This is a genomic window from Luteimicrobium sp. NPDC057192 (assembly GCF_042670205.1).
Taxonomy (GTDB): Bacteria; Actinomycetota; Actinomycetes; order Actinomycetales; family Cellulomonadaceae; genus Luteimicrobium.
Genome location: NZ_JBHUWD010000038.1, coordinates 1 through 41434 on the forward strand (window position 1 = coordinate 1; position 41434 = coordinate 41434).

The following is a 41434-nucleotide window of genomic DNA, read 5'->3' on the forward strand; positions in this document are numbered from 1 at the left end:
CGCCGCCGCAGCGCGTCCCCCCCCCGCCGCCCCCCCGGCCCCGTCCGCCGGGGGCTCCCGACCGCGAGGTCGGGAGCCCTCGTCGTACCCGGGCAGAGGCGGGTCAGGCCTGGCGCTCGCGGCCCACGAGAGCGCGCAGCTGGTCGAGGCGGTGCGCCGCACCCCACCGCGTCACGTTCACGAGCGCCTCGCCGACGATGTTGCCGCTCATCTTCGACGTGCCCGCCTCGCGCTCCACGAACGTGATCGGCACCTCCACGACCCGACCGCCCGACCGCAGGATCCGCCACGTCATGTCCACCTGGAAGCAGTAGCCCTGCGACGAGACCGTCTCCAGGTCGATCGCCTTGAGCGTCGCCGCCCGGTAGGCCCGGAACCCGCCGGTCGCGTCGTGGACCGGGATGCCCATCGCGAGCCGCGTGTAGGTGTTGGCGCCTCGCGAGAGCACCTCGCGGCGCAGCGGCCAGTTCACGACGCGCCCGCCCGGCACCCACCGCGACCCGACGACGCCGTCCACGTCCGGGTCCTCGAGGGCCGCGAGGAGCCGCGGCAGGTCCTCGGGGCGGTGCGACCCGTCGGCGTCCATCTCCACCACGACGTCGTACCCGCGCTCGAGCGCCCACCGGAAGCCCGCGATGTACGCGGTGCCGAGCCCCTGCTTGCCGCTGCGGTGCAGCACGTGGACGGCCTCGTCCGTCTCGGCCCAGCCGTCGGCGATCTCGCCGGTCCCGTCGGGGCTGCCGTCGTCGACGACGAGGAAGTCCGCGTCGGGCACCGCCCGGCGGAGCCGCTCGTACGTGACGGGCAGGGAGTCGCGCTCGTCGTACGTCGGGGTCACGACCAGGACACGCGGGTCACGGGCCACGCTGGGTGCCTACCTCTCGCCGGGGAGGCGCCGGCGCGAACGCGCGCGACGCAGGGAGCCGATCATCCCACCGACCACCAGGAGCGCCGCAAACGCGGCCACCCCGCGGGCGGGCCACTCCCCCGCCCGGACCGCCGGTGTGATGCTGGTGCGCAACGGCAGGTCCGCCGTGAGCTGCGCCGGTTCGAACAGCCCCGTCCGCTGCAGGACGACGCCGCTCGGCGACACGACCGCGCTCACCCCCACCGTGGACGCCTGGACCGCGGCGCGGCCCGTCTCCATCGCCCGGAACCGCGTCATCTGCAGCTGCTGCGTCGACTCCGCCGTGTACCCGAACGACGCGTTGTTCGTCTGGACGACCAGGACCTCGCTGCCCAGCCTCACGGACTGCTCGACGATCGAGTCGTAGGCGACCTCGAAGCAGATCACGGTCGAGAACGGGACGTCGCGTCCCAGCCGCTCCGACGGCAGCGACATGATCGCGGGCTCGTGACCGGGAAGCATGTCGGTCTGCACCTCCTCGACCGACGCGGAGAAGTGCCGGACGAACCCGCGCAGCGGGATGTACTCGCCGAACGGCACCGGGTGCTGCTTCACGTACCGGTCGATGACGCCCTGCTGCGGGTCCCACAGCAGCGACACGTTGTACCGACCGCCGGTCGCGGGGTACTCCTGGGCGCCCACGAGGATCGGGGCGTCGACCGCCTTCGCGGCGTCCCCGATCGCCTGGCCGACGTCCACGTACTTCTGCGGGTCGTAGTCCGAGCCGTTCTCCGGCCAGATCACCATGTCCAGGTCGCCCGGCTTCACGTGGTCCAGCAGGTCGTACGTTCCCGACAGGTGGTTGCGCAGCACCTCGCCCGCGTTGTCGAACGCGCTCGCGCCCGGCTTCGAGACGTTCCCCTGCACCACGCCGACCTGGAGCTGCCCCGCCTGCGGCAGGACGTCCAGGCCCACGCTCAGCGGCGCCACGACCAGCACGAACGCGACGGCCATCCCGACGACCACGCCCACCACGCGCAGGCGGACGGCACGCAGGACGACGATCCCGAGGAGGGTCCCGACGACGGCGGCCGCGAACGACACGAGCACGGTCCCCCCGACCGGTGCGAGCCTGCCCAGCGGGGAGTCGACCTGCGCGAACGCGAGCCGCCCCCACGGGAACCCGCCCCACGGCCACGCCGACCGCAGCGCCTCCACGCCCACGTACACGACGGGGAACGCGATCGCCTCCCACCAGCCGCCCCGGTGACCGGGGCGCAACCCGCGCGCAAGGCTCCAGGCGATGCCGAGGAACGCCATGAACAGGGCCTCGGAGATGCTCAGCGCGAGCCACGCGACGACGCCAGCGGCGACGTTCGACCACCACAGGTGGGCCGGGAAGAACGCCAGCCCGAACACCAGCCCGACCAGGCCGTTCCACCACGTCCCCCGCCGCTGCAGCGCCACGTACAGCAGGGCGACGGCGACGAGCACCAGACCCCAGACATCGGCGTCGGGGAAGGCGAGGAAGAGCGCACCGCCGCCGGCTGCGGCCAGGACGAGCGAGAGGAGCCGGCCCGGAGCCGGCGGCGACGAGCGTGGCACCCGTGAAGGTTACGCCACGCAGGTGGGGAGCCAGTTTCGGCGAAGATGCCGGCCGGCTCGCGCGTCCTTCGTGCCGTGCACGACTGCCACCCGTCGTGCACGTTTTCTACTGAACGCGCGAGCCGACCTGAGCTCTGTGAGCCGTTCCGGGCGGGACGTGGCGTGTGGCCGTCCCGCCGGGACCCCCAGGCCTGCACACCGTCCGAACCTAACGCGCCCCGCTCCCCCGGTACAAGAGGAACGACCGAACCCGCCGGGTCAGCCGAGCTCGTCGTGCAGCACGACACCGTCCCGCACCGTCTGCAGGCAGCGAGGCGTCGGGAGGTCGGGGTCCAGGTCAGGCAGCAGAGGGGTCCCCGCGCGGGCCTCCGCGCTCCACGACGACATGCTCCCCGGGGCCGCCTGGACCGTGAGGTGCTCGGCGTCCCAGACCGCGAGGTGCGCCGGCGAACCCACCCGGAGCTGACCCGCGCCGGTGCCGTCGAGGCCCGCGATCCGCCACCCGCCGCGCGTGTGCGCGTTGAACGCGGCGCGCGCCGAGAGGCGCTGCTCGGGCACCGGGTGCAGCACGGCCCCGCGCACGCCCGCCCACGGGTCGAGCGCCGTCACCGGCGTGTCGGAGCCGAACGCCAGCGGGACGCCCGACGCCGCAAGGTCCGCCAACGGGCTCAGGTCCGCCGCGCGCGTCGCGCCCAGGCGCTCCGCGTACATGCCGTCGGGGCCGCCCCACGCCGTCACGAACGCCGGCTGGACGCTCAGGCTCAGGCCGAACACGAGCATCGCCGCCAGCGCCCTCGCGTCCACGAGCAGGGCGTGCTCGATCCGGTGCCGGCCCGCGGCCACGGCCTGCTGCCCGTGCACCTCCGCGGCGATCTCGAGCCCGAGGAGGAACTCGTCCATCCCGCGGTCGCCGATCACGTGGAAGCCGCCCGGCACCCCGGCTGCCGCGACCGCGACGAGGTGGTCGCAGATCTCCTGCGCCCCGAGGAACAGCGACCCCGTCCCGCCGGCGGGGTCGTCACGGTACGGTGCGCGCACCGCCGCGGTGCGCGAGCCGAACGAGCCGTCCACCGTCAGGTCGCCCGCGATCCCCGCCAGACCCGGCACGTCCGCGAGGAGCGCACGAGCGTCGTCGGCGGTGGCGCACAGCTCCCCGCGGTACCCGACGACGAGCGGCAGCGCCGACTCCGGCGCCGCGGTGAGCTCGATCAGCTCGCGCAGGCCGGCGCGCGTGTCGGCGGCGGGCGTGCTCATCTCGTGCAGGGCGACGATGCCGCGGCGCGCCGCCTCCTCCAGGACCGCCCGGTACAGGGCCGTGCGACGCACCGGCGCGAGGTCGCGCGCGACCTCGCGGGTCCGGTCGTACGCCTGGCCGCGGACGAGGCCGTCGTCGGACCAGCCCGGCAGCCCGACCGCACCCGCGCGCTCTGCGAGGCTCGTGCTCACCACGGCCGAGTGCCCGTCGACCCGCCCCGCGTACACGGGCGCGCCGTCGCACGCGGCGTCGAGCTCGGCCCGGGTGAACGGGCCGGCGTCGCCCCACGCGCTGTCGTCCCAGCCGTGCGCGAGGAGCACCTCGCCCGAGCGGGCGTCGAGGTCGGCAGCGGCCTCGCGGAGGCGGTCCAGCGCGTCGACGGGCGAGGACACGCCCCCCGCGGCCCCCAGGTCGACGCCGACGGCGGCCAGGCCGGTCTCCAGGACGTGCGTGTGGGCGTCGACGAACGCGGGCGTCACCAGCGCGCCGTCGAGCTCGACGACGCGGTCCGCCCGCGCGGCGAAGCCGTCCGCGGTGTCGTTCGCGCCGACCCAGGCGACGACGCCGTCGTCGACGAGAACGGCCTCGGCAAAGGGGTCCTGGGGCGAGTGGACGACACCGCCCCGGTACAGGATCGAGGTCACCGACCGACCCTATCCGGACCTGCGTCCCGGGGCCCCGGGACCGCCCGCCCCCGCGTCGGGGCGCACCTCACACCGAGGAGTAGGCGACGACGCCGCGCAGGAGCGCGTGCTGCGCGTCGCGCGCCGTCGTGCGTAGTGCCGAGCTCGGGGCCGCCTGCGCGATCTGGTCGAGGACGTCGACGACCTGCTTGCACCAGCGCACGAAGTCGCCGGCCGCGATCTCGGAGCCCTGCAGGACGGCGTCGAGCCGCCGGCCGTTCGCCCACCGGTGCACGGCCGCCACGAGACCCAGGTCCAGCCGTCGCGTCGCGTCGATCCGGTGCGCGGCCTCGAGGTCGCCCAGCCGCGACCAGATCCGGGTCGTCGCGTCGAGGGCGCGCGCGAGGCGCCCGTCCGGCCCACCGGGCACGTACGGTTCGCTGCCGTCGTCGCGCCGCCCGTCGTACACGACGGCGCACACGGCCGCCGCGAGCCCCGCGGCGTCGAGGTCGTCCCAGGCGTGCCGGCGCAGGCACTCGGCCAGCAGCAGGTCGTTCTCCGCGTACAGGCGGCGCAACCAGCGGCCGTCACGCGTCACGCGCAGCTCGCCGGGGCCGTGGTCCTCGTCGGTCGCGAGGTACCCCAACTCGAGCAGCACGTCGCACGTGCGGTCGAAGACCTTCGCGATCGAGCCGGTGCGCGACTCGATCCGCCGGACCAGGGCGCGGTGCTCGCCCGAGAGCCGCTCGTACCGCTCGCCCCACCGGGCGTGGTCCTCGCGGTCCGGGCACGCGTGGCACGGGTGGGCGCGGAGCGAGGCCCGCAGGCGGGCGAGCTCGGCGTCGTCCGCGGCCGTGCTGCCGCGGCGGGGCCCGCCGCGCCGCTGGGCTCCCGGCTGCGTGCGCCCGTCCGAGAGGGCGTTGCGCATCGACGACACGAGGTCCTTGCGGTGGCGTGCGTTGCGGGCGTTGAAACCCTTGGGCACGCGCACCGTCGCGACGACCGCGATCCCGCCCGGCGCGTCCGCGAGCGTCAGGCGCTTCGCGCGGCCCTCGCTGGTCAGGACGGTGGGGCTCGGCCCGTCGAAGCCGCCGCCACGCCCCCGGTCCACGACGACGACGTACCCCGCACGGCGCCCCGACGGCACCTCGACGACGTCCCCGGTGCGCAGCTTCTCGAACGCCGCGGCCACCTCGGCCCGGCGGTTCGCGGACGCCGCCCGCGACAGGTCCGCCTCGCGGGCCGCGATCCGGCGGCGGATCCCCATGTACTCGGCGAAGTCGCCGCGGTCGCACGTCATGGCCTTCTCGTAGCCTTGGAGCGCCTCGGCGTGGGCCTGGGCCTGCTTGGCCAGCCCCACGACCCCGCGGTCCGCCTGGAACTGCGCGAACGACGTCTCCAGGACCTCGCGCGCCCGGTCGCGGCCCACCTGCGCGACCAGGTTGACCGCCATGTTGTACGTCGGGTGGAAGCTCGAGCGCAGCGGGTACAGGCGCTTGGACGCGAGCCCCGCGAGGGCGACCGGGTCGAGCCCGTGGTGGTCGACGACGACGGCGTGCCCCTCGACGTCGATCCCGCGACGGCCGGCGCGGCCCGTGAGCTGGGTGTACTCACCCGGGGTGACGTCGACGTGCTGGGAGCCGTCCCACTTGACGAGCTTCTCCAGGACCACCGACCGGGCCGGCATGTTGATGCCGAGCGCGAGCGTCTCCGTCGCGAAGACGGCCTTGACGAGGCCCCGGCTGAACAGCTCCTCGACCGTCTCCTTGAACAGCGGCAGCATGCCCGCGTGGTGCGCGGCGACGCCGCGGGCCAGCGCCTCGACCCACGCGTGGTACCCGAGCACCTCGAGGTCCTCGCCCGGGATCGTCGCGGAGCGCTCCTCCACGACGAGCCGGATCTCGGCCTCCTCCTGCGGCGTGGTGAGCCGCAGCCCGGCCGCGAGGCACTGCCCGACGGCGTCCTCGCAGCCGGCGCGGGAGAAGATGAAGTAGATCGCGGGCAGCAGGCCGTCCTCGTCGAGCGCGTCCACGACCGCGAAGCGCGGGGCGCCGCGCCGCCCGAACCCGCCCCGCGGACCGCCGCCACCACCGCGGTACCCCCGGTCGCCGGGGCCCCGGCGACCGCGGCCGCGGCGCGGCTCGGTGCCCTCGAGCCCGCGCGCCGACCGGAACACGGCGAGGAGCTCGGGGTTGATCGGCGGGTTCACGCCCGGGTCGGTCGGGTCGACCGTGCCCGCGTACAGGTCGAGGAGCCGCGGCGTGGCGACCGGCCCTCCGCCCGAGCCGCGGCCCACGAGCACGTGCTGCCACAGCGGGACCGGGCGGTGCTCGGACACCACGACGACGGTGTCGCCGCGGACCATCTCCAGCCACTCGCCGAACTCCTCGGCGTTGGACACGGTGGCCGACAGCGAGACGAGCTGGACGTCGTCGGCGAGGTGGATGATCACCTCTTCCCACACGGGGCCGCGGAACCGGTCGGCGAGGTAGTGCACCTCGTCCATCACGACGAACGCGAGGCCGTCGAGCGTGCGCGAGCCCGCGTACAGCATGTTGCGGAGCACCTCGGTCGTCATCACGACGACGGGCGCCTCGCCGTTGATGGTGGTGTCGCCGGTGAGCAGGCCCACCCGGTCCGCGCCGTAGCGGCGCACCAGGTCGTTGTACTTCTGGTTCGACAGGGCCTTGATGGGCGTCGTGTAGAAGGCCTTGCGCCCCGACGTCACGGCGAGGTGGACGGCGAACTCCCCCACGACCGTCTTGCCGGCGCCCGTCGGTGCCGCGACGAGCACGCCGCGCCCCTCCTCGAGGGCCTCGCACCCGCGGACCTGGAAGTCGTCGAGGGTGAAGCCCAGCAGCTCGCGGAACTCCTCGAGCTGGGGCCGGTCGCCCCCGCCCCGGGCTCGGCGACGGGTCTCGCGCTCGCGGGACGCCGCGTAGCGCTCCGCAGGCGAGAGCGTCTCGGGGTCTGGGCCCGCGGAGCGGCCCGGGCGGCCGTGCGTGGGGGTCGTGCGGTCGGGTGCAGCGGCCATGCCGCCAGCCTACGGTGCGCGGGCGACGCTCCGGGCGACGCCGAGCCGGGGCCCACGACGCGGCGTCAGGGCGCGGCGGGTGCCAGGACGCGCAGCGCGCCGGCGACGACCCGCACCTCACGCGGCAGGCAGCCGATCAGCTCCCCGTCGGCGAACGCGGGCGGGGGCGCGACGCCCTGGTCGGTGGCCTCAAGGCGGACCCGGACGACGCGGCGCACGTCCACCACCCGGTGCCCGACGTGCTTGCCCACGTACGTGAGCGGGAACACCCGCAGCGCGCCGTGCCGGGTCAGGGGGCCGGCCAGCACGAGGTCGAGGTCGCCGTCGTCGACGAGCGCACCCGGCGCGATGCGGATACCGCCGCCGATCGCCGGCCCGTTCGCGACGGCGACGAGGGTGCCCGGCGAGTCCCAGACCGAGGTGACCGTGCCGCCGTCGGCGCGCGACTCGATCTGCAGGCGGTAGCCGAACGGCCGGAAGCGCGCGAGCTCCTGGAGCGCGGCCACCGCGTACTTGGCGCGTCCTCGCGGGCGCCGCATGCCGTTGGCCCGGGCGTTCACCGCCGCGTCGAGCCCCGCCGACAGCACGCCGCAGAACCACCGCGGCTCCTCGTCGGGGTCGTCCGAGGTGACGCGGGCCGCGTCGACCACCCGGGGGCCGGCGTCGAGGGCGTCCACGAGCACGCGGACCGCGCGATCGACGTCCCGGACCGGCAGCCGCAGGGCGCGGGCGTAGTCGTTCCCGGAGCCGGCCGCGACGATCCCGAGCGGCGTGCCCTGGCCGGCGCACACGTTGGCGCCCAGATGCACCATGCCGTCGCCCCCGACGACGACGAGCGCGTCCAGGCCGTCCGCGGCCGCGGCGCGCGCCCGGGCGAGGGCGTCGTCGAAGCTCGACCCGGAGAGCTCGCGCACCTCGAAGCCCCGCTCGCGCAGCCGGGCGAGGGTCCGGACGCCGGCGCGGTCGGCGTGGCCCCGGTCGGCCGTCGGGTTGACGACGACCCCCAGGACGCGTGGGCTCATACGGCGAGCCGCTCGGCGTCGTCGCGGGCCACGCGACGGTCGTGCAGCGCGCTCACGCCGACGGCGGCGAAGTAGAGCAGGCACATCGGGATCGCGACGATGATCATCGTGATCGCGTCGGGGGTCGGCGTCATGACCGCCGAGAACAGGAAGACCAGGAACACCGCCCACCGCCAGCCGGCCAGCAGGGTCCGGGCGCTCATCAGGCCGACGAAGTTCAGCGCGACCAGGACCACGGGCAGCACGCACGCGATGCCGAACGCGAGGATCAGCCGCATCACGAAGCTCAGGTAGCCCTGGGCGTCCGTGAGGTTGCTCGCCCCGTCGGGGACGAAGTCGGTGAGGATCGTCACGGCGCGCGGCAGCATGAGCCAGGCCATGAACGCGCCGCCCGCGAACAGCGGGACCGCCGCACCGAGGAAGCCGACGGCGTAGCGCCGTTCCTTGCGCGTCAGCCCCGGCGTCACGAACGCCCAGAGCTGGTACAGCCACCACGGGCTCGTGATCAGGACGCCGAGGAACAGCGAGACCTTGATCTGCATGTCCAGGGCGCTCGCGAGCCCCGTGAAGTTGAGCCGGACGTCCTTGCCCGCCTCCGTGGCGGCGTCGAGCAGGGGCTTCTGCAGGGCCTCGAAGACGGGCGTGTAGCAGAACCACCCGACCACGGCGCCGACCACGAGGCCGAGCGCCGCGAGCACGACACGCTTGCGCAGCTCACGCAGGTGCGCGAGCAGGGGCATCCGCCCCTCGGGGTTGACGCGGCGTGAGCTGCGCGCCACCGTCAGCTCGACGGGGTCGCGTCGTCCTTCGGGGACGCGACAGGGTTCGTACCCGGGGCGATGTGGGGCTCACGGTCGTACAGCAGCCCCGGTGCGGGGGCCGGCTGGGACGGGGCGGCCGGCTGCGTGGGCGCCGCGGGACCCGGCTGCGCCTGCTGCGGCAGGGCCGCGGGCTGCGCGGGCGCCTGGGGCGCCGGGCCCGAGTCCTCCGTGAGGTCCTTGACCTCGTTCTTGAAGATCTTCATCGACTGGCCGACGCTCTTCGCGAGGTCCGGGAGGCGACGCGCCCCGAACAAGAGCAGCACGACGACGAGCAAGACGATGACGTGCCAGGGCTTCACAGCGACACCACTCCCTGATGGATCGACGGGCCCGGCGCGTGCCGGCCGTCCGCGGCCTCCTCGCCGGACCGCTCACCCCATCGTAGGGCCTGCGCGGGCCGGGCCCGGCACCGCGCACGCCGCCGCGGGTCGGGCGCCCGCGCGGTTCAGCGGTTGAACTCGCTCCACCGGTCGTAGGTGGCCTGGTGGGAGGCGCGTCGACGGGCGCGGCGCTCGTCGCGCTCGAGCCGCAGCGTGAGGAGCCGGGCACGGTGCTCGGCGGGGTCGTCGAACAGGGTCGGGCGGATCTCCTCCTGCGCGGCCCGCTGGGCGGCGACGGCGGCGTCGATGCTCCGCGACAGGTCCTCGAACGCGCGCCCGGCGGTGGACAGCTCGCGGAGCAGCCCCTTCCCGGCGCGCCACAGGCGCAGCCCGACGAGCACGAACGTCGCCGCCGCGCCCAGTGCGAGCAGCCACCACACGAGCGTCCACACCGTCATGCGTGTCCCCCTCGGCCGAAGTCGTCGTCGGGCCGGTCGCCCTGACCCAGCCGAGCGTAGGCGCCGAGCGCGGCGCGCGCGGCCTCGGCGACGTCGACCGCGGGCCACGGCGGGGTGACCGAGCGCACGTGCCGGGCCTGCTGGAGCAGCAGGTGGCGCAGCCAGACCGGGTCGGCCACGCGGAGCGTCACCTCGAAGGTACCGTCGTCGCGGTTGCGGACGGACTCGACCGGCACCTCTTCCGCGACCCAGCGTGCCGGGGAGTCGAACACGATCGTCACGAGCTCGGCGGACTCGTCGGGCACGAACGCGACCCGCTCGACCGCGCCGTCCCGGGCGTCGCCGCGGGGCTCCACCGGCTCGTCGAGCGTCCGGGCCTCGAGGATCCGGTCGAGCCGGAAGGTGCGCTGGTCGTTCGACCGGTAGCACCAGGCCAGCAGGTAGGAGTGCTCGTCCTCCGTCACGAGGCGCAGCGGGTCGACGTCGCGCTCGCTCGAGACGTCCGCGGCCGTCACGTACCGGATCCGCAGCCGCCGGCCGCGCACCAGGGCGTCGCGCACGGTCGCCGCGACGGCCGGGTCGCCCTCGAGCGCGAGCTCGACGTCGACGGCGGCGGCCGCCTCGCCCGTGGCGTCGGTGAGCTTCTCGAGCGCCGAGTCGACGACCGACCGCGCGCCCGGCCCCGCGGTCGCGATCGCCGACCGCAGCGCGCGGAGCGCGGCGACGAGCGCCACGGCCTCACGGGTCCCGAGCCGCAGGGGCCGCGTCATGCCGCGGGCCTCGACGAGCCGCACGACGCCGCGCTCGAGGGCGCCGGCGTCGAAGTCGAGCAGGTCGTCGGGCCAGTAGCCCGGCGTGCCGGAGACCCAGAGGGCGTCCACGTCGTCGAGGACCTGCCGCGGCGAGACACCGAAGCGGCGCGCCAGGTCGTCGACCGTGACCGCGCCCGCCGCGTCGAGGTACGCGACCATGCCCAGCAGGCGCACGAGACGCTCGTCGGCGCGTTCAGCCACGGTCCACCCCTGTCTCGTCGTCCGCTCCCCGCCGTCCGTCGCCCGCCACGTCGAGGCTCGCCGCCGTCCGCAGCCGGGCGACGACGGCGTCCCGCAGGTCGGGTGGGTCCAGCACGACGATCGCGTCGGCGTACCCCGCGAGCTCGGACGCGAAGCCCGCGACCCCCGTGAACGGCACCTCGAGCACGTCCCGGCCGTCGGCGGTCATCGGGTCCTCGCTGACGTCGCTCGAGTACGTCCGTTCCGGTCGCGCGGCGCGGGCACGGACCGCGCCCGCGCGCTCCGGCACGACCGCGAGCCGTGCGACCCGCTCGCGCCCGCCGCGCCCGGACAGGAACGCGTCGACGTCGACCTCGGCGGGCAGCTCGAACGACCGCGGCGCGCCGCTCGGCCGGACGTTGCCCTCGATCCGGCTGAGCCGGAACGCGCGCGGCGCCTCGCGGTCGCGGTCCCGCCCGAGGACGTACCAGCCGCCGCGGCGCGCCGCGAGCCGCCACGGCTCGACCTCGCGTTCGCGCACCTCGCCCGTCGACGCCGCCCGGTACGTGAAGCGCACGGGGCGACGGTCCTGGATCGCGTCGAGCAGCGGCCCGAACGCGCGCCCCGCGGCCCGGACGCGCGGGGTCAGGCCGGCGACGACGTCCGTCCCGGAGTCTCCGACGCCCGGGTCGCCCCGGCCCGCGGCGCGCAGCTTCGTGAGGGCCCGGGCGGTGTCGGTCCGCAGCGTCTTGTCCTGCCAGAACTGCGCCGCGAGCGACAGCACGCCGAGCTCGGCGGACGTCAGGTCGACGGGCGCCAGGGTGTACGCGTCGAGGTCGACCCGGTACCCGACGTCGTCGCTGTGGCCGCCCGCGTCCACCGTCAGGACGGGGATCCCGAGCTCGCGCAGCGTGTCCTTGTCCCGCTCGAACATCCGCTCGAACGCGTCGGGCGAGGGTGCGTCCCCGTACCCGGCCACGGACGTGCGCACCTGTTGCTTGCTCATCGACGACGGCGCGTTCACGAGCGCGATGACGAGGTTCAGCAGGCGTTCGGCCGGCGGGATCTGGGAGGGCATCGGCACCACGCTACTGGCCTGTAGCGTTGCTGTGTGATCACGTGGCGCTCGGGGACGGTGGTGTCGCACGGGCGGAGCTGGCCCGGCGCGCTCGAGATGACGGTCCGGCTGGCCGGGGAGGACCCCCGGGAGGCCGCCGACGACGTCCCCGCGGCCGACGTCCGAGCCCTCGCCTACACCGGCCTGGTGGGCGAGCCGGCGCCCGGCTCGCGCGTCCTCCTCAACGTCGGCGCTCTGCGGCGCGGCCTCGGGACCGGCGGGTACGCGCTGGCCGTCGCACCTGCCGACGCCCTGCCCGCCGACCCGCCGCCCGGGCCCGGCCACCTCGTCAAGGCGCGCTACACGCCCCTGCAGACCCTCGTCCTCGGCGTCGACGAGCAGGAGTCCCCGCACCACGACACGCTCCGCGACGCCGACGACCTCGACGGGCTGCCGGTGGTCGTGGCGGACCTCCACTCCGCGCTCCCCGCGATCCTGGCCGGGGCCCGGCACGCCGCGGCGCTCGCCGGGCGCCGTGCCCCGCGCGCCGTCTACGTCATGACCGACGGCGGCGCGCTCCCGGCCGCGTTCTCGCGCACCGTCGCGGGGCTGCGGGAGGCCGGCTGGCTCGACGCGAGCGTCACCGTCGGGCAGGCGTTCGGCGGGGACCTCGAGGCGGTGACCGTCCACACCGGCCTCCTGGCCGCGCGGCACGTCGCGGACGCCGAGCTCGTCGTCGTCGCGCAGGGGCCGGGGAACCTCGGCACCGGCACCCGGTGGGGGTTCTCGGGCGTGGCCGCGGGCGAGGCCGTCAACGCCGCCGCGACCTTGGGCGGGCAGGCCGTCGCCTCGCTGCGCGTGTCCGGCGCGGACGCTCGCGACCGCCACCGCGGCGTCTCGCACCACTCCCTCACCGCGTACGGGCGTGTCGCGCTCGCGCCTGCCGACGTGCCGGTCCCCGTGCCCGACCCGGAGGTCGCGGCGACCTGGCCCGCCGGGCTGCCGGAGCGGATCCGCGAGCAGGCCGCGACGCTGACCCGCTGCCCCGCCGGGCACCGGCTCGTCGACGTCCCCGCCGACGCCGGGCTCCTGGCGGCGCTCGCGGCCACGCCCGTCGGGCTGTCGACCATGGGGCGCGGGCTCGACGGCGACCCGGCGTCGTTCGTCGCGGCCGCGGTGGCCGGGGTGCACGCGGCTGGCGTCTGACCGACCCGGCGGGCCGGCACCGGAACGGGTGTGACGAACGTCACCGCGCGGAGCGGGAAAATGCACCCGGTGCATGCGTGCACCAGGTGCAAGAATTGAGGCATGTCCCCCGCTACCGCCGAGCTCGCCGATCCCGTCGAGCCGCTCGAGCCCGACGCGGAGCCCGCGCTCGGCACGCGGGAGCGCAAGAAGCGCGCCACCCGGCGCGCGCTGATCGCGTCGGCCCAGACCCTCGTCGCCGAACGTGGCCTCGACGGCGCCACCATCGAGGACATCTGCGAGCGCGCCGGCGTCGCGAGGCGCACGTTCTTCAACTACTTCGAGACCAAGGAAGACGCTGCCCTCGGCTGGAGCGAGGACGCCGTCGACCCCGCCGCAGGCGAGCTCTTCGCCGCCGGCGGCCCCACCGGAAATCTCCTGGACGACCTCGTCGCCCTCGTGGGTACCGTGCTCGCCGCGCACGACTTCCGTCACGACGAGGTCCACCACAAGGGCGAGCTCGTCCGCGGCGAGCCGCGGCTGCTCGCCCGCCAGCTCTGGCGCTTCGAGCAGACCATGACCGCGACCGCGGACCTGTTCCGCCGGCGCTCGGACCTCGGCGTCGACGACCAGTCGATCGACGGCGAGGTCGGAGCGTTCCTCGTCGTCTCGCTCGTCCGGCTCACGCACCAGCTCTGGACGGTCAGCGGCGAGCAGGGCGAGCTCGCCGACCACCTGCCGACGGCCGTCAGCCAGCTCAAACAGCTCTTCGCGGCCTGAACGCCGCGGCCGCCGACCACCACGCGGCCACGAACCGACCATGCAGCACCACCCGACTGCGGCCCACCCGATGAGCCGACGGCTCCCGCCCGGTCGAACCGACGGGTAGCCCCCCCGACCCTGCCCCCCGACACCCTGGAGTCACCATGTCCTCCCCGACCGAACCGGCGCCGCCCGCCCAGGCGCCCGCCGGCGGCCCACCCGAGGCCGCCGGTCCCGTCGTCGTGCTCACCCAGCGCACGATCTGGGTCATATTCTCCGCGCTCATCGCGGGGATGTTCCTGTCCTCGCTCGACCAGATGATCGTGTCGACCGCCATGCCGACGATCGTCGGCGAGCTGCACGGCGTCGAGCACCAGGCGTGGCTCGCCACGTCGTACCTGCTGGCCATGTCGATCGTCATGCCGCTCTACGGCAAGTTCGGTGACGTCTGGGGCCGCCGCTGGCTGTTCCTCGTCGCGATCGGCGTCTTCACCCTCGCGTCGGCGGGCGCCGCCATGTCGACCTCGTTCGGCGAGCTCGTCTTCTTCCGCGGACTCCAGGGCGTCGGCGGCGGCGGGCTCGCGATCCTCGCGATGGCGATCATCGCGGACATCGTCCCCGCGAAGGACCGCGGCAAGTACATGGGCCCCATGGGCGGCATCTTCGGCCTCGCCGCCGTCGCCGGCCCGCTCCTCGGCGGCTGGTTCACCGAGGGCCCCGGCTGGCGCTGGTGCTTCTGGATCAACGTCCCCATCGGCATCATCGCGTTCGTCGTCGCCTACAAGGCGCTGCGCCTCCCGTCGCACCACGCGACCAAGCGCGTCGACTGGCTCGGCACCGTCACCATGGCGCTCGCGACCACGGGCATCATCGTCGTGGCTTCCTGGCCCAGCCTGTCGAACTCGACCGGCTACGACTGGGGCTCCGCAGGCCTGCTCTCGACCCTGGTCGCGACGATCGTCCTGGCCGTCGTGTTCGTGCTGGTCGAGCTGCGCGCGGACGACCCGATCCTGCCGCTGCGTCTGTTCAAGAACAGCACCTTCACCTTGACCACGGCGATCGGCTTCGTGATCGGCGCGGGCATGTTCGCCGGCATCCAGTTCCTGCCGACGTACCTGCAGATCGTCAAGGGCGAGGGCGTCACGGCGTCCGGCCTGCTCCTCATCCCGATGATGGTCGGCATGATGGGTGCCGCGATCGTGTCCGGTGCGCTCATCGCCAAGCGCGGCAAGTACCGCGTGTACCCGATCGTGGGTCTGGCGATCGCCGCCGCCGACCTGGCCTGGCTGACGACGCTCGCCGTCGACACGAGCCTGTTCGTGTTCGGCGCCATGATCTTCGTGTTCGGTCTCGGCATCGGACTCGTGATGCAGAACATCATCCTGGCCGTGCAGAACTCGGTGGACCCGCACGAGATCGGTGTCGCGACGAGCGCGAACTCGTACTTCCGCGAGATCGGCGCGACGCTCGGCATCGCCGTGATCGGCACGATCTTCACGTCGCGGCTCACGGAGCGCCTGACGGACGTGTTCTCGCAGGCGGGCGGCGCGCCCGGGGGCGGCGGCGCCGACTCGCTGACGCCGGACGTCGTCAAGCAGCTCCCCGAGCCCATCCACTCGGGCGTGCTCAACGCCTACGTGGACGCGCTCGCGCCGACCTTCTGGTACCTCGTGCCGATCGGCGTCCTGGCCCTCGTCATGGCGTTCTTCCTCCCGCAGCTCAAGCTGTCGGAGCACGCCGGCATGGTCGCGCGCGGCGAGGCCGTCGCAGCGCCGAAGGCCGGTGGTGAGGCCGAGCTCGTCGAGGGTGCCGTGCCCGCGGCACCCGAGGCGGTCGCGGTGGGCGCCGTCACCGAGGGATCGCGCACGGAGCAGCACGCGCCGGGCGGCGCGTCCGCTCCGCCGCGCCAGGCGGACTGAGCGCACGGCCCGCGGCCGGCGCAGCAGCGCGAAGGGCCGGGGTGGTCGGACGACCGCCCCGGCCCTTCGCCGTGTCCTCAGCGCCCAGGTTCGGGCTCCTCGGCCGCAGACGGGTCGGCGGGCTCGTCCAGGTCGGAGAGGTCCACGGGGACGTCCCGCTTGGCCTCCGGCTCGAGGACGCCCTCGGCGCCGACCGTCGCGTCGTCGGGCACGGTCCCCTGTGCGTCGTCGTCGGGCGCGCCGAGCCGTGCGTGCCCGACGACGGACACCGCCGCCCCGAACGTCCAGTCGCCCTCGACGACCAGGGACTCGGCGAGGACGAGCGACGGCACGCCGTCGGGGAACCGGGCGTCGAAGTCCGCGACGGTCCGGTAGTGGTCGGGGTCCAGCGTGATGTCCGGCTCCGGCACGGTCGCGCGCACCGTCCCGTCATCGCCCAGCGTGTACACGTCGGAGCGGAGTCGGAGCAGGTCGTCCGTGGTCTTGACCGGCAGGAACCGTTCGCGGCCGACCTCGATCACCGCCGCGTCCTCGAACAGCTCGATCGCGGCGCCCATGGCCGTCTCGATCTGGACGACGCGCGGCGACGACGGGTCCGCGGGGTCGACGGTCTTCTCGTTGCGGATGAGCGGGAGGGGCAGGACGCCGTCGTGCGCGGCGAGCAGCTCGGCGAGCCGGTCGAGGTCGAGCCAGAGGTTGTTGGTGTTGAAGAACAGGTGCCGCCCGATGTCCGAGGCGGCGTCCTTGTCCTCGTCGGCGATCTGCGACGTCTCGCGGAGCACGATCCGGTGGTCCGACGCGCGGACGACGAGGTGCCCGCCCTTGCGGTCCGCGGGGGTCCGGCGCGCCACCTCGGCCCCGAAGCCGGCCCCGGTCGACGCGAACCAGCCCGCCATCGCGGCCGACGGCGCGGAGCCCAGGTTGTCCGCGTTCGCGACCGCCGCGTACCGGAAGCCGGCGGCGCGGAGCGCCTCGAGCGTGCCGGACGTCTGGAGCGCGGTGTACAGGTCGCCGTGCCCGGGCGGGCACCACTCGAGCTCGGGGTCCGCGGGCCACTCGACCGGCGTCAGGTCGTCGGCGCGGAGCTTCGTCTCGCGGTTCTGCAGGAAGTCCTGGGGGACGTCGTCCACGGGGAGGTCCGGGTAGGCCGCGAGCGCGGCGAGGCTGTCGTCCCGGGTCCGGAAGCTGTTCATGAGCACGAGCGGGAGCCGGACGCCGTAGCGCTCGCGCGCGGCAAGGACCTGCCGCGCGATCACGTCGAGGAAGGTGAGGTCCCCGCGGACGGGCAGGAGCGACTTGGCCCGCTGCATCCCCATCGACGTCCCGAGGCCGCCGTTGAGCCGGACGAACGCCGTGCGGGCCAGCGCGTCGCGCGCCGCCTCGTCGTCCGCGGGCGCGCCGTCGTCGGCGCCCTCGAGGCCCGCCGCGCGTGCGACGTCCGTGAGGGGCTCGACATCGGACTCGGGCAGGATCCCGGTCTCGCCCTCCTCCAGCAGGTGGTAGCCGTGCTCGAACACCTTGATCGCGACGTCGGGAACCCCCGCGTCGCGCATCTTGTCCCGGGCCAGGTCGAGGCCGTGTGGTCCGTCCATGTCCCTGATCGTAGGGGTGCGACCCTCGGCAGGGCGCGGCGGGTCTCGCTACGGTAGGGAGCGTGACCAGCACGCCAGCGCTCCCGTCCGCCGAGACCTTCGCCGCCGAGTTCCGCGACCAGCTGCTCCACGAGCAGGGCGTGAGCCTGCGAACGGCCTCCCCCACCGACCTCTACACGGCGCTCGGCCGCACGGTGCGGCGCCACCTCGTCGACGGGTGGTTCGACACCCTCGCGACGCAGCTCCCCCGGCGGTCCAAGGTCGTCGCGTACCTGTCCGCCGAGTACCTGCTCGGGCGTCAGCTCGAGAACGCGCTCCTCGCCACCGGCCTGACCGACGTGGCGCGCGAGGCCCTCGCCTCGCTCGACGTCTCGTTCGACGAGGTCGTCGCCCAGGAGGTCGAGCCCGGCCTCGGCAACGGCGGCCTCGGTCGGCTGGCCGCGTGCTTCGTCGACTCCCTCGCGACCCTCGACATCCCCGCCGTGGGCTACGGCATCCGGTACGAGTACGGGATCTTCCGGCAGACGTTCGTCGACGGCCGCCAGGTCGAGCAGGCGGACGACTGGCTGGCGCTCGGCTCGCCGTGGGAGCTGCCGCACCCCGAGATGGCCGTGACCGTCGGCTTCGGGGGCACGGTCGATGGCGAGGACGGGACCGCCGAGCCGCGCCGGTGGACGCCGGGCTGGACGGTCGAGGCCGTCCCCTACAACTACCTCGTGCCCGGGTACGGGACGCGCAACGTCAACACGCTGCGGCTGTGGAGCGCGCGCGCGACCAAGGCGTTCAATCTCCAGACCTTCAACGCCGGCGACTACGAGGCGGCCGTGCGCGGCCAGACGTACGCCGAGAACATCTCCAAGGTCCTCTACCCGGAGGACTCGACGCCGCAGGGCAAGGAGCTGCGCCTCCAGCAGCAGTACTTCTTCGTGGCCGCGTCGCTCCGCGACCTGCTCGACCGCGTCGTCGACGACGAGGACTGGGACGCGATCCCGGACCGCGTCGCGTTCCAGCTCAACGACACGCACCCCGTCATCGGCATCCCCGAGCTCCTGCGGATCCTCGTCGACGAGCACGGGCTCGCGTGGGACCGCGCCTGGGGCATCACGCGCCGGACGTTCAACTACACCTGCCACACGCTCCTGCCGGAGGCTCTCGAGATCTGGTCGGTCGAGCTCCTGGGACGCCTGCTGCCCCGGCACCTCGAGATCATCTACCGGATCAACGAGGAGTTCCTCGACAGCCTGCGCGAGCAGGGCGCGAACGAGCTCCAGGTGCGGCGGATGTCGATCATCCAGGAGAGCCCCGAGCGGGCCGTCCGGATGGCGTTCCTGGCGACCGTCGGGTCGTCCCGCGTCAACGGCGTCGCCGAGCTGCACAGCCAGCTCCTGCGCGACGTCGTCCTGCACGACTTCTCCCAGCTGTGGCCCGACCGGTTCACGAACGTGACCAACGGCGTGACGCCCCGCCGATTCCTCCGCCTCGCCAACCCGGGCCTGTCAGGCCTGATCGACGAGGCGATCGGCGACGGGTGGGTCCGGGACCTCGACCAGCTCCGCGGGCTCGAGCCCTACGCGGACGACCCGGCGTTCCGCGAGCAGTTCCGCGCCGTCAAGGCCGCGAACAAGCAGCGGCTGGTCGGCCTGCTCGCGGAGCGTGACGGCCTGACCGTCAGCCCCGACGCGATGTTCGACGTCATGATCAAGCGCCTGCACGAGTACAAGCGCCAGATGCTCAAGGTGCTGCACGTCGTGACCCTCTACGACCGCGTGCTGCGCGGTGAGCTGCGGCCCGAGGACATCACGCCGCGCGTCGTCGTGTTCGGCGCGAAGGCCGCGCCCGGCTACAAGATGGCGAAGGAGATCATCGCGCTCATCAACGCGGTGGGCGCCGCCGTCGACGCCGCCCCCGAGCTGCAGGGCCGCCTGCGCGTCGCGTTCCCGGCCAACTACAACGTGACCCTCGCGGAGAAGCTCATCCCGGCGGCGGACCTGTCCGAGCAGATCTCGCTCGCCGGCAAGGAGGCGTCCGGCACGGGCAACATGAAGCTCGCGCTCAACGGCGCGCTGACGATCGGCACGCTCGACGGCGCGAACGTCGAGATCCGGGACCTCGTCGGCGACGAGAACTTCTTCCTGTTCGGGCTCACCGAGCCCGAGGCCCAGTCCGTGCAGGACGCCGGCTACGACCCGGGCTCGTACTACGAGGCCGACGCCGACCTGCGGGGCGCGATCGACCTCATCGCGTCGGGCGCGTTCTCGGCTGGCGACCGCGCCGTCTTCGAGCCGATCGTCTCCGACCTGCTCTGGAAGGACCGGTTCCTCGTCCTCGCCGACTACCGCGCCTACCTCGACGCGCAGACCCGCGTCGAGACCGCGTACGCCGACCCGGACGCCTGGTCGCGCGCGGCGATCCTCAACGTCGCCCGGACCGGGTTCTTCAGCTCCGACCGGTCGATCCGTGACTACCTCGACCGCGTGTGGCACGCGGACCCGGCCGCGGCGGAGCCCCGCCCGTCCTGACGACGCGGCTCCCGGCGACCGCGCGCCGCGCGGCTTAGCGTGGAGGCATGGACTGGGCCGCCTGGTTCGGGACGGACGAGTACGACGTCGCGCGCGAGGTCCTGCTGCGGGGCTTCGCGGCGCTGACGATCGTCGCGCTCGCGTCCGCCCTCGCCCAGTTCCCCGCGCTGCTCGGCCGGCACGGGCTCGAGCCGGTCCCGCCGTTCGTCGCCCGGACGTCGTGGCGACGCGCGCCGTCGGTCTTCCGGTGGCGGTACTCCGACCGCCTGTTCCGGTGCTACGCGTGGGTGGGGATCGTGCTTGCCGCGAGCGTCGTCGTCGGGCTGACGCAGGCGGGGCCGTGGTGGCTCGTCACGGTCGTCTTCCTGCTGCTGTGGGCGCTCTACCTGTCGATCGTGAACGTCGGGCAGACGTTCTACGCGTTCGGCTGGGAGTCGCTGCTGTGCGAGGCGCTGTTCCTCCTCGCGTTCCTGGGTTCGACGCGGGTCGCGGTGCCCGTGGTCGTCGTCGGGCTGTCGCGCTGGCTGCTGTTCCGGCTCGAGTTCGGCGCCGGGCTCATCAAGCTGCGGGGTGACCGCGCCTGGCGCGACCTGACGGCGATGTACTACCACCAGGAGACGCAGCCCATGCCCGGCCCGCTGTCCTGGTGGGCGCACCACCTGCCCGCGCGCTGGCACCGGATCGAGGTCGTCGGGAACCACGTCGCACAGCTCGGCGCACCGGTGCTGCTCGTTGCGCCGCAGCCCGTCGCGTCGGTGGGGGCCGGCGTCATGGTGCTCACCCAGCTCTGGCTGGTGCTCACGGGGAACTTCTCGTGGCTCAACTGGGCGGCGATCGTCCTCGCGCTCGGCGTGGTGAGCGACGGGGTGTGGGCACGGGTGCTCCCCTGGGTCCCCGACGACGCCGCCGTGTCCGTGGGCTCCCGTCCGCCCGACGACGTCCCGGTCGACTTCGCGGTGGTGGCCGGGCTCGCGGCGGCGCTGCTCCTGGTCAAGAGCTGGCGCCCCCTGCTCAACCTGTTCTCGAGCCACCAGCTCATGAACGCGAGCTTCGACCGGTACCGGCTCGTCAACGCCTACGGCGCGTTCGGGTCGATCACGAAGGACCGGTTCGAGGTGGTCGTCGAGGGGACGCGCGAGGCCGACGAGGACCGGGAGCCGCGCTGGGTCGCGTACGAGTTCCGCGGCAAACCGGGCGACGTGCGCCGCCGCCCGCCCCAGGTCGCGCCCTACCATCTCCGGCTGGACTGGATGATGTGGTTCCTCGCCCTGCGCGGGTACCGGGACCCCTGGGGCGGCTCGTGGTTCGACGTCTTCCTGCTGCGCCTGCTCGAGGCGGACCGCCCGACGCTCGCCCTGCTCCGCCGCGACCCCTTCCACGGCGAACGGCCCGTGGCCGTGCGTGCGGTGCTGTACCGCTACCGGTACACGACGCGCGAGGAACGGCACCGGACGGGCGCGTTCTGGGCGCGCGAGGAGCTGACGCTGCTCGAGCCGCCACTGACGCTCACCGCTGCGCGCCGCGCCGCGGACTGAGCGGAGGAACCGGGCCGGGTCGGGGTGCGAACGCCGCGGGGGCGGGCGACGGTGGGAGGAAGGCGGCACGAGAGCCGCGCCGCGCTCGAAGGAGGTCCCCAGGATGGCATCGCAGAAGCCCACCCCGCACTACACGGTCCCCGGAATGTCGCTCGAGGACGGGCAGAAGGTCGCGACGATCCTCCAGGACCGGCTGAACTCCCTCAACGACCTCGCCCTGACGCTCAAGCACGTCCACTGGAACGTCGTCGGGCCGCACTTCATCGCCGTGCACGAGATGATCGACCCGCAGGTCGAGGAGGTCCGGGCGATGGTCGACCAGACGGCCGAGCGGATCGCGACGCTCGGCGGGTCGCCGCAGGGCACGCCGGGAGCGCTCGTCGCGAGCCGTTCGTGGGAGGACTACTCGCTGGGCCGCGCCTCGGCCATCGCGCACCTCGGCGCGCTCGACGAGGTCTACCAGGGTGTCATCTCGGCGCACCGCCAGGCCGCCGAGGACACCGAGGAGCTCGACGACGTCACCAACGACATGCTCATCGGCCACCTGCACTCGCTCGAGCAGTTCCACTGGTTCGTCCGTGCCCACCTCGAGAACGCGGGCGGCGACCTCTCGACCGAGGACAAGCGGACCGAGCGCTCGGCCGCGAACGCCGCCGAGAAGGGCGCGCGCGGCGAGCCGTGACGGGCGCCGTCGTGCGCTCCGACGCGTGGCGGGACCTCAGGGGGTCCGCTGGCGCGAGCGCACGGCGGCGGTGAACGCCTCCACACTGTCGACGACGGCCTCGAACCGCGCCGAATGGAACACGTCGAAGGAATGCTGGGCGCCCGGCAGCTCGGCGTAGACGACCGGTTCGGTCGAGACGGCCCGCAGGCGGGCGACGAACCGGCGCGCCCCCTCGACGGTCCCCCACGTGTCCTTGGTCCCGTGCGCGACGAAGAAGGGCGGCGCGCCGGGGCTCAGGTACGGGCCGGGCTGGAGCGGGTCGGGGCCGTCGTCGGGGTGGCCCCCGAACGCGTGGCCGTAGTAGCCGTAGAGCAAGACGGCTGCGGCCACGGAGGTGTCGGCCGACTCGAAGCCCGGCTGGAACGCCGGGTCGTTCGCGGTGAGGGCGCACGTGCCCGCGATGTTCGCGCCGGCCGAGCTGCCCGCGACGAAGACGGTCGACGGGTCGGCCCCGTACTCGGCGCCGTGCTCACGGACCCAGGCGATGACCCGCTTGGCGTCGATCTGGTGGCCCGGGAACGTGGTCTCGGGACGGAGCCGGTAGTTCGCGCTGACGCAGACCCAGCCCTGGCCGGCGAGCCGGTGGAGGAGCGGCTTGGCCTCGCGGCTCTTTCCTCCTGAGCGGTACCCGCCGCCGTGGAGGTAGACGAGGACGGGTGCGTCCGCGGGGGCGTCCCGCCGGCGGTAGACGTCGAGAAGGTTCGCCCGGCCCGCCGCGGGCCCGTAGCTGACGTTGCGGATCCGCTCGAGGCCCGGCTGCGTGACGGCCACCGGGAAGAGCAGGATCCGGGCCCAGGGGCGGTGTCGCCGCAGCGGCCCGGTCACGCGCTCGCGCCAGTCGTGCCCCAGCCCCGCCAGGAGCGCCCCGCTCACCACGCGGTCGCTCCGCACGCCGCGCCACGCCCCATAGCCCAGCGCGACCACCGTGAGGGCGGCGAGCTCGACGGCCGCCTGAGCCGGCGACGAGGTGAGGTCGCCCTCCGCCCAGGCGAGCGCGGTCGCGGCCACCAGGAGGTAGATCCCGAAGAACGGCAGCTCGGCGAGGACCTGGCCGAAGACGAAGCTCATCATCGCGACCGGGTGGGGGCGCCGCGGCGCGACCACGGCGAAGAAGGTGCACCAGGCCACCAGGACGACGGTGAAGACGTAACCCACGAGAACCCCCGGATCGACGACGACAGTGTGACGATACGTTCCGTCTCGTCTGATCCTGGGGCACCCGTCTTCCACTGTCAAGACGATACGTACTGTCTCGCCTAGACTGGGCGACATGGCACGAACCCCCGACGCAGCCCGGCGCAGCGAGACAAGTCGCCAGGCCGTCCTCGCCGCCACCGCGGCCATCTGTGCGGAGAGCGGCTACCAGCGGCTCACCATCGAGGCGATCGCCGCCCGCGCGGGTGTCGGCAAGATGACGATCTACCGGTGGTGGCCCTCCAAGGGCGCGATCGTGCTCGACCTCCTGGACCAGGCCGCGGCCGTCGGCATCGACCCGCCCGACACGGGCGACCTCGCGGCAGACCTCCGCAGCCTCCTGGTCGAGGTGATCGACATCCTCACGCCGCTCGACAGCTCACCCGCGATCGGGCTGCTGGCCGAGTCCCTGCACGACTGCGCCCTCTCCCGCCAGGTCCACGAGCGCCTCATCCGCCCGCGCATCGCCACGTTCGAGCAGCGGCTGCGGCGTGCGCAGGAGGTCGGGCAGCTCCCGCCGGACGTGGACCTCGCCGTCGCCCTCGACCTGCTCTACGGGCCCATCTACCACCGGCTCGCCGTGCACCTCGACATGCCCGACGACGACCACCTCGACGCTCTCGTCGCCCACACGCTTCGCGCGCTCGGCGCGAGCGACACCGCGGCGCCGCCGTCGTCGAAGGATCCCGCCGCCCCGGCGTGACGGACGCCGCGCTCCCGTGAGGCGTCAGGCCTCGAACGGCGCAGGGTCGCCCGCGCCGACGCGGACGACCTCGGGCGCGCCGGACGACAGGTCGACGACCGTGGTGGGCTCGGTGCCGCAGTCCCCGCCGTCGACGACGGCGTCGACCGCGTGGTCGAGCTCCTCCTTGATCTGCCAGCCGTCGGTGAGGGGCTCGTCGTGGCCGGGGAGCAGCAGCGTGGACGACACGATCGGCTCACCGAGCGCGCGCACGATCGCGAGCGCGACGGGGTTGTCGGGGATCCGCACCCCGACCGTGCGCTTCTTGGGGTGCGCGAGGCGGCGGGGCACCTCTCCCGTGGCCTTGAGGATGAAGGTGTACGGCCCCGGGGTGGCCGCCCGGATGGACCGGAACGCGGCGTTGTCGACGATGACGAACTGGCCGAGCTGGGAGAAGTCCGCGCACACGAGCGTGAAGTCGTGCCGGGCGTCGAGCTGGCGCAGCCGTCGGATCCGGTCCGGCCCGGTCCGGCTGCCGAGCCGGCACCCGAGCGCGTAGCAGGAGTCCGTGGGGTAGACCACGAGGTCGTCCTCGCGCACGAGCTGGGCGACCTGCTCGATCGAGCGTGGCTGCGGGTTGACGGGGTGGACGTCGAAGTAGCGCGCCATGCCTCCGAGCGTAGGACGGTCCCGCGCGCGGGGCCGGGAGGCGGGCGCGAGAGTGGGGAATAGTTGCCGCCCTCGCCCCGTTGAGGCGGTCGATACATGCAAACGCATGAACCAGACGGACCGAGGCAGCGGGAGCGCAGCATGCAGTACGGCATCTTCACGGTCAGCGACGTCACGACCGACCCGACGACCGGGCGCACCCCCGACGACACCGAGCGCGTGCGCAACATCCTCACCATCGCCCAGCACGCCGACGAGGCCGGGCTCGACGTCTTCGCGACCGGCGAGCACCACAACCCGCCGTTCGTCGCGTCCTCCCCCACCACGATGCTCGGCTACCTCGCGGGCGTGACCAAGAACATCACGCTCTCGACCGCCACGACCCTCATCACGACCAACGACCCGGTCCGCATCGCCGAGGAGTACGCGATGCTCCAGGTGATCTCCGACGGCCGCATGGACCTCATGATGGGCCGCGGCAACACCGGCCCCGTCTACCCGTGGTTCGGCCAGGACATCCGTCAGGGCATCAACCTCGCGATCGAGAACTACGCGCTGGTCCGTCGCCTCTGGAGCGAGGACGTCGTCGACTGGGAGGGCAAGTTCCGCACGCCGCTCCAGGGCTTCACGTCCACCCCGCGCCCGCTCGACGGCGTCCCCCCGTTCGTCTGGCACGGCTCGATCCGCTCCCCCGAGATCGCCGAGCAGGCCGCCTACTACGGCGACGGGTTCCTGCACAACAACATCTTCTGGCCCATGGAGCACACCAAGCAGATGGTGGCCTTCTACCGTCAGCGCTTCGAGCACTACGGGCACGGGCGCGCCGACCAGGCGATCGTCGGGCTCGGCGGGCAGGTCTTCGTCCGCAAGGACTCGCAGAAGGCCTGGGACGAGTTCCGGCCGTACTTCGACAACGCGCCCGTCTACGGGCACGGGCCCTCGATGGAGGACTTCACGCGCGAGACCCCGCTGACGGTCGGCAGCCCGCAGCAGGTCATCGACCGGTACGCGGCGTTCCGCGAGGACGTCGGCGACTACCAGCGCCAGCTGTTCCTCGTCGACCACGCCGGCCTGCCGCTCAAGACCGTGCTCGAGCAGATCGACATCCTCGCCGAGGACATCGTCCCGGTGCTGCGTGCCGAGGCCGACAAGCACCGCCCCGAGGGCGTGCCGTCGAACCCGCCGTCCCACGCGGACCTCGTCGCCAAGGCGCAGGCCGCCGGCGAGGCGACCGGCCTGCACGTCGTCGGCGAGGACCGCTGGACCGGTCGCCGCGCCGAGGACGACGCCACCGAGACCGCCGACGCGGTGACCCGATGACCGGCGCCACCACCACCGGTGGGACACTTGACATGGTCAACCGACCCGGCCCCCACCCCCTCACCCGGAGGAGCATCGTGAACCTGCCCGAGCCCGCGAACCAGGACGACACGCGTCGCGTCGTCCTCGTCTCCGCCGGCCTGAGCCAGCCGTCGTCGACCCGGCTGCTGGGCGACCGCCTCGCCGAGGCGACCGTCGCGGCGCTCGCCGAGCAGGGGGTCCGGGCGACGGTGGAGACGGTCGAGCTGCGCGACCACGCGCACGCGATCATGGACACGATGCTCACCGGGTTCGCGTCCGGGGACCTCGCGCACGTCATCGAGCAGGTCACGCACGCGGACGCGCTCGTCCTCGTCACTCCGCTGTTCACCACGACGTACTCGGGCCTGTTCAAGTCGTTCGTCGACATCCTGGACAAGGACTCGCTCGTCGGGATGCCAGTGCTGCTCGGGGCCACGGGCGGGACGCCGCGGCACTCGCTCGCCCTCGAGTACGGGCTCCGCCCGCTGTTCACCTACCTCCGGGCCGACGTCGCCACGACGACCGTGTTCGCCGCGACCGACGACTGGGCCGAGGCCGGCGGCAGCGCGGGCACGCTGCCGGAGCGCGTCCGACGGGCGGGCGGCGAGCTCGCCCGCACGGTCGCCTCGCGCGCCGCGCGGAAGCCGGCGTCGTCCGGGCAGGACGCGCCCTTCGCCGGCACCCCGTCGTTCGAGGACATGCTCGGCGGGCTCGCGGGCTGACACCGGAACCGGCCGGACTCTCGCGCTCGCGGCCCGGACGACGCAGACTGGAGGCCGGACCGGGCCGGGTGCGCGCGCACCCGGCCGACCGGTCGCCCCCAGCCCTCGGAGGACCCACCGCGTGAGCACGCCCACCGTCACCACCGCGCCCGCCCTCGCCCCGTCGCGCACCGCACCCGACACCGCCACCACGGGCACGGGTGACCGGTCCCCGCGGGGCGAGCGGGCCCGGCCCGTGCTGCTGACCGTCGACGACGACCCGGGCGTCTCCCGGGCCGTCGCGCGCGACCTGCGCCGTCGGTACGGCGAGACCTACCGCGTGGTGCGGGCCGAGTCGGGCGAGCAGGCGCTCGACGCGCTGCGCGAGATCAAGCTGCGCGGCGAGACGGTCGCGGTCCTCGTCGCGGACCACCGCATGCCCGGCATGAGCGGCATCGAGTTCCTCGAGCAGGCGATGGACCTGTTCCCCGCCGCCCGGCGGATCCTGCTCACCGCCTACGCGGACACGGACGCCGCCATCCAGGCGGTCAACGTCGTCGACCTCGACCACTACCTCCTCAAGCCCTGGGACCCGCCGGAGGAGAAGCTCTACCCGGTGCTCGACGCGCAGCTCGAGGCGTGGTCGCGGCGCGCGCCCCAGCCCGTCGCCGAGACGAAGGTCGTCGGGCACCGCTGGCACGCGCGGTCCTCCGAGGTCCGCGAGCTCCTGGCCCGCAACGCGGTCCCCTACCGGTGGTTCGCTGTCGACTCGCCCGAGGGCGACCGGCTGCTGTCCGCCGCGGCCGGACGCCTCGGCACGACGTTCCCCGACCCACCCCCGCTCCCCGTGGTCGTCACGCCCGACGGCGGCGTCCTCGTCGCGCCCGACGACCCCGAGCTCGCGGAGCGGGTCGGGCTGGTCACGCGGCCGTCGTCGGACTTCTACGATCTCGTCGTGGTGGGAGGCGGGCCTGCCGGACTGTCGGCGGCGCTCTACGGCGCGTCCGAAGGCCTGCGGACGGCCCTCGTCGAACGGACCGCCACCGGTGGCCAGGCCGGCCAGTCGTCCCGGATCGAGAACTACCTCGGCTTCCCCGACGGCGTCTCCGGAAGCCAGCTCACCGAGCGCGCCCGGCGGCAGGCGCTCAAGTTCGGCGCGGAACTCGTCACGACGCGCGAGGTCGTCGGCCTCGACGTCGACGGTTCCGCGCACACCGTGCGGCTCACCGGCGGGCAGAGCCTCGACGCCCAGACGGTCATCCTCGCGAGCGGCGTGTCCTACCGGATGCTCGGCGGCCCCGGGCTCGCCGACCTCGTCGGGCGCGGCGTGTACTACGGCTCGGTGCTCACCGAGGCGCCGTCGTGCGCGGGCGAGCAGGTGCTCGTCGTGGGCGGGGCGAACTCCGCCGGCCAGGCCGCGGTGTTCCTCGCGCGCGACGCCGCCCGCGTGACGCTCGTCGTGCGCGGAGCCTCGCTCGAGCAGGGCATGTCGAGCTACCTCGTCGAGCAGGTGCGCGCCCACCCACGGATCGACGTCCGCCTCGGCACCGAGGTCGTCGAGGCGACCGGCGAGGACCACCTCGAGGGCGTGGTGCTGCGCGAGATCGCGACGGGGGAACAGGCGCCGGTCGAGACGGGGTGGCTGTTCGTCTTCATCGGGGCCGCGCCGCGCACCGACTGGCTCGACGGCGTCGTGGTCCGCGACGCGCACGGCTTCGTCGTCGCCGGGCCGGACCTCCTGCAGGACGGCGCCGCGCCCGCGGGCTGGACCCTCGACCGTCCGCCGTACCACCTCGAGACGAGCGTGCCGGGCATCTTCGCGGCCGGCGACGTGCGCTCCGAGTCGGCCAAGCGGGTGGCGTCCGCGGTCGGCGAGGGCGCGATGGCCGTCATGCTCGTCCACCGCTACCTCGACCAGCGCTGACCCACGGAGGCGACATGACCGACGAGCAGACCCGCACCGGCCTCGGGACGCGCGGCGCCGGACCGTGCGTCGTCGGGCCGGACCTGCCGTGCGACATCGACGAGCTGCGCACCCTGTTCCTGTTCGAGAAGCTCGACGACGACCAGCTCGTGTGGCTGTGCGAGCACGGCGCCGTCCAGCAGGTCGGGCCGGGGATGCTCCTCACCGAGGGCGACCCGGCGCGCTGCCTGTTCGTGCTGATCGACGGCGAGGTCGCGGTCTACCGCCGGGTGGGCGACGACGACGTCGAGGTGAGCCGGACCGACCAGCGCGGCGTCTACGCGGGCGCCTGGAACGCCTACCTGGGTGAGCGCGTCGCCCAGACGTACCCGCACTCGCTGCGCGTGCTGCGCCCGTCACGCTTCTACGTGCTGTCGGCGGACGACTTCCGCGAGCTCATGACGTCGTGGTTCCCCATGGCGGTCCACCTGCTGGAGGGCCTGTTCTTCGGGCAGAAGAACACCGAGCGTGCCGTCGGGCAGCGCGAGCGGCTGCTCGCGCTCGGGTCGCTGTCCGCGGGGCTGACGCACGAGCTCAACAACCCGGCTGCCGCCGCGTCGCGCGCCACGGCGACGCTGCGCGAACGGGTGGCCGGGATGCGGCACAAGCTCTCGTTCATCGCCGCAGGCCCGTACGACCGCACGAGCATCGCGACGCTCATCCAGCTGCAGGAGGAGGCCGTCCAGCACCTGCACGACGCCGCGGCCGAAGGGACCGCGCCGAGCCCCCTCGAGGCCTCGGACCTCGAGGACGCGCTCGTCGACTGGTTCGACGACCACGGACTCCGAGCCGGGTGGGATCTCGCGCCGGCGTTCGTGCAGGCGGGCATCGACGGGCCCTGGCTCGACAAGGTCGCGGCGCTCGTCGCGCCCGACGCGCTCGACGGCGCGGTCCGCTGGATCGGGTACACGATCGAGACCGAGCAGCTCATGGGCGAGATCGAGGACGCCACGACCCGGATCGCGACGCTCGTCGGCGCCGCGAAGCAGTACTCGCAGATCGGGCGGGCGCCCGAGGGGCGCGCGGACCTGCACGAGCTCCTCGACTCGACGCTCGTCATGCTCGACCACGCCCTCGGGGCCGGGATCGAGGTCGTGCGGCACTACGACCGGACGCTACCGACCGTGCCGGTCTACGCGGCCGAGCTCAACCAGGTCTGGACCAACATCATCGACAACGCGGCGCAGGCCATGGGCGGGCGCGACGGGTCCGGGACGCTCACGGTCACCACGCGGCGCGCCCCCGACGCCCCCGACGACGCCGTCGAGGTCGAGATCGCCGACTCCGGGCCGGGGATCCCCGCCGACGTGCTCCCCCGCATCTTCGAGCCGTTCTTCACGACCAAGCCGGTGGGCTCCGGGACGGGGCTCGGGCTCGACATCGCGTGGCGGATCGTCGTGAACAAGCACCACGGCGACCTGCGGGTGACGTCCGAACCGGGCGACACCCGGTTCGTCGTCCGGCTCCCGCTCAGCGACCCGGACCCGGCCTGACCGCGAGGTACCCCGGATGCCGGTCTACCTCGCGAGGTATGCGGGATGCCGGTCTACCTCGCGGTCAGAGGTCGCGGACCGGGGCGACGGCGGGGGCGACGGCGTCGCGCACCCATGCGGCGAGGGACGTGGCCGGCGGCCGCAGGATGACCGTGTCCACGCCGAGCGCAGCGAACCCGCGCATCTCGTCGACGAACCCGTCCACGTCCCCGGCGAGCAGCTTGTCGCCGCCGTGGAGCGTCGTCACCCGGATCTCGGCGGGGTCGCGGCCGACGTCGTCGCAGTGGCGGTGCAGCACGTCGAGCAGGTGCTGGAGGGTCGCGGTGTCGGCGGCGAACAGGTTGCAGGCGTCCGCGTGCTTCGCGACGAGACGCAGCGTGACCTTCTCCCCCGACCCGCCGATCATGATCTCGGGCTTGCTGAGCGGCTGCGGGGAGCACAGCGTCTCGCCGAGCTGGTAGTGCTCGCCGTCGAACGGGCCGTCGTTCGCGGGGTCGTACATCTGACGCGCGATGAGCACCGCCTCCTCCAGGCGCTGGAAGCGCTCCTTGAGGGGCGGGAACGGCACGCCGAGCGCGGCGTGCTCCTCCTCGTACCAGGCGGCCCCGATGCCGAGCGTCGCGCGGCCGCCGGCGAGGACGTCGAGCGTCGCGACGGTCTTGGCGAGGAGGGCCGGGTAGCGGTAGGTCACGCCCGTGACGAGCGCGCCGAGCTGGACCGTCTCGGTGCGCCCGGCAAGGAACCCGAGGGTCGTGTACGCCTCGAGCATCGGGTCCGACGCCGGGAAGCCGGCGCGGACCATCTGGAACCAGTGGTCCATGACGGAGAGCCAGCCGAGGCCGGCCTCCTCGGCGGCGTCCGCCGTGTCGACGAGCTCCTGCCGGAGCGCGGAGGAAGGGACCGAGTCGAACCGCATGAGGTGAGCACCGAGTCGCATGCCCAGCATGCTTCACCTTCGAGCGCGCTCGAAGTCAAGGGGTCAGTCGGACGCGGGCACCTTGATCCGGACGCCGGCGAGCACGAGGACGACGGCCGCGAGCACCTGGACGACCCCCCACCACGTGCCGTGGAAGTCGAAGTCGACCACCGGGTTCCAGAGCACCGCGATCGCGGCGAGCGGGACGACCCAGACGAACGCCTTCGCCTGGACGGCGAACACGATCATGATGAGCGCGAGGATCGCGACGACGTAGCGGACGACGGTGAACCCGCTCGACGACTCCGCGAAGGCCGTCCCGACGAGCGCCGCGATCCCCCCGAGCACGCCGGGCACGAATGCGGACCGCAGGGTGCCGTCGTCCCCGTACCGGTCGGCGGGCCGGCCACCGGGACGGTTCCCGGGTGCGGGGCTGGACGGGCGGCGGGGCGGGTTCGGGCTCACGCCCCGAGCCTAGCCAGCCGGCGACGACCTCCCGACCCGGTACCGGCCGGTGCGTGCGCCGTAGGATGCCGGGATGCCTCGCGACCTCGCCGCCTCCCGCGCCTCGTCGGGGCGGGTGGCCCACGTGTACCTGCTCGTCACGGTGCTCGTGGTCGCGGCGAACCTGCGCGGGGCGATCACGGCGGTCGGACCCGTCATCGACGACCTGGGCGACGACCAGGGCCTCTCCGCGGGGGCGCTCGGCCTGCTGGGCGCCGTGCCGCTCCTCACGTTCGCTGTCGTGTCCCCGCTCGTCCACGCGTTCGCGCGGCGCCTCGGCACCGAGCCCGCGGTCGGGGTCGCCCTGTGGGTGCTGACCGCCGGGACCGCCCTCCGCTCGGTCGTCGCGATCCCGGGCTCCCTCTGGGCGGGCACGGTGCTGCTCGCCGCGGCGATCGCCGTCGGGAACGTGCTGGTCCCCGCGCTCGTGAAGCGCGACTTCCCCGAGCACGTGCCCACGGTGACGGGCGTCTACTCGGCCGTCATGAGCGGCTTCGCGGCGATCGCGTCGGGGATCGCGGTGCCCCTCGCGGCGGTCGGGGGCTGGCAGCTCGCGCTGGGCGCGTGGGCGGGGCTCGCGCTGCTCGGTGCGCTCCTGTGGCTCCCCCGCAGCCGGGCGCACACGCCCCCGCCCGACGACGACCCGCAGCCCCTCGGAGTCGCCCCGTGGTCCAGCGCGACCGCGTGGCAGGTCGCGCTCTACATGGGCCTGCAGTCGAGCGGCTACTACCTGCTGGTCAACTGGCTGCCCCAGATCGAGCACGACCGGTCGGGCACGACGCACTCGGCCGCGGGCTGGCTCCTGTTCGCGATGCAGATCGTCGGGATCATGGCGGGACTCGTGATCGGGCCGATCCTGCGCCGCCAGCACGACCAGCGCCTCGCGGCGGCGGGGGTCTCCGCGCTCATGGTGGTCGCGGCGGTGGGGCTGATCCTCGCGCCCGGGGCGCACGTGGTCTGGGTCCTGCTGGCGGGTATCAGCTCGGGCTCGTCCCTCGTGGTCGCGCTGTCGCTGTTCGCGGCCCGCACGCGCACGGCCCACGACGCCGGGCGCCTGTCGGGCATGGCGCAGGGCGTCGGCTATCTCATCGCCGCGGGCGGGCCGACCGTCGCAGGGCTGCTCCACGACGCGACGGGTGCGTGGGCGGCGACGCTCGCGCTCGTGGCGTGCGTCGCGTCCCTCCAGCTCGTCGTCGGGCTGCTCGCGGGGCGCAACCGCTACGTCGGCGAGCCGGCCCCGGTGTCCTCGCCCGCGTAGCGCTCCGCGAGCTCGCGCCCGATCCGGGCCAGCTCCGCCCGAACCTCGGCCGGCTCCTCGACGTCAACGAGCGCTCCCCAGCCTGCGAGGTGGCGGGCGAGGTCGAGCGGGGTCGGGTCGGCCACCCGGACGCGTGCCCGCCCGTCGGGGGCGTCGTCCAGCGCGCTCACGTGGCGGCCGAACTGGGTGCGGAGCACCGGCAGGTACCGGTGCTCGACGACGAGAGTCGCCCAGGTCCGCGAGCGGCGCTCCTCGACCTCGGCAACGACGACCGCCCACTCGCCGGCGACGTCGAGGTCCGGCGGGCGCTCGAACGTCCCTCCCGTCGGTGCCGCCTCCAGGACCCGGTCGAGGCGGAAGGTCCGGCGGCCGCGGGCCGTGCCCGCGACGAGGTAGCCGACGCCGTCCTTGTCGACGATGCCCCACGGCTCGACGGTCCGCTCGGACCGCACGCCCGCGTGGTCCGCGTACACGAGACGGAGCCGCTCCCGGCCGACGACGGCCCGCCGCACGGCCTCGAGGCTCGGCGGCTCGTCGGCGACGGGGGGCGAGCCCCATGCGAGCGGGTCGACGGCGACCGCGTCCGCTGCGGCCTCGGCGTGCGCCCGGAACGTCCGGGGCAGCGCCTGCAGGATCTTGCGCAGGGCGCTGCGGGCGGCGTCGTGGGAGCCGCTCCCCCGGGTAACGGGGCCGAGGAGGAGGAAGAGCGCCCGGGTCTCGTCGGCCGTGAGGCCGGTGAGGTCGGTCCGTGACCCGCCCACGAGCTCCCAGCCGCCGCCACGGCCCGGCTGGGGGTAGACGGGCACCCCCGCGGACGACAGCGCCTCGAGGTCCCGGCGCGTCGTGGCGACGGACACCTCGAGCTCCGCGGCGACCTCGCGCGCCGTGGCACGGCCGCGCGCCTGCAGGACCAGCAGGGTGGCGACGAGCCGGTCCGCGCGCATCGCTCCAGCCTGGCAGAGAAAGTGCTCAGTTGGTGAGCACTTTCGCCGCCAGGATGGATCTCGAAGCACCGCACCACCACCGACGACGGAAGGCACGACCATGCTGCGAGGGCTCACGACCATCACCTACACCGCCGACGACGTCGCGGCCGCGCGCGACTGGTACGCGTCCCTGCTCGGCCAGGACGCCTACTTCGCCCAGCCGGCCGAGGACACGCCCGCGTACGTCGAGTTCCGCGTCGGCGTCGACGAGGACGAGCTCGGGATCATGGACCGCCGGTTCGCCGCCCCGGTCGCGCGGGACGCCGCAGCGGGTGCGGGCGCGACCGTCTACTGGGCCGTCGACGACGTCGAGGCGACCCTGGCGCGCCTCGCCGAGCTCGGCGCCACGCCGCACGAGCCGCGGACCGAGCGCGGGCCGGGGTTCGTCACGGCGTCCGTCGTCGACCCGTTCGGCAACGTGCTCGGCGTGATGGAGAACCGCCACTTCGACGAGCTCGCATCCGGCCGGCGCGCCTGACCGCCTGTCACGCGACGCCCGGCGCGGCCGCCTCCAGCTCGTCGACCGTGCCCGCCATGAGGGTCCGGACGTGCGCCGTGACGTGCTCCGCCGGCCAGTCCCACCAGGCGAGCGCCAGGAGGCGGGCGACATCCGGGTCGGAGAACCGGCGCCGGACGAGCCGTGCCGGGTTGCCCGCGACGATCCCGTAGTCGGGCACGTCGCGCGTGACCACCGCGCCGGCGCCCACGACCGCGCCGTGCCCGATCCGGACGCCGGGCAGCACCGTCGCGCCGTTGCCGAGCCAGACGTCGTTGCCGACCACCGTGTCGCCCCTGCTCGGCAGGCCGGCGAGGAGGTCGAGGTGCTCGGCCCACGAGCCGCCCATCGTCGGGAACGGGAACGTCGAGGGGCCGTCGAGCCGGTGGTTGGCACCGTTCATGAGGAAGCGCACGCCCGTTCCGAGCGCGCAGTACCGGCCGATGACGAGCCTCTCCGGCCCGTAGTGGTAGAGGACGTTGCGCGTTTCGAAGGCGGTCGGGTCGTCGGGGTCGTCGTAGTACGTGTACTCCCCCACCTCGATCAGCGGCGACGTCACGAGCGGCTTGAGCAGCACCACCCGGGGCTGGCCGGGCATCGGGTGCAGGACGGTCGGGTCGGCGGGCTGGCTCATCGGGATGGGGTCACCTCGTGGGTCGGACGCATCGGGTCGGTTGGGTGTCCTGGCGTCATCGCCGGCGCGCGTCCGCGAGCAGCGCGGCGATCCGGTCCCGCGTCGGCGAGCCGTCCGCAGCGAGGTAGACGACGACGTGCACGTCGGGCAGGTCGGCGGGCACGAGCTCGTGGTGCTCGAACACGAGCTCGCCCGCGACCGGGTGGGTGAACCGGCGCTCGCGGGACGCGAACCGCTCGACCCGGTGGTCGGCCCACGCGCGCGCGAAGTCCTCGCTCTCGGCTCGCAGCCGCCCGACGAGCGCCACGTGCTCGGGCAGCGCGAGCCGCGGCCCGGCCTGGGCCCGGTACTCGGCGAGGAAGCGCCGGCTCGTGGTCTCCCAGTCGGGCAGCAGGGCACGGTCCTCGGGGTCGGTGAAGATCACGAGCAGGAGGTTGCGGTCCTCGGGGGCCATCGCGGCGACGTTCGGGTAGAGCACCTCGTACGCGCGGTTCCACCCGACGATCGCCCAGTCGGGGGCGAGGGCGAACGCGGGCGACGGAGCCTGGGCGTCGAGGAACCGCTGCAGGTGGGCGGGGATCTCCTGGGGCGCCGTCGGCGCGGCGGCCGGTGCCGGCGCGTAGCCCGCGAGCGAGAGCACGTACTCGTGCTCGGCGGCCGACAGGCGCATGGTGACGGCGAGCGCGTCGAGGACCTGGCGCGAGGGGTTGATGTCGCGGCCCTGCTCGAGCCACGTGTACCAGGTGATGCTCACCCCGGCGCGGGCGGCGACCTCCTCGCGACGCAGCCCGGTCGTCCGCCCGCGGGTCACGGGCGGCAGGTCGAGCTCGGCGCGGTCGAGCTGCTCGCGCCGGGCGCGGAGGAACGCGCCGAGCTCCTTGCGCCGCTCGGTGTCCCCGCTCATGCGCCCTCCCCGTCCACGCCCGGAAGCCTAGCCCGACGCTAGTACTCCCACTACTAGCACCAGCGCCGTCTTCCGGTTCCCGGGGCGCTCGTGAGGAAATGTGGCATGCCCTCGCTCCGTTCTCGCACCGTCACCCATGGCCGCAACATGGCCGGCGCCCGCGCACTGATGCGCGCGTCCGGCGTCGCCTCGAGCGACATCGGCAAGCCGATCGTCGCGGTCGCCAACTCCTTCACCGAGTTCGTGCCCGGCCACACCCACCTGCAGCCCGTCGGACGCATCGTCTCCGAGGCCATCTCGGCCGCGGGCGCGATCCCCCGCGAGTTCAACACGATCGCCGTCGACGACGGCATCGCGATGGGCCACGGCGGCATGCTCTACTCGCTGCCGAGCCGCGACCTCATCGCCGACTCGGTCGAGTACATGGTCAACGCGCACTGCGCCGACGCGCTGGTGTGCATCTCGAACTGCGACAAGATCACGCCCGGCATGCTCATGGCGGCGCTGCGTCTCAACATCCCGACGGTGTTCGTCTCGGGCGGCCCCATGGAGGCCGGGCGGGCGACGCTCGTCGACGGCACCGTGCGCAAGCTCGACCTCATCGACGCGATGACCAACGCCGTGTCGGACGCCGTCTCGGACGCCGACATGCTGCGCATCGAGGAGAACGCCTGCCCCACCTGCGGGTCGTGCTCGGGCATGTTCACCGCGAACTCGATGAACTGCCTGACCGAGGCCATCGGCCTCTCGCTGCCGGGCAACGGGTCCGTCCTCGCGACGCACACCGCGCGTCGTGCCCTGTACGAGGAGGCGGGGCGGACCGTCGTCGAGATCGCGAAGCGCTACTACGAGGACGACGACGACTCCGTCCTCCCCCGCTCCGTCGCCACCCCCGCGGCGTTCGGCAACGCGATGGCGCTCGACATCGCGATGGGCGGCTCCACGAACACGATCCTGCACCTGCTCGCCGCGGCCCAGGAGGCCGAGGTCGACTTCGGCCTGACCGACATGGACGCGCTCTCGCGCCGCGTGCCGTGCCTCGCGAAGGTCGCCCCGAACGTCGCCCCGCAGGGCACGTACTACATGGAGGACGTGCACCGCGCGGGCGGCATCCCCGCGATCCTCGGCGAGCTGTACCGCGGCGGCCTGCTCGACGACGACGTCCACGCCGTGCACTCCGGCTCGATCAAGGAGTGGCTGGCCGACTGGGACGTGCGCGGCGGGTCCGCCACGGACACCGCGCTCGAGCTGTGGCACGCGGCCCCCGGCGGCCAGCGCTCGGCGACGGCGTTCTCGCAGTCCGAGCGGTGGGAATCGCTCGACACCGACGCGGCGACCGGCTGCATCCGCGACGTCGCGCACGCCTACTCGAAGGACGGCGGCCTGGCCGTGCTGCGCGGCAACATCGCGGTCGACGGCGCCGTCGTGAAGACCGCGGGCGTGGACGAGTCGATCTGGACCTTCGAGGGCCCGGCCGTGGTCTGCGAGTCGCAGGAGGAGGCCGTCGAGAAGATCCTCGCCAAGCAGGTCAAGGCCGGCGACGTCGTCGTCATCCGCTACGAGGGCCCCAAGGGCGGCCCCGGCATGCAGGAGATGCTCTACCCGACGTCGTTCCTCAAGGGCCGCGGGCTCGGCAAGGTCTGTGCGCTCGTCACCGACGGCCGGTTCTCGGGCGGGACGTCGGGCCTCTCGATCGGGCACGTGTCCCCCGAGGCGGCGTCCGGCGGGACCATCGCTCTCGTCGAGGACGGCGACCTGATCCGCATCGACATCCCGACCCGCGCCCTCGAGCTGCTCGTGCCCGACGACGTCCTCGCCGCCCGGCGGGAGGCCCTCGGCGGGCGCTACGCCCCCAAGGACCGGGTGCGTCCCGTCTCGGCGGCGCTGCGCGCGTACGCCGCGCTCGCGACGTCGGCGGACAAGGGCGCGGTGCGCGACCTGTCGGTGCTCGAGAAGGTCGCCGCCGGCTCGAACCTCTGACGTGCGCCGCCGGGGGCGGCGCGGGACCATCGAGGGCAGCGGGCGCACCAGCGCCCGCTGCGCCGGCAACCGGTGTGCACACGTACCGGGACGGCGCTTCGCCCGCGGAGGTCGTCGTGGCGCCACCGGTCCCGCAGCAGGCACCGAGCCGGGCAGGAGCAGCCAGCGGTCTGGTGCTCCTGACCCTCGCCACGGGTCAGTTCCTCATGACGCTCGACAGCTCCGTCATGAACGTCTCCATCGCCCAGGTCGCCGAGGACGTCGGCACGACCGTCACCGGCGTCCAGACCGCGATCACCCTTTACACGCTCGTGATGGCGACCCTCATGGTCACCGGCGGCAAGGTCGGCAGCATGATCGGCCGGCGCCGCGCGTTCGCGATCGGGTGCGTCGTCTACGCGTGCGGCTCCCTGACCACCGCCGTCGCCCCCGACCTCGTCGTCCTCATCCTCGGGTGGTCCGTCCTCGAAGGCGTCGGCGCGGCGCTCATCATGCCCGCGATCGTCGCCCTCGTCGCCTCCAACTTCCCAGCCGCCGGGCGCCCCCGCGCCTACGGACTCGTCGCGTCGGCCGGCGCCATCGCCGTCGCCGTCGGACCGCTCGTCGGCGGCGCCATGACCACCTACCTGTCCTGGCGTCTCGTGTTCGTCGGCGAGGTCGTCGTCGTCGCGGTCATCCTCGTCCTCGCCCGCCGGATCACCGACGTCCCCGCCACCGCCGGACAGCGCCTCGACGCCGTCGGCGCCCTCCTGTCCGCGCTCGGGCTCGGGCTCGCCGTCTTCGGCGTCCTGCGCGCCGGAGAATGGGGCTGGGTGCTGCCCCGGCCCGAGGCCCCCGCCCTCGTCGGTCTCTCGCTCACCGTCTGGTTCGTGCTCGCCGGGCTCGTCGTCGTCCGGCTCTTCCTCACCTGGGAGGACCACGTCCTCGCCCGCGGCCGCGAACCCCTCGTCCGCACGTCCCTGCTCCACAACCGCCAGCTCGTCGGCGGCCTCACGATGTTCCTCTTCCAGTTCCTCGTCCAGGCCGGCGTCTTCTTCACGGTGCCGCTTTACCTCTCGGTCGCGCTCGGTCTCAGCGCGGTCGACACGGGCGTGCGGCTCCTGCCCCTGTCCCTCACCCTCCTGCTCGCGGCCGTCGGCGTCCCCCGCTTCCGCCCGCACGCCTCCCCGCGCCGCGTCGTCACCGTCGGGCTCACCGCCCTCCTGATCGGCATCGTGTCCCTGGTCGCCGCCCTCGAGGTCGGCGCCGGGGCCGGGATCGTCACCGTGCCCCTCCTCCTCGCCGGCCTCGGCGTCGGCGCCCTCGCCTCCCAGCTCGGCGCCGTCACCGTCTCCGCCGTCCCCGACGAGGCGAGCTCCGAGGTCGGCGGCCTGCAGAACACCGCCTCCAACCTCGGCGCCTCGCTCGGGACGGCGCTCGCGGGCTCGATCCTCATCGCAGGACTGACGGCGTCGTTCGTGTCCGGCATCGAGCACAACCCCGCGGTCCCCGACTCCGTGGCACAGACGGCTCAGGTCGAGCTGATCAGCGGCATCCCCTTCGTGTCCGACGCGGACCTCGGGGCCGCCCTCGCCGACGCCGGCACCCCCACGGACGTCGCGGCCGCCGTCGTGGAGGAGAACGAGGACGCCCGGATCGCCGCGCTGCGGCTCAGCCTCTCGGGCCTCGCCGTGGTGGCCGCCGCGGCGCTGTTCTTCACGCGTCGGCTGCCGACCGTGCCCGTCGGAGGGACGGTCGAGGACGGCACGGCGGCCGCGCGCGAGCCCGCCTAGGCCCGGGGCCAGGGTGCACCCCCGTGGGCGACCCTGGGGCGAGCGCGCCGGGATCCACGGGAGCGTGGCACCCATGAGACGACACCTCTTCGCCGTACTGGCGCTCGCCCTCCCCGCAGCAGCCGCGCTGGTCGCTCCCGCGGCGTCCGCGCACGTCGCTGCCGACCCCGGACCCACCCCTCCCCCTGCGGCCTGCGCACCGGTCCGACCCCATGCGCCGGCCGGGACGCGGGTCGAGACCGTCACAGCGGTCGCCCACGCGGGCGGGACGATCTCCTTCCCGACCGCCTACCCGCCCGTCGCGCCGATCGCCGACGTGCCCGCCTGGTGCGACGTGACCGTGACGGTGAGCCACCTCGGGGCGAACGACCACGTCAAGATCAAGGTCTCGCTGCCCCAGGACCGCTCGCTCTGGAGCGGGCGCTTCCAGGCCGCCGGCGGCAGCGCCTACCTCGCGGGCGACCTCACGGACCCCGCTCCGGCGCTCGTCCAGGCGGTCAAGGCCGGCTACGCGGCCGGTGCCACCGACGCGGGCGTCGGTCAGAGCCCGGTCGACGTGAGCGGCTGGGCGCTGACGCAGCGTGGCACGGTCGACACGGCGCTGCTGACGAACTTCTCGACGCGCTCCCTGCACGACCTCGCTGTCGTCGGGAAGGACGTCGCGAAGCAGTTCTACGGGCGCTCGGTCACGTACGCGTACTGGAACGGTTGCTCGACGGGCGGCCGGCAGGGCTACGCCGAGGCGCAGGCCCACCCGACGGACTTCCAGGGCGTCCTCGCCAACGCGCCCGCGATCAGCTGGGACCGGTTCGCGATCGCCACGCTCTGGTCGCAGGCGGTCTTCAACGAGGAGCACGTGCAGCCGAGCCCGTGCGAGCTGCAGGCGTTCACCGACGCCGCCGTCAAGGCGTGCGACACCCTCGACGGGCACAAGGACGGCGTGATCGACGACCCGTCGAAGTGCGACTGGGACGCTCGGCGCCTCGTCGGGACGAAGGTCGTGTGCGACGGGCACGAGCTCACCATCTCCCGGGCGACCGCGGACGCGGTCCGCAAGATCTGGGCGGGTCCGACCACGCCGTCGGGTCAGAGGCTCTGGTACGGCCCGAACAAGGGAGCGAGCCTGGACGCCCTGGCGGCCTCCGGGACTCCGTTCGTGGTCGCCGACCAGTGGGCCCGGTACTTCGTGACCGGCGACCCGTCGTTCGACACGACGAAGCTCACCTACGCCTCGTTCTACCGGCTCTTCGCGTCGTCGCAGCGTCAGTTCCACGACGTCATCGGCACCGACGACCCCGACCTGCGGGCCTTCGCACGATCCGGTGGCAAGCTGATCACCTGGCACGGGCAGGCCGACCAGCTCGTCCCGACGCAGGGCACGGTCGACTACAAGCAGCGCGTCGACCGGATGCTCGGAGCCAAGGACGTCGACACGTTCTACCGGGTGTTCCTCCTGCCGGGCGTCGACCACTGCGCGGGCGGCACCGATCCGACGAACGCGCTCGGCTCGCTGGTCCGCTGGGTCGAGCAGGGCAAGGCGCCCGCGACGCTGACCGCCACGACCACCCAGCCGGACGGCACGACGGTCACCCGTCACGTGCGGCCCCTCGCGACGACGCGCCACTGACGCGTCGCCCCTCACCGCGACGGCGGCGGGACCCGGAGACGGGG

Annotated in this window: 34 protein-coding genes; 16 read left to right on the forward strand and 18 right to left on the reverse strand. The window is 73.9% G+C overall.

From position 1 onward, the window contains the following. Positions 1-103 precede the first annotated feature (103 nt). The 10 genes from ACFT5B_RS16290 to ACFT5B_RS16335 form a co-directional block, all read right to left on the reverse strand. On the reverse strand, positions 104-865 hold the full coding sequence (locus ACFT5B_RS16290) for a polyprenol monophosphomannose synthase (RefSeq protein ID WP_386800122.1): 762 nt from the start codon (positions 863-865) through the stop codon (positions 104-106). 9 nt (positions 866-874) lie between these two features. Next, on the reverse strand, positions 875-2452 hold the full coding sequence (gene lnt, locus ACFT5B_RS16295; protein ID WP_386800123.1) for an apolipoprotein N-acyltransferase: 1578 nt from the start codon (positions 2450-2452) through the stop codon (positions 875-877). A 258-nt stretch (positions 2453-2710) separates the two neighbouring features. After that, positions 2711-4351 (reverse strand): amidohydrolase, encoded by a 1641-nt coding sequence (locus ACFT5B_RS16300; protein ID WP_386800125.1) that lies wholly within the window; start codon positions 4349-4351, stop codon positions 2711-2713. A gap of 67 nt (positions 4352-4418) precedes the next feature. Next, positions 4419-7364, reverse strand: coding sequence for a DEAD/DEAH box helicase (locus ACFT5B_RS16305; RefSeq protein ID WP_386800127.1), 2946 nt, complete (start codon positions 7362-7364; stop codon positions 4419-4421). Between the two features lie 65 nt (positions 7365-7429). Further along, positions 7430-8386, reverse strand: coding sequence for a diacylglycerol/lipid kinase family protein (locus tag ACFT5B_RS16310; RefSeq protein WP_386800129.1), 957 nt, complete (start codon positions 8384-8386; stop codon positions 7430-7432). Then, complete coding sequence (tatC, locus tag ACFT5B_RS16315) at positions 8383-9126, reverse strand: twin-arginine translocase subunit TatC (RefSeq protein WP_386800187.1); 744 nt, start codon at positions 9124-9126, stop codon at positions 8383-8385. Before tatC ends, ACFT5B_RS16310 begins: the two co-directional genes overlap by 4 nt. 41 nt (positions 9127-9167) lie before the next feature. Then, complete coding sequence (tatA, locus tag ACFT5B_RS16320) at positions 9168-9506, reverse strand: Sec-independent protein translocase subunit TatA (protein ID WP_386800131.1); 339 nt, start codon at positions 9504-9506, stop codon at positions 9168-9170. A 146-nt stretch (positions 9507-9652) separates the two neighbouring features. Beyond that, positions 9653-9985, reverse strand: coding sequence for a hypothetical protein (locus tag ACFT5B_RS16325; RefSeq protein ID WP_386800133.1), 333 nt, complete (start codon positions 9983-9985; stop codon positions 9653-9655). Next, positions 9982-10998, reverse strand: coding sequence for a helix-turn-helix transcriptional regulator (locus tag ACFT5B_RS16330; RefSeq protein ID WP_386800135.1), 1017 nt, complete (start codon positions 10996-10998; stop codon positions 9982-9984). Before ACFT5B_RS16330 ends, ACFT5B_RS16325 begins: the two co-directional genes overlap by 4 nt. Further along, the gene (locus ACFT5B_RS16335; protein ID WP_386800137.1) at positions 10991-12055 is read right to left on the reverse strand and encodes a helix-turn-helix transcriptional regulator; all 1065 of its coding nucleotides are present in this window, start codon (positions 12053-12055) and stop codon (positions 10991-10993) included. The genes ACFT5B_RS16330 and ACFT5B_RS16335 overlap by 8 nt, the downstream gene beginning before the upstream one ends. Positions 12056-12088: 33 nt before the next feature. Between ACFT5B_RS16335 and ACFT5B_RS16340 the strand changes: the two genes are divergently transcribed. The 3 genes from ACFT5B_RS16340 to ACFT5B_RS16350 all read left to right on the forward strand — a co-directional run bounded on the left by ACFT5B_RS16340 (position 12089) and on the right by ACFT5B_RS16350 (position 15900). Next, entirely contained in the window at positions 12089-13240 is a 1152-nt protein-coding gene (locus ACFT5B_RS16340; RefSeq protein WP_386800139.1) for a DUF3866 family protein, read from the forward strand. Between the two features lie 102 nt (positions 13241-13342). Beyond that, a complete protein-coding gene (locus ACFT5B_RS16345; protein WP_386800141.1) occupies positions 13343-13999 on the forward strand; it encodes a TetR/AcrR family transcriptional regulator in 657 nt (218 codons plus the stop codon). A gap of 146 nt (positions 14000-14145) precedes the next feature. Beyond that, complete coding sequence (locus tag ACFT5B_RS16350) at positions 14146-15900, forward strand: MDR family MFS transporter (protein ID WP_386800143.1); 1755 nt, start codon at positions 14146-14148, stop codon at positions 15898-15900. Between the two features lie 77 nt (positions 15901-15977). Here ACFT5B_RS16350 and ACFT5B_RS16355 read toward each other — a convergent pair whose 3' ends face one another. After that, on the reverse strand, positions 15978-17492 hold the full coding sequence (locus ACFT5B_RS16355; protein ID WP_386800145.1) for a UTP--glucose-1-phosphate uridylyltransferase: 1515 nt from the start codon (positions 17490-17492) through the stop codon (positions 15978-15980). 62 nt (positions 17493-17554) lie between these two features. On the opposite strand from ACFT5B_RS16355, the gene ACFT5B_RS16360 reads away from it, so the two are divergent. The 3 genes from ACFT5B_RS16360 (at position 17555) to ACFT5B_RS16370 (ending at position 22228) form a co-directional block, all read left to right on the forward strand. Beyond that, entirely contained in the window at positions 17555-20011 is a 2457-nt protein-coding gene (locus ACFT5B_RS16360) for a glycogen/starch/alpha-glucan phosphorylase (protein WP_386800147.1), read from the forward strand. Positions 20012-20058: 47 nt separating this feature from the next. After that, the gene (locus ACFT5B_RS16365; RefSeq protein ID WP_386800149.1) at positions 20059-21546 is read left to right on the forward strand and encodes a lipase maturation factor family protein; all 1488 of its coding nucleotides are present in this window, start codon (positions 20059-20061) and stop codon (positions 21544-21546) included. Between the two features lie 103 nt (positions 21547-21649). Then, positions 21650-22228, forward strand: a complete 579-nt coding sequence (locus ACFT5B_RS16370) for a Dps family protein (RefSeq protein WP_386800151.1) — start codon at positions 21650-21652, stop codon at positions 22226-22228. Between the two features lie 36 nt (positions 22229-22264). On the opposite strand, the gene ACFT5B_RS16375 is transcribed toward ACFT5B_RS16370, so the two are convergent. Next, positions 22265-23425: an alpha/beta hydrolase gene (locus tag ACFT5B_RS16375; protein ID WP_386800153.1), complete on the reverse strand. Its 1161-nt coding sequence runs from the start codon at positions 23423-23425 to the stop codon at positions 22265-22267. A gap of 115 nt (positions 23426-23540) precedes the next feature. On the opposite strand from ACFT5B_RS16375, the gene ACFT5B_RS16380 reads away from it, so the two are divergent. Further along, entirely contained in the window at positions 23541-24167 is a 627-nt protein-coding gene (locus tag ACFT5B_RS16380; protein ID WP_386800155.1) for a TetR/AcrR family transcriptional regulator, read from the forward strand. Positions 24168-24191: 24 nt separating this feature from the next. Here the strand turns inward: ACFT5B_RS16380 and ACFT5B_RS16385 are convergent, their stop codons facing one another. Continuing rightward, positions 24192-24815 carry an L-threonylcarbamoyladenylate synthase gene (locus ACFT5B_RS16385; RefSeq protein ID WP_386800157.1) on the reverse strand — a complete coding sequence of 208 codons (624 nt, stop codon included), beginning with the start codon at positions 24813-24815 and terminating at the stop codon, positions 24192-24194. A 141-nt stretch (positions 24816-24956) separates the two neighbouring features. On the opposite strand from ACFT5B_RS16385, the gene ACFT5B_RS16390 reads away from it, so the two are divergent. The 4 genes from ACFT5B_RS16390 to ACFT5B_RS16405 all read left to right on the forward strand — a co-directional run bounded on the left by ACFT5B_RS16390 (position 24957) and on the right by ACFT5B_RS16405 (position 30313). Continuing rightward, entirely contained in the window at positions 24957-26135 is a 1179-nt protein-coding gene (locus ACFT5B_RS16390; RefSeq protein ID WP_386800159.1) for an LLM class flavin-dependent oxidoreductase, read from the forward strand. A gap of 77 nt (positions 26136-26212) precedes the next feature. After that, positions 26213-26878: an FMN reductase gene (locus ACFT5B_RS16395; RefSeq protein ID WP_386800161.1), complete on the forward strand. Its 666-nt coding sequence runs from the start codon at positions 26213-26215 to the stop codon at positions 26876-26878. Positions 26879-26999: 121 nt separating this feature from the next. Next, on the forward strand, positions 27000-28781 hold the full coding sequence (locus ACFT5B_RS16400) for an FAD-dependent oxidoreductase (RefSeq protein ID WP_386800163.1): 1782 nt from the start codon (positions 27000-27002) through the stop codon (positions 28779-28781). A 14-nt stretch (positions 28782-28795) separates the two neighbouring features. After that, positions 28796-30313 (forward strand): ATP-binding protein, encoded by a 1518-nt coding sequence (locus ACFT5B_RS16405; protein WP_386800165.1) that lies wholly within the window; start codon positions 28796-28798, stop codon positions 30311-30313. A gap of 64 nt (positions 30314-30377) precedes the next feature. Here the strand turns inward: ACFT5B_RS16405 and ACFT5B_RS16410 are convergent, their stop codons facing one another. Both ACFT5B_RS16410 and ACFT5B_RS16415 read right to left on the reverse strand, forming a co-directional pair. Beyond that, positions 30378-31250, reverse strand: coding sequence for an LLM class F420-dependent oxidoreductase (locus ACFT5B_RS16410; protein WP_386800167.1), 873 nt, complete (start codon positions 31248-31250; stop codon positions 30378-30380). A 42-nt stretch (positions 31251-31292) separates the two neighbouring features. Continuing rightward, on the reverse strand, positions 31293-31694 hold the full coding sequence (locus tag ACFT5B_RS16415; RefSeq protein ID WP_386800169.1) for a DUF6804 family protein: 402 nt from the start codon (positions 31692-31694) through the stop codon (positions 31293-31295). Positions 31695-31767: 73 nt separating this feature from the next. On the opposite strand from ACFT5B_RS16415, the gene ACFT5B_RS16420 reads away from it, so the two are divergent. Next, positions 31768-32991 (forward strand): MFS transporter, encoded by a 1224-nt coding sequence (locus tag ACFT5B_RS16420; RefSeq protein WP_386800171.1) that lies wholly within the window; start codon positions 31768-31770, stop codon positions 32989-32991. Here ACFT5B_RS16420 and ACFT5B_RS16425 read toward each other — a convergent pair. Beyond that, complete coding sequence (locus ACFT5B_RS16425) at positions 32952-33935, reverse strand: helix-turn-helix transcriptional regulator (protein WP_386800173.1); 984 nt, start codon at positions 33933-33935, stop codon at positions 32952-32954. The genes ACFT5B_RS16420 and ACFT5B_RS16425 overlap by 40 nt on opposite strands. A gap of 100 nt (positions 33936-34035) precedes the next feature. Between ACFT5B_RS16425 and ACFT5B_RS16430 the strand changes: the two genes are divergently transcribed. Beyond that, a complete protein-coding gene (locus tag ACFT5B_RS16430; protein WP_386800175.1) occupies positions 34036-34455 on the forward strand; it encodes a VOC family protein in 420 nt (139 codons plus the stop codon). A 7-nt stretch (positions 34456-34462) separates the two neighbouring features. Here the strand turns inward: ACFT5B_RS16430 and ACFT5B_RS16435 are convergent, their stop codons facing one another. Together ACFT5B_RS16435 and ACFT5B_RS16440 are read right to left on the reverse strand one after the other, a co-directional pair. Further along, the gene (locus ACFT5B_RS16435) at positions 34463-35107 is read right to left on the reverse strand and encodes a CatB-related O-acetyltransferase (protein ID WP_386800177.1); all 645 of its coding nucleotides are present in this window, start codon (positions 35105-35107) and stop codon (positions 34463-34465) included. A gap of 55 nt (positions 35108-35162) precedes the next feature. Then, positions 35163-36011 (reverse strand): helix-turn-helix transcriptional regulator, encoded by an 849-nt coding sequence (locus ACFT5B_RS16440; RefSeq protein ID WP_386800179.1) that lies wholly within the window; start codon positions 36009-36011, stop codon positions 35163-35165. A gap of 105 nt (positions 36012-36116) precedes the next feature. On the opposite strand from ACFT5B_RS16440, the gene ilvD reads away from it, so the two are divergent. From ilvD to ACFT5B_RS16455, 3 genes are all read left to right on the forward strand, one after another. Next, positions 36117-37991, forward strand: a complete 1875-nt coding sequence (ilvD, locus tag ACFT5B_RS16445; protein WP_386800181.1) for a dihydroxy-acid dehydratase — start codon at positions 36117-36119, stop codon at positions 37989-37991. Between the two features lie 116 nt (positions 37992-38107). Further along, entirely contained in the window at positions 38108-39763 is a 1656-nt protein-coding gene (locus tag ACFT5B_RS16450) for an MFS transporter (protein ID WP_386800183.1), read from the forward strand. Positions 39764-39836: 73 nt separating this feature from the next. After that, positions 39837-41390 carry a tannase/feruloyl esterase family alpha/beta hydrolase gene (locus ACFT5B_RS16455; protein WP_386800185.1) on the forward strand — a complete coding sequence of 518 codons (1554 nt, stop codon included), beginning with the start codon at positions 39837-39839 and terminating at the stop codon, positions 41388-41390. Positions 41391-41434: the final 44 nt, after the last annotated feature.

Bases quoted from the DNA above. Each gene is read 5' to 3' on its own strand.
- ACFT5B_RS16305 (WP_386800127.1), bottom strand. From the start codon at position 7,364: ATGGCCGCTGCACCCGACCGCACGACCCCCACGCACGGCCGCCCGGGC.
- ACFT5B_RS16310 (WP_386800129.1), bottom strand. From the start codon at position 8,386: ATGAGCCCACGCGTCCTGGGGGTCGTCGTCAACCCGACGGCCGACCGG.
- tatC (WP_386800187.1), bottom strand. From the start codon at position 9,126: ATGCCCCTGCTCGCGCACCTGCGTGAGCTGCGCAAGCGTGTCGTGCTC.
- ACFT5B_RS16325 (WP_386800133.1), bottom strand. From the start codon at position 9,985: ATGACGGTGTGGACGCTCGTGTGGTGGCTGCTCGCACTGGGCGCGGCG.
- ACFT5B_RS16335 (WP_386800137.1), bottom strand. From the start codon at position 12,055: ATGCCCTCCCAGATCCCGCCGGCCGAACGCCTGCTGAACCTCGTCATC.
- ACFT5B_RS16345 (WP_386800141.1), top strand. From the start codon at position 13,343: ATGTCCCCCGCTACCGCCGAGCTCGCCGATCCCGTCGAGCCGCTCGAG.
- ACFT5B_RS16350 (WP_386800143.1), top strand. From the start codon at position 14,146: ATGTCCTCCCCGACCGAACCGGCGCCGCCCGCCCAGGCGCCCGCCGGC.
- ACFT5B_RS16355 (WP_386800145.1), bottom strand. From the start codon at position 17,492: ATGGACGGACCACACGGCCTCGACCTGGCCCGGGACAAGATGCGCGAC.
- ACFT5B_RS16365 (WP_386800149.1), top strand. From the start codon at position 20,059: ATGGACTGGGCCGCCTGGTTCGGGACGGACGAGTACGACGTCGCGCGC.
- ACFT5B_RS16370 (WP_386800151.1), top strand. From the start codon at position 21,650: ATGGCATCGCAGAAGCCCACCCCGCACTACACGGTCCCCGGAATGTCG.
- ACFT5B_RS16380 (WP_386800155.1), top strand. From the start codon at position 23,541: ATGGCACGAACCCCCGACGCAGCCCGGCGCAGCGAGACAAGTCGCCAG.
- ACFT5B_RS16385 (WP_386800157.1), bottom strand. From the start codon at position 24,815: ATGGCGCGCTACTTCGACGTCCACCCCGTCAACCCGCAGCCACGCTCG.
- ACFT5B_RS16390 (WP_386800159.1), top strand. From the start codon at position 24,957: ATGCAGTACGGCATCTTCACGGTCAGCGACGTCACGACCGACCCGACG.
- ACFT5B_RS16405 (WP_386800165.1), top strand. From the start codon at position 28,796: ATGACCGACGAGCAGACCCGCACCGGCCTCGGGACGCGCGGCGCCGGA.
- ACFT5B_RS16410 (WP_386800167.1), bottom strand. From the start codon at position 31,250: ATGCGACTCGGTGCTCACCTCATGCGGTTCGACTCGGTCCCTTCCTCC.
- ACFT5B_RS16420 (WP_386800171.1), top strand. From the start codon at position 31,768: ATGCCTCGCGACCTCGCCGCCTCCCGCGCCTCGTCGGGGCGGGTGGCC.
- ACFT5B_RS16425 (WP_386800173.1), bottom strand. From the start codon at position 33,935: ATGCGCGCGGACCGGCTCGTCGCCACCCTGCTGGTCCTGCAGGCGCGC.
- ACFT5B_RS16430 (WP_386800175.1), top strand. From the start codon at position 34,036: ATGCTGCGAGGGCTCACGACCATCACCTACACCGCCGACGACGTCGCG.
- ACFT5B_RS16435 (WP_386800177.1), bottom strand. From the start codon at position 35,107: ATGAGCCAGCCCGCCGACCCGACCGTCCTGCACCCGATGCCCGGCCAG.
- ACFT5B_RS16440 (WP_386800179.1), bottom strand. From the start codon at position 36,011: ATGAGCGGGGACACCGAGCGGCGCAAGGAGCTCGGCGCGTTCCTCCGC.
- ilvD (WP_386800181.1), top strand. From the start codon at position 36,117: ATGCCCTCGCTCCGTTCTCGCACCGTCACCCATGGCCGCAACATGGCC.
- ACFT5B_RS16455 (WP_386800185.1), top strand. From the start codon at position 39,837: ATGAGACGACACCTCTTCGCCGTACTGGCGCTCGCCCTCCCCGCAGCA.